Origin of the sequence: Acinetobacter terrae (genome assembly GCF_002135195.1) — a bacterium.
Lineage (GTDB): Bacteria > Pseudomonadota > Gammaproteobacteria > Pseudomonadales > Moraxellaceae > Acinetobacter > Acinetobacter terrae.
Genome location: NZ_NEGF01000006.1, coordinates 115343 through 173013, shown reverse-complemented (window position 1 = coordinate 173013; position 57671 = coordinate 115343). Strand labels below are relative to the sequence as shown.

54 protein-coding genes, 4 tRNA genes and 2 pseudogenes (2 of these 60 running past the window's edge) are annotated in these 57671 nt (G+C 40.6%); 28 read left to right on the top strand and 32 right to left on the bottom strand.

Going from position 1 to position 57671, the window contains the following annotated elements; all coding sequences use genetic code 11:
* Both fadB and fadA read left to right on the top strand, forming a co-directional pair.
* On the top strand, positions 1–1015 hold the final stretch of the coding sequence (gene fadB / locus B9T23_RS08970) for a fatty acid oxidation complex subunit alpha FadB (protein WP_086193866.1). The gene continues 1139 nt to the left of window position 1, outside the view; the window shows 1015 of its 2154 coding nt (coding positions 1140–2154); its start codon lies beyond the left edge, outside the window; its stop codon occupies positions 1013–1015.
* Positions 1016–1027: 12 nt separating this feature from the next.
* Positions 1028–2200 carry an acetyl-CoA C-acyltransferase FadA gene (fadA, locus tag B9T23_RS08965; protein WP_086193865.1) on the top strand — a complete coding sequence of 391 codons (1173 nt, stop codon included), beginning with the start codon at positions 1028–1030 and terminating at the stop codon, positions 2198–2200.
* 47 nt (positions 2201–2247) lie between these two features.
* On the opposite strand, the gene B9T23_RS08960 is transcribed toward fadA, so the two are convergent.
* Positions 2248–3801 (bottom strand): SIR2 family protein, encoded by a 1554-nt coding sequence (locus B9T23_RS08960; RefSeq protein WP_086193864.1) that lies wholly within the window; start codon positions 3799–3801, stop codon positions 2248–2250.
* A gap of 259 nt (positions 3802–4060) precedes the next feature.
* On the opposite strand from B9T23_RS08960, the gene B9T23_RS08955 reads away from it, so the two are divergent.
* Entirely contained in the window at positions 4061–4582 is a 522-nt protein-coding gene (locus B9T23_RS08955; protein WP_086193863.1) for a hypothetical protein, read from the top strand.
* A 95-nt stretch (positions 4583–4677) separates the two neighbouring features.
* Here the strand turns inward: B9T23_RS08955 and B9T23_RS08950 are convergent, their stop codons facing one another.
* The 7 genes from B9T23_RS08950 to B9T23_RS08920 all read right to left on the bottom strand — a co-directional run bounded on the left by B9T23_RS08950 (position 4678) and on the right by B9T23_RS08920 (position 8387).
* A complete protein-coding gene (locus B9T23_RS08950; RefSeq protein WP_228145913.1) occupies positions 4678–5208 on the bottom strand; it encodes a hypothetical protein in 531 nt (176 codons plus the stop codon).
* Positions 5209–5478: 270 nt separating this feature from the next.
* Positions 5479–6213 (bottom strand): class I SAM-dependent methyltransferase, encoded by a 735-nt coding sequence (locus B9T23_RS08945; RefSeq protein WP_067725604.1) that lies wholly within the window; start codon positions 6211–6213, stop codon positions 5479–5481.
* 27 nt (positions 6214–6240) lie between these two features.
* The gene (locus B9T23_RS08940) at positions 6241–6942 is read right to left on the bottom strand and encodes a hypothetical protein (protein WP_067725602.1); all 702 of its coding nucleotides are present in this window, start codon (positions 6940–6942) and stop codon (positions 6241–6243) included.
* Between the two features lie 27 nt (positions 6943–6969).
* Entirely contained in the window at positions 6970–7419 is a 450-nt protein-coding gene (locus B9T23_RS08935; RefSeq protein ID WP_067725596.1) for a hypothetical protein, read from the bottom strand.
* A 107-nt stretch (positions 7420–7526) separates the two neighbouring features.
* A tRNA-Phe gene (locus B9T23_RS08930) sits at positions 7527–7602 on the bottom strand.
* Positions 7603–7737: 135 nt separating this feature from the next.
* Positions 7738–7813 (bottom strand) — tRNA-Phe (locus tag B9T23_RS08925).
* 196 nt (positions 7814–8009) lie between these two features.
* Positions 8010–8387: a GNAT family N-acetyltransferase gene (locus B9T23_RS08920; protein ID WP_067725594.1), complete on the bottom strand. Its 378-nt coding sequence runs from the start codon at positions 8385–8387 to the stop codon at positions 8010–8012.
* 95 nt (positions 8388–8482) lie between these two features.
* Here B9T23_RS08920 and hisB point away from each other — a divergent pair, with 95 nt between their 5' ends.
* The 6 genes from hisB (at position 8483) to B9T23_RS08890 (ending at position 12950) form a co-directional block, all read left to right on the top strand.
* Positions 8483–9076 carry an imidazoleglycerol-phosphate dehydratase HisB gene (gene hisB, locus B9T23_RS08915; RefSeq protein WP_067725592.1) on the top strand — a complete coding sequence of 198 codons (594 nt, stop codon included), beginning with the start codon at positions 8483–8485 and terminating at the stop codon, positions 9074–9076.
* Entirely contained in the window at positions 9076–9693 is a 618-nt protein-coding gene (gene hisH, locus B9T23_RS08910) for an imidazole glycerol phosphate synthase subunit HisH (RefSeq protein WP_067725589.1), read from the top strand. The genes hisB and hisH overlap by 1 nt, the downstream gene beginning before the upstream one ends.
* A gap of 167 nt (positions 9694–9860) precedes the next feature.
* Positions 9861–10394, top strand: coding sequence for a DUF805 domain-containing protein (locus B9T23_RS08905; protein ID WP_067725587.1), 534 nt, complete (start codon positions 9861–9863; stop codon positions 10392–10394).
* A gap of 157 nt (positions 10395–10551) precedes the next feature.
* Complete coding sequence (locus tag B9T23_RS08900; RefSeq protein ID WP_228145912.1) at positions 10552–11178, top strand: 3'-5' exonuclease; 627 nt, start codon at positions 10552–10554, stop codon at positions 11176–11178.
* A gap of 67 nt (positions 11179–11245) precedes the next feature.
* Positions 11246–11977 carry a 1-(5-phosphoribosyl)-5-[(5-phosphoribosylamino)methylideneamino]imidazole-4-carboxamide isomerase gene (gene hisA, locus B9T23_RS08895; RefSeq protein WP_086193862.1) on the top strand — a complete coding sequence of 244 codons (732 nt, stop codon included), beginning with the start codon at positions 11246–11248 and terminating at the stop codon, positions 11975–11977.
* A gap of 70 nt (positions 11978–12047) precedes the next feature.
* The gene (locus tag B9T23_RS08890) at positions 12048–12950 is read left to right on the top strand and encodes a DMT family transporter (protein WP_086193861.1); all 903 of its coding nucleotides are present in this window, start codon (positions 12048–12050) and stop codon (positions 12948–12950) included.
* A 55-nt stretch (positions 12951–13005) separates the two neighbouring features.
* Here the strand turns inward: B9T23_RS08890 and B9T23_RS08885 are convergent, their stop codons facing one another.
* Together B9T23_RS08885 and B9T23_RS08880 are read right to left on the bottom strand one after the other, a co-directional pair.
* The gene (locus tag B9T23_RS08885) at positions 13006–14418 is read right to left on the bottom strand and encodes an NAD(P)/FAD-dependent oxidoreductase (RefSeq protein ID WP_086193860.1); all 1413 of its coding nucleotides are present in this window, start codon (positions 14416–14418) and stop codon (positions 13006–13008) included.
* Positions 14419–14459: 41 nt separating this feature from the next.
* Complete coding sequence (locus B9T23_RS08880; RefSeq protein ID WP_086193859.1) at positions 14460–15791, bottom strand: APC family permease; 1332 nt, start codon at positions 15789–15791, stop codon at positions 14460–14462.
* Between the two features lie 97 nt (positions 15792–15888).
* Between B9T23_RS08880 and B9T23_RS08875 the strand changes: the two genes are divergently transcribed.
* Complete coding sequence (locus B9T23_RS08875) at positions 15889–16248, top strand: helix-turn-helix domain-containing protein (RefSeq protein ID WP_086193858.1); 360 nt, start codon at positions 15889–15891, stop codon at positions 16246–16248.
* 301 nt (positions 16249–16549) lie between these two features.
* On the opposite strand, the gene B9T23_RS08870 is transcribed toward B9T23_RS08875, so the two are convergent.
* Genes B9T23_RS08870 through B9T23_RS08860 form a run of 3 tightly spaced genes read right to left on the bottom strand, consistent with a single transcriptional unit; the run spans position 16550 to position 18562 of the window.
* Complete coding sequence (locus B9T23_RS08870; protein WP_086193857.1) at positions 16550–16942, bottom strand: DUF4870 family protein; 393 nt, start codon at positions 16940–16942, stop codon at positions 16550–16552.
* A gap of 30 nt (positions 16943–16972) precedes the next feature.
* The gene (locus tag B9T23_RS08865; protein WP_086193856.1) at positions 16973–17596 is read right to left on the bottom strand and encodes a DUF1294 domain-containing protein; all 624 of its coding nucleotides are present in this window, start codon (positions 17594–17596) and stop codon (positions 16973–16975) included.
* Between the two features lie 15 nt (positions 17597–17611).
* A complete protein-coding gene (locus B9T23_RS08860) occupies positions 17612–18562 on the bottom strand; it encodes a homoserine kinase (protein WP_086193855.1) in 951 nt (316 codons plus the stop codon).
* Between the two features lie 113 nt (positions 18563–18675).
* Here B9T23_RS08860 and hisF point away from each other — a divergent pair, with 113 nt between their 5' ends.
* The gene (hisF, locus tag B9T23_RS08855) at positions 18676–19434 is read left to right on the top strand and encodes an imidazole glycerol phosphate synthase subunit HisF (protein WP_086193854.1); all 759 of its coding nucleotides are present in this window, start codon (positions 18676–18678) and stop codon (positions 19432–19434) included.
* Positions 19435–19814: 380 nt separating this feature from the next.
* On the opposite strand, the gene B9T23_RS08850 is transcribed toward hisF, so the two are convergent.
* Complete coding sequence (locus B9T23_RS08850) at positions 19815–20411, bottom strand: sterol desaturase family protein (RefSeq protein ID WP_086193853.1); 597 nt, start codon at positions 20409–20411, stop codon at positions 19815–19817.
* A 103-nt stretch (positions 20412–20514) separates the two neighbouring features.
* On the opposite strand from B9T23_RS08850, the gene B9T23_RS08845 reads away from it, so the two are divergent.
* On the top strand, positions 20515–21516 hold the full coding sequence (locus B9T23_RS08845) for an AraC family transcriptional regulator (RefSeq protein ID WP_067725563.1): 1002 nt from the start codon (positions 20515–20517) through the stop codon (positions 21514–21516).
* Between the two features lie 129 nt (positions 21517–21645).
* Positions 21646–22335, top strand: coding sequence for an aquaporin Z (aqpZ, locus tag B9T23_RS08840; RefSeq protein WP_086193852.1), 690 nt, complete (start codon positions 21646–21648; stop codon positions 22333–22335).
* A 76-nt stretch (positions 22336–22411) separates the two neighbouring features.
* On the opposite strand, the gene B9T23_RS08835 is transcribed toward aqpZ, so the two are convergent.
* Both B9T23_RS08835 and B9T23_RS08830 read right to left on the bottom strand, forming a co-directional pair.
* Positions 22412–22657 (bottom strand): hypothetical protein, encoded by a 246-nt coding sequence (locus tag B9T23_RS08835; protein ID WP_067725561.1) that lies wholly within the window; start codon positions 22655–22657, stop codon positions 22412–22414.
* Positions 22658–22726: 69 nt separating this feature from the next.
* Complete coding sequence (locus B9T23_RS08830; RefSeq protein ID WP_086193851.1) at positions 22727–23845, bottom strand: DNA/RNA non-specific endonuclease; 1119 nt, start codon at positions 23843–23845, stop codon at positions 22727–22729.
* Between the two features lie 254 nt (positions 23846–24099).
* Between B9T23_RS08830 and B9T23_RS08825 the strand changes: the two genes are divergently transcribed.
* On the top strand, positions 24100–24846 hold the full coding sequence (locus B9T23_RS08825; protein WP_086193850.1) for a hypothetical protein: 747 nt from the start codon (positions 24100–24102) through the stop codon (positions 24844–24846).
* Positions 24847–24935: 89 nt separating this feature from the next.
* On the opposite strand, the gene B9T23_RS08820 is transcribed toward B9T23_RS08825, so the two are convergent.
* Positions 24936–26816, bottom strand: coding sequence for a potassium transporter Kup (locus B9T23_RS08820; RefSeq protein WP_086193849.1), 1881 nt, complete (start codon positions 26814–26816; stop codon positions 24936–24938).
* Positions 26817–26938: 122 nt separating this feature from the next.
* Between B9T23_RS08820 and B9T23_RS08815 the strand changes: the two genes are divergently transcribed.
* From B9T23_RS08815 to B9T23_RS08805, 3 genes are all read left to right on the top strand, one after another.
* A tRNA-Ser gene (locus B9T23_RS08815) sits at positions 26939–27028 on the top strand.
* 285 nt (positions 27029–27313) lie between these two features.
* The gene (locus tag B9T23_RS08810; RefSeq protein WP_086193848.1) at positions 27314–27541 is read left to right on the top strand and encodes a hypothetical protein; all 228 of its coding nucleotides are present in this window, start codon (positions 27314–27316) and stop codon (positions 27539–27541) included.
* An 82-nt stretch (positions 27542–27623) separates the two neighbouring features.
* Positions 27624–27699, top strand: a tRNA-Thr gene (locus tag B9T23_RS08805).
* Between the two features lie 85 nt (positions 27700–27784).
* Here the strand turns inward: B9T23_RS08805 and B9T23_RS08800 are convergent.
* From B9T23_RS08800 to B9T23_RS08790, 3 genes are all read right to left on the bottom strand, one after another.
* Entirely contained in the window at positions 27785–28612 is an 828-nt protein-coding gene (locus B9T23_RS08800; RefSeq protein WP_086193847.1) for an SAM-dependent methyltransferase, read from the bottom strand.
* A 3-nt stretch (positions 28613–28615) separates the two neighbouring features.
* Positions 28616–29914, bottom strand: coding sequence for an FAD-dependent oxidoreductase (locus B9T23_RS08795; RefSeq protein WP_213033037.1), 1299 nt, complete (start codon positions 29912–29914; stop codon positions 28616–28618).
* Between the two features lie 427 nt (positions 29915–30341).
* Positions 30342–31229 carry a pirin family protein gene (locus B9T23_RS08790; protein ID WP_086193846.1) on the bottom strand — a complete coding sequence of 296 codons (888 nt, stop codon included), beginning with the start codon at positions 31227–31229 and terminating at the stop codon, positions 30342–30344.
* A gap of 310 nt (positions 31230–31539) precedes the next feature.
* Between B9T23_RS08790 and ycaC the strand changes: the two genes are divergently transcribed.
* Both ycaC and B9T23_RS08780 read left to right on the top strand, forming a co-directional pair.
* Positions 31540–32166 (top strand): isochorismate family cysteine hydrolase YcaC, encoded by a 627-nt coding sequence (ycaC, locus tag B9T23_RS08785; RefSeq protein ID WP_086193845.1) that lies wholly within the window; start codon positions 31540–31542, stop codon positions 32164–32166.
* A 217-nt stretch (positions 32167–32383) separates the two neighbouring features.
* Positions 32384–32869 (top strand): annotated as a pseudogene (locus tag B9T23_RS08780) (LysR substrate-binding domain-containing protein); the annotation flags it as partial.
* 75 nt (positions 32870–32944) lie between these two features.
* On the opposite strand, the gene ahpC reads toward B9T23_RS08780, so the two are convergent.
* The 4 genes from ahpC to B9T23_RS08760 form a co-directional block, all read right to left on the bottom strand.
* Positions 32945–33508 carry an alkyl hydroperoxide reductase subunit C gene (ahpC, locus tag B9T23_RS08775; protein ID WP_086193844.1) on the bottom strand — a complete coding sequence of 188 codons (564 nt, stop codon included), beginning with the start codon at positions 33506–33508 and terminating at the stop codon, positions 32945–32947.
* 215 nt (positions 33509–33723) lie between these two features.
* Positions 33724–34332, bottom strand: coding sequence for a single-stranded DNA-binding protein (gene ssb / locus B9T23_RS08770; RefSeq protein WP_086193843.1), 609 nt, complete (start codon positions 34330–34332; stop codon positions 33724–33726).
* 51 nt (positions 34333–34383) lie between these two features.
* A complete protein-coding gene (locus B9T23_RS08765; protein WP_086193842.1) occupies positions 34384–35748 on the bottom strand; it encodes an MFS transporter in 1365 nt (454 codons plus the stop codon).
* 148 nt (positions 35749–35896) lie between these two features.
* Positions 35897–36982 carry a DUF475 domain-containing protein gene (locus tag B9T23_RS08760; protein ID WP_086193841.1) on the bottom strand — a complete coding sequence of 362 codons (1086 nt, stop codon included), beginning with the start codon at positions 36980–36982 and terminating at the stop codon, positions 35897–35899.
* Positions 36983–37218: 236 nt separating this feature from the next.
* On the opposite strand from B9T23_RS08760, the gene tenA reads away from it, so the two are divergent.
* On the top strand, positions 37219–37890 hold the full coding sequence (tenA, locus tag B9T23_RS08755) for a thiaminase II (RefSeq protein WP_086193840.1): 672 nt from the start codon (positions 37219–37221) through the stop codon (positions 37888–37890).
* A 197-nt stretch (positions 37891–38087) separates the two neighbouring features.
* Here the strand turns inward: tenA and B9T23_RS08750 are convergent, their stop codons facing one another.
* Positions 38088–38429: a GlpM family protein gene (locus B9T23_RS08750; protein WP_086193839.1), complete on the bottom strand. Its 342-nt coding sequence runs from the start codon at positions 38427–38429 to the stop codon at positions 38088–38090.
* A gap of 58 nt (positions 38430–38487) precedes the next feature.
* A complete protein-coding gene (locus B9T23_RS08745; protein ID WP_086193885.1) occupies positions 38488–38841 on the bottom strand; it encodes a DUF1304 domain-containing protein in 354 nt (117 codons plus the stop codon).
* A gap of 259 nt (positions 38842–39100) precedes the next feature.
* Between B9T23_RS08745 and uvrA the strand changes: the two genes are divergently transcribed.
* The 3 genes from uvrA to B9T23_RS16880 are packed head-to-tail and all read left to right on the top strand — an operon-like array spanning position 39101 to position 43324.
* The gene (gene uvrA, locus B9T23_RS08740) at positions 39101–41932 is read left to right on the top strand and encodes an excinuclease ABC subunit UvrA (RefSeq protein WP_086193838.1); all 2832 of its coding nucleotides are present in this window, start codon (positions 39101–39103) and stop codon (positions 41930–41932) included.
* A gap of 32 nt (positions 41933–41964) precedes the next feature.
* On the top strand, positions 41965–42930 hold the full coding sequence (locus B9T23_RS08735) for an anti-phage deoxyguanosine triphosphatase (protein WP_213033036.1): 966 nt from the start codon (positions 41965–41967) through the stop codon (positions 42928–42930).
* Entirely contained in the window at positions 42872–43324 is a 453-nt protein-coding gene (locus B9T23_RS16880; protein ID WP_228145911.1) for a hypothetical protein, read from the top strand. The genes B9T23_RS08735 and B9T23_RS16880 overlap by 59 nt, the downstream gene beginning before the upstream one ends.
* A 68-nt stretch (positions 43325–43392) precedes the next feature.
* On the opposite strand, the gene B9T23_RS08730 is transcribed toward B9T23_RS16880, so the two are convergent.
* Both B9T23_RS08730 and B9T23_RS17185 read right to left on the bottom strand, forming a co-directional pair.
* Complete coding sequence (locus tag B9T23_RS08730; protein ID WP_086193837.1) at positions 43393–45096, bottom strand: GGDEF domain-containing protein; 1704 nt, start codon at positions 45094–45096, stop codon at positions 43393–43395.
* A gap of 243 nt (positions 45097–45339) precedes the next feature.
* A pseudogene (locus B9T23_RS17185) lies at positions 45340–45510 on the bottom strand (penicillin-binding transpeptidase domain-containing protein); the annotation flags it as partial.
* A 1254-nt stretch (positions 45511–46764) separates the two neighbouring features.
* Between B9T23_RS17185 and omp33-36 the strand changes: the two are divergent.
* On the top strand, positions 46765–47646 hold the full coding sequence (gene omp33-36 / locus B9T23_RS08720; protein ID WP_086193835.1) for a porin Omp33-36: 882 nt from the start codon (positions 46765–46767) through the stop codon (positions 47644–47646).
* Positions 47647–47749: 103 nt separating this feature from the next.
* Here the strand turns inward: omp33-36 and B9T23_RS08715 are convergent, their stop codons facing one another.
* The 3 genes from B9T23_RS08715 to B9T23_RS08705 form a co-directional block, all read right to left on the bottom strand.
* A complete protein-coding gene (locus B9T23_RS08715) occupies positions 47750–48442 on the bottom strand; it encodes an ion channel (protein ID WP_086193834.1) in 693 nt (230 codons plus the stop codon).
* A 314-nt stretch (positions 48443–48756) separates the two neighbouring features.
* Entirely contained in the window at positions 48757–50472 is a 1716-nt protein-coding gene (locus tag B9T23_RS08710; RefSeq protein WP_086193833.1) for a cation acetate symporter, read from the bottom strand.
* Between the two features lies 1 nt (position 50473).
* The gene (locus B9T23_RS08705; RefSeq protein ID WP_067725504.1) at positions 50474–50806 is read right to left on the bottom strand and encodes a DUF485 domain-containing protein; all 333 of its coding nucleotides are present in this window, start codon (positions 50804–50806) and stop codon (positions 50474–50476) included.
* A 185-nt stretch (positions 50807–50991) separates the two neighbouring features.
* Here B9T23_RS08705 and B9T23_RS08700 point away from each other — a divergent pair, with 185 nt between their 5' ends.
* Together B9T23_RS08700 and B9T23_RS08695 are read left to right on the top strand one after the other, a co-directional pair.
* On the top strand, positions 50992–54483 hold the full coding sequence (locus tag B9T23_RS08700; RefSeq protein WP_086193832.1) for a hybrid sensor histidine kinase/response regulator: 3492 nt from the start codon (positions 50992–50994) through the stop codon (positions 54481–54483).
* A gap of 417 nt (positions 54484–54900) precedes the next feature.
* A complete protein-coding gene (locus B9T23_RS08695; protein ID WP_086193831.1) occupies positions 54901–55668 on the top strand; it encodes a hypothetical protein in 768 nt (255 codons plus the stop codon).
* A 97-nt stretch (positions 55669–55765) separates the two neighbouring features.
* Here the strand turns inward: B9T23_RS08695 and B9T23_RS08690 are convergent, their stop codons facing one another.
* Positions 55766–56416, bottom strand: a complete 651-nt coding sequence (locus B9T23_RS08690; protein WP_067725655.1) for a response regulator — start codon at positions 56414–56416, stop codon at positions 55766–55768.
* A gap of 377 nt (positions 56417–56793) precedes the next feature.
* On the opposite strand from B9T23_RS08690, the gene msuE reads away from it, so the two are divergent.
* Positions 56794–57528, top strand: a complete 735-nt coding sequence (gene msuE, locus B9T23_RS08685) for an FMN reductase (protein ID WP_086193830.1) — start codon at positions 56794–56796, stop codon at positions 57526–57528.
* 28 nt (positions 57529–57556) lie between these two features.
* Positions 57557–57671, top strand: the 5' end (the start) of a protein-coding gene (sfnG, locus tag B9T23_RS08680) for a dimethylsulfone monooxygenase SfnG (protein WP_086193829.1). The gene runs 1004 nt beyond the window's last position; the window shows 115 of its 1119 coding nt (coding positions 1–115); the start codon lies at positions 57557–57559; the stop codon falls past the right edge of the window.

The following is a 57671-nucleotide window of genomic DNA, read 5'->3' as shown; positions in this document are numbered from 1 at the left end:
TGCTCGCATCCGCCCGACTTTAAGCTTGGAAGAGTTTAAAGAAGTGGATATCGTGATTGAAGCGGTAACTGAAAATCCTAAGATCAAAGCTGCGGTTCTTGCGGACACTGAAAAATCAGTTCGTGAAAACACCATCATTGCATCAAATACTTCTACGATTTCAATCACGCGTTTAGCTGAAAGCTTACAACGTCCTGAAAACTTCGTGGGTATGCACTTCTTTAACCCAGTTCACATGATGCCTTTGGTTGAAGTGATCCGTGGTGAGAAAACTTCACCTGAAGCAATCGCGACCACTGTTGTTCTTGCTCAGAAAATGGGTAAAACACCAATCGTTGTAAATGACTGCCCGGGCTTCCTTGTGAACCGCGTATTGTTCCCTTACTTCGGCGCGTTTGACCTATTGCTTAAAGATGGTGCTGATTTCCAGCAAATCGACAAAGTGATGGAAAAATTCGGCTGGCCTATGGGCCCTGCTTACTTGATGGACGTTGTCGGTATCGACACGGGCGTTCACGGTGCAGAAGTAATGGCTGAAGGCTTCCCTGACCGTATGAAACCGGACTTCAAAGGTTCGATTCAAACTATGTATGAAGCAAAACGTTTGGGTCAAAAGAATGACGTTGGTTTCTACAAATACGAGTTAGACCGTAAAGGTAAGAAAGCGAAAAAAGTTGATCCTACAGCGTATGAATTGATTGCATCTGTAGTGACTGGCGAAAAACGTGAATTTGATGCGCAAGAAATCATTGACCGTATGATGCTGGCTTTCTGTAACGAAACTGTTCGTTGCCTGGAAGACAACATCGTAGCGACTGCATCAGAAGCAGACATGGCGATGATCATGGGTGTAGGTTTCCCTCCATTCCGTGGCGGTCCAGCACGTTACATCGACCAAACTGGTGTTGCTGAATACGTTGCGCTTTGCGACAAATATGCACACTTAGGTAAAGCCTATGAAGCGCCACAAATGTTGCGTGACATGGCTGCTAACAACAAAAAATTCTACGGTTAAGGAGCAACGTGAATGGCTACTTTAAATCCACGTGACGTTGTCATCGTTGATGGCGTACGTTCAGCAATGGGTAAAACCAAAAACGGTATGTTCCGCAATGTACGTGCTGACAGCTTATCTGCTGAATTAGTTCGCGCATTGGTTGCTCGTAACCAGTTTGATGTAAACGAAGTTGAAGACGTAATCTGGGGTTGTGTAAACCAGACTCTAGAACAAGGCATGAACATTGCGCGTAACATAGCATTGCTTGCTGACTTACCAAAAACTGTTGCAGGTCAAACTGTTAACCGTCTTTGTGGTTCATCTATGCAGTCTATTCATACTGCTGCGGCGCAAATTGCAACCAACCAAGGTGATATCTTCATCATTGGTGGTGTAGAGCATATGGGTCACGTAGGCATGATGCACGGCATCGACCTGAACCCTGAAGCGTCTAAGCACTATGCGAAAGCGTCTAACATGATGGGCTTAACTGCTGAAATGTTGGGTCGTATGAACGGCATTAGCCGTGAAGAACAGGATGCGTTTGGTGTGGAATCTCACCGCCGCGCTTGGGCTGCAACGCAAGAAGGTCGTTTCAAAAACGAAATTATTGGTGTTGAAGGTCACGACCAAAACGGTTTCAAAATCCTGTGCGACATCGACGAAGTGATTCGTCCAGATGCTAACCTTGAAGCGTTCCAGGCTTTACGTCCAGCATTTGATCCGAAAGGCGGTACGGTAACTGCTGCGACATCTTCAGCGTTGTCTGATGGTGCTTCTGCAATGTTGCTTATGTCTGCTGAACGTGCTCAAGCGCTTGGTCTTAAGCCACGTGCTGTAATCCGCTCTATGGCGGTTGCAGGTTGTGATGCAGCGATCATGGGTTACGGTCCTGTTCCTGCAACGCAAAAAGCGTTGAAACGTGCGGGCTTGTCAATTTCTGATATTCAAACTTTTGAATTGAACGAAGCGTTTGCTGCACAAGGTTTGTCGGTTCTTAAAGGCTTAGGCATTTATGACCAACAAGACCGTGTGAACTTGAACGGTGGTGCAATTGCCCTAGGTCACCCATTGGGTTGTTCTGGTGCGCGTATCACGACGACATTGCTTAACGTCATGGAGCAACAAGATACACAAATTGGTCTTGCAACGATGTGTATCGGTTTAGGTCAAGGTATCGCAACCATTATCGAACGTGTTTAATTTTTAGATACTTAGATAAAAAGAACCCCGCTTATTGCGGGGTTTTTTTATATTAATCGATCATATACACAAAGTAACCTTTTATAATTTGTAGTTTTCCAATAATCCTCAAAATTTTCTTTTAAATACGATTCTAATATCAGTAAATTTTGACGTTTAGGAGAATCAACTATATATAACGCTAAGTAATCCATTTTGACTGACTCTGAATATGAAGAATCTTCTAGAATAGAACTTATATCTTTCTTACTTAGTTCTTTTATTCTATAAGACTTTTTATAGCCGTTTGATACGCGTTTTGAAAAATCTTTAGCTTCCATAGTAAATAATTCTTTAAAATTTTTAGAGGAACTTTTACTAGGTTTAAAATTGGGATCAGCATTAATATATCTATTTATTGGTGTATAAATTGATTTTTTACATACTTCATCCAATGAATTTTCAAGAACAGATATTCTATCAAATGGAATATCATCGTATAGGGCATCAGATAAAATTATTTTAACATCTACTGCCTTTAGGCCTATATCACTATATCCTTTTTGTGCAACACCAAAACCGGCAACAAACTCAATATCATTACCAGACTTAATAATTTCCTCTATATCTGTAGAGCAGTATAATTTTTTCTCTGGTGATTCACCTTGAACAATTTCATAAAATTGTTCTCTAAAAATACGTAAAATATGAGCGGGAATCTTTCGTTCTTTACCCTGTAAAGCTAAATATACTTTAGAAAAATCATCCGTTTTAATCTGAGTTATAGGAATACTCTTACTTTCACCAAATGTAAAATGAGTATTAGAAATTGAATCCCGAGCACCATTTGCACGGTTTAAAAAAATTAAATTGTCAGCCAACTTTTGCTTATGCTCATCATTTGACATCATTTCTGATATTGAGCATAAAATTGATTTTATATTATCATCATGTAATGAGTAACCAATAAATATAACCGGATGCTCTAAAAAAATTGATAGAAGTTTGGCCGCTAAATATGGATTTTTCTTATGAAAATCATCATAGTCAGATTTAGTTAAAACTAAAGACTTCGTATCTGTACAACATCCATGAATTTTATATATTTCTGCTATTTTCTGAGGATTGGAAAACAGTAAGTTACTCTGCCCCACATAAACTTTGTAATTATCCTCAGTAAAAAGATTTTCTAATAACAAGTCCCAGTTTGTTGTAATAATTCCATCAATTACTGTCTTTGTAGAGGTAAGAACATCCAACTCTTCCTGCAATTTCTTTTCTTTCATATCAAATGATTGTAAATATTCACAAATATCATGTCGAAGTGGTGAAGATATATGGGGATACCATTGAGGTTGACTAGCTATCATTTCTGAATTTGATTGTGACCACCAATATTCAGAATAAGCTTCCGTCATTTTTTCTGCCGCTAAAGCTAGATCGTTATTACTTTCACTCACATATCGAATAAAACCTGATGGTAATTTTGAACCAAATCGATTTAATAACCCTTTCCAATCTTCTAGACCTAGATAACGTCTAGAAAAGCCAGAACCAACAAACAAAAAAGGTGCGGTAGGACTAGATTTTATTATTTCTTTCAAACTTTCTGTAATATCCACAAATGCCCCAAATTCATAAAAAAACCAATTAAATCATTATACTATTAAAAATTAGTACAATATTCACTCTTATTAACTTTCTTACAGCTTAAAAAACATATGTAATCCATCCGCAACATCATGTTATTACTTTGTAATTTTGGTTGAATAATCACTCAACCAAAACACTTACCAAGCAACCTGTAACCAAACGAATCCACAGAAAGCATAGTATTCACAACGCATTATTTTCAAAACATTTTTTTATAGAGTGATGACTATGAATACTATTAATACTGCTATGGCTATTGCTTTAGTTGCTGCAACCACTTCTGCTATGGCGACTACAACTGTAGAAGCAACTCCAGCTGCTAAAGTTACTGCTGCAAAAGCACAAGTAAAAGCAGATGCAGCTAAAACTGCGACTGCTGTTAAAAACACAGCTGTTGCGACTAAAGAAAAAACTGCTGCTGTTTCTAAAACTGCTGCTCAAAAAACTGTAGCTGCTAAAAATGCTGTTGTAGCAAAAACTACTGACGTGAAAGATGCGACTGTTGCTAAAACTGTAGCTGCTAAAAACGCTGTTGTAGCAAAAACTGCTGACGTGAAAGATGCAGTTGTAGAAAAAACTGCAGAAGTGAAAGATGCAACTGTTGCTCAAGTGACTGAAGCAAAAGACGCGACTGTTGAAAAAACTGCTGACGTAAAAGAAGCAACTGTTGAAAAAGCAGATGCTGCTAAAGCTGAAGTAAAAGCTGAGAAAAAATCATTCTTCTCTTGGTTTAAAAAATCTGCTGCTTAATCTGCTTTAACGCATTTTAGCCGTAAAAAAGGATGCCATTGATGAGCATCCTTTTTAGTGATAAAGAAAAATATTCTTATTTGAATACTGCCTAACTAGCGAATACCATTATTAGGGGTAGTTCTACGCTGTTGTTGCAACTCTCTGATTGCTTCATTTAGCGCGGTATTTTCCAAAACACCCAATGAAAGTTGCTCTCGAGCGATTTGCACAGTGGTTGCGTTACGGTCTATACCAAAATTCGCGAGTATAATATACAAGCCTTCTCTTGGATCAGCTGATTGCAAACCTTGTGCAATGGCCAAAACATATTGCTGCAATGCTAATGGCAAACTGTTTATATCTGGCATTGGTCCATCAGGCACAAGATCTATCGTCGCCACAATAGTGGGATCAACAACAAAATTTTGAGTATCCATCTGGATCTGCATAATTCGATGCTGCAAAGCTCTCACTTGTTGAGGATCTTCTTTATATTGAATTACGCTTGTGGTTTCAGCTCTTAACTCGGATTCTGTTAAGGGACTTAATCCAGGGGCATCAGCTATATCGGCAAAAGTAGAGGAAATGGAAAAACTTCCGGCAATCGCTACGATTGCGCAGGACAAATTTTTTAGGAGCTTCATGGCAGTTCTACTCAACAATGAATTGAAGTAAACAAACAACCGTCGATACCTGTAATTGTATAGCGTATGCGCCTTTCAGCCAGTTGCCCCAGACCAGTGGTCTTGCGGGACATTCTAACTTTCGTTAAAAAACCATCTCATTTCATATCTTAAAAAACATGAAATCTGCTGCTATAAAAAAGCTGTATGCTAGATCATGTTGCTATAAATCAGATTTTTATCTCCTCCTGCTTATGCTGCCCTACCGATATAAAACTTCTGCCACAATCGTTATTTTTCTCGCATTCCAACGCGTAAAAGTACAGGAAATGTTACATCTAAGTTTTCAGACACAGCTTGTAAAGCGTTTGAAATGAGTTGAAGCGGGTCATGATGGTGTTTTTCTTGATAATGCTTGAGCGCTGACCATGTTTTTAAATAGCTCAATAGTTGCTGTGGTGACCATTGATATTGCAAATGCATCTCTGGTACAGCCTGTTCATTAAAAGGAAACGGAATGCTTTGATACAACTCATCAATATAACGGCGCTCACTGTCCCAATAGTCGTTTAGAGTTTCAAAGTACAGCTGTTGAACCAAACTGTTAATCGCAGCATCCTGCACCTCAATAAGGCCATAACCAATGGCAGCAAACACACCTTGCGGTTTAAGCACCCGTTTGACTTCTTTATAAAATGCATTGAAGTCAAACCAGTGAATGGCTTGAGCCACCGTAACCAGATCAATGGATTGTGCAGGAATACTGGTCTGCTCGGCTGCTTGCACCTGATAGCTGACATTTTCAAAATAAGGCGCTTGCTGCAACTGTGCTTCACTGATATCTGTTGCGACTACATGATCGAAATACGGGGCTAATAATTGGGTGAATTGTCCAGACCCTGCTCCACAGTCCCATGCAAACGCTCGTTCCGGAACATGCTTTAAAATTTCTTTCACAATCTGGATGGAATAATTTGGACGGGCTTTTTTATAGCGCAGACTATGATTAGAAAAGAGGTCTTTCATTTAATTATTCTCAAAATATTCCTTAATTTAATCAATTATCTGATCAACTCTAAAACTGGTTTGGGCAATGGGATTGAGCTGATCATTCAACTGATAATATTTAACATCGTAAGTACCGGCTTTCCATCCATTAACTGGATTAAAGCTGACCCAGTTTTGCTCCCGATTAACGCTGACTCGCTGTGGCATAAAAAATAGTACCTCACCTGTAGACTGGTTACTCCAGCGTACAAAGACCTGCTCATTATTAGGTACTTTCCCCAAAGTATCAAAATGGGCAAATAACTGTTGTCCGGCATAAATCTGCCTCGGCAATACACCACCTGCCGAATATTGTTGCTGGGTCGTCACCGTGACTTTACCTGCCAAGACTTCATTCGGATCATTTTTTGCATCGACAAATTCATTGACCAGACGTTTGGCAAATGTATGCTTATTTTGAATACTGGATAAGTCATACCCCGGAAAAGACTGTTCCAGATATTTGTTGATCTGTTCAGTAGTCGCGCTATCTATAACTGAATTAACCTGTACTTTCTGTTTTTTTAGCTGCTGTTGTAATGCAAGACCATCTTCAGGTTGAGCCTGCGCTTTTTGCTGGATACGCTGAATAAAATTTTCCACAGCAATATCCTGACGTGGTTCAGGAACAGGCGGCATAGATTCAGGCTTGGATGGGGCCACAAAATAACCCAATCCAAAGCAGAGGATGCCAACCAGAAGCACCATAAAAAATTTCATAGCTTTTAATAACTATTAATTACAGGTGATGGTTTCAGTCAGGTTTCCGACCGTGATACTTAAACTTCCACGCGAAAATAATGTACCTGCACTCACTTGTTGTTTAGTCCAGTTAATGCCTGAAAGCAATCTCAACCCTTCTGAAGTACAAATTCCTGTCTGGGTATCATTGGTGAGTCTTAACACGCAGCCATCCGTTGTTACTCTATGTGTATTCGCTACGGGCTGAGCACATACCTGAGTTATCACAGGTGAAGATGATGACTGTAATTCACATGCGGAACAATCCTGACTCGTACCACCACAGGCATTGGCTGCTTTTTCACTGCGACAAACATAGGTTTGCGAACCGAAGGTAAATGTTTTTTCAAAAGAAGAGTTGAAGTTATCTCCAGTTCCACTACCACCACAGCCAGTCAGCAGGACAGATAATAAAGTGAATATTGAACATCCGATTCTTTTCATTTTTTATTCTCGAATTGTTATTGCGGTTATTTTATACGAAAAAAGTTCAGCCGAAAAAAATGCTGACAAAAAAAAACCTCAAACAATATTTGAGGTTTTTTCGAATATGGTGGCGAGACCCAGGATCGAACTGGGGACACACGGATTTTCAATCCGTTGCTCTACCTACTGAGCTATCACGCCGATGCGGTGTATTAAGCCGTATCTGTCATCAATAGTCAATATAATTCATCACATTTTTATTTGATCGAATATTTTTTACCCAAAAAAAATCCCTGATGGGATCAGGGATTGAAATCTTGAAATAGATTTTAAATATGGTGGCGAGACCCAGGATCGAACTGGGGACACACGGATTTTCAATCCGTTGCTCTACCTACTGAGCTATCACGCCGATGTCGCGTATTAAACAATTTAAGTGTTTTTCAGTCAAGCAGGTTTTATGCTTTTTGAAACAAACGTTTATTTTTACAGCAAATATCATGTTATTTGCTTATTTTTTATTTAAAACTCAATTCATTATTTAACCAGTACTATTTCTAGGCATAAAAAAACAGCGCAATGGCTGCTTTTTTATAATCTATTCAAGCTTAAATTTTTTCTAAATGCGCCAGGCAACGATGAATTGCCCCACATCCCGGTTCAAACGTCTTCACGCCTTTTTCTTCTTCCATGCGGCAGACTTCACTCACCAGCCTTTCCGCAACACCGCGTCCTCGGTTCGCAGGATGAACCACAACATTTTCCAAAACTCTACTTTCCCCTTGTCCAGTGCACCAAATCGCCCCAATCAACTTAGTATTAAATTCTGCTGTGTAAACTAAGGTATACTGAGCCAAGTTTTGCTCTAGTTGTTCAATGGCATCCTGCCCATCTCCAAATTCCGGGCTAGTGTCATACAGTCGCTCAAGCTGGCTGCGCACTTCGTCATTTTCTAGTGAAGTATAAGCATGTACGGTAATAGGCATTGATTAACCCTCCTGAGCAATCTAATATGCGATGATTTCGTCATCGCGAAAAATTTTTACATCATCATTTTTGACGTTTTTTGAGGAACGTGTCTATGACGCAACGTATCAGTGAAGTGGTAAGAAACACTAACGAAACCAAAATTCGAGTTCGGGTGAATCTTGATGGTACGGGTCAAGGCACCCTCAACACAGGTGTTCCATTTTTAGATCATATGATTGATCAAATCAAGCGACATGGCTTATTCGATATCGATATTCACTGTGATGGTGATCTGGATATCGATGATCATCATACCGTAGAAGACTGCGGGATCACACTCGGACAAGCATTTGCGCAAGCACTTGGCGACAAAAAAGGCTTAAAACGCTATGGTCATTTTTATGCACCACTGGATGAGTCTTTAAGTCGTGTAGTGGTCGATTTATCAGGTCGTCCGGGTTTGTTTATGGATATTCCATTTACACGTTCGATGATTGGTCGTTTTGATGTGGATTTATTCTCTGAATTTTTCCAAGGTTTTGTAAATCACGCCTTAATGACGCTGCACATTGACAACCTGAAAGGTAAAAACAGCCATCACCAAATCGAAAGCGTGTTTAAAGCATTTGCACGCGCTTTGCGTATGGCATGTGAAATCGATCCACGTGCAGAAAATACTGTTGCTTCAACCAAAGGTACTTTGTAATGACCCGTATTGCCCTTCTTGACTATGGCATGGGAAATTTACACTCTGCAGCCAAAGCCCTGGAGCATGTTGGCGCAACTGTAGATGTGACCAATGATCCCAAGCTGATTGCCCAAGCCGATAAAATCGTATTTCCCGGTGTAGGCGCAATGCGTGACTGTATGCAAGGCATGCATGAAGCAGGTATTGATGAAGTGGTACGCAATGCCGTATTCAACAAGCCTGTTCTTGCAATTTGTGTCGGCATGCAAGCGTTAATGCAGCACTCTGAAGAAAATGGCGGTACAGATGCGCTGGGTATTTTTGAAGGTGAAGTGAAGCATTTTCCAGAGATGGCGGGTTTAAAAGTTCCGCATATGGGCTGGAACCAAGTACATCAGGCAGACCCAAGCCATCCGATGTGGAAAGACATTGAACAGGATGCGCGTTTCTATTTCGTACATAGCTTCTATGTAGAACCGAAAGATGCTGCTCTGGTCGCTGCGACTTGTGATTACGGTTTAGAGTTCTGTACGGCGCTGCATAAAGAAAACTTGTTTGCTACGCAGTTCCATCCTGAAAAAAGCCATACTGCTGGTTTGCAATTGCTGAAAAACTTTGTGGAATGGAAAATCTAAGCATCCATTTTTAGATATTTAAAAAGCTCAACTCTGGTTGGGCTTTTTTATTGCCGCAAATTGCTTGGCTTATATAAATTTGACTGTTTTTTATTGATTCCAATTGCTATGATGATCAAGCAAATCATTATATTTAAACAATAATTAAACTTATGGGGAATAAAAGAATGAATCAAAAATATCAAACAAGTGAATCAGCCTTAAGCCCAAGTGGACGTTTTGGTCGCCTGTCTTATTTAGGCTGGAACATGCTGATGAGCTTTTCTATTCTGATCATCATTGGGATTATTGCTACTTTTTCACCTGACTTATTTACTAATCCTTCTGCCCTAACAGGATCGTCAATGGTTGCGGCTATTCTCATCGGGATCGCCTACATTGCCCTATTATATTTTAGTTTTGTTTTTACCATTCGCCGTCTGCATGACCGCAATCACATCGGTTGGTTATCCCTTTTAATCTTGGTGCCTGGAATAAATATCCTTTTTGTCCTTTACCTGATCTTTGCCAAAGGCGATGACAGAAGCAACCAATATGGCCCTCGACGTATAACCAAAGGCTGGGAAAAGATTTTAGGATGGATTTACGTGCTGATTTTCCCAATTGGCATTTTATCTGCGATTGCACTTCCAGCTTATCAAGATTACGTGACTCGCGCTCAACAGGCGGAGATGGAAAAGAGTATCCATCACGTGGATTAATCCTTTTAAATTCTGGATAAAGCTCATAATCAATGGGCTTTATTTTTGCCTAAACTCGGAAAAGCGATTAAGCTGAATTTAAAATAAATGACTGTATCGATTCATCATGGAAGAGCTTCTGCTTCAAACCTTACCGAGTAAAGAACAAATTTAGGAATTGCCTGTATTTCAGAATCTTCCAATGCAACACATTCATCTCATTAACAGCATTGAACAATGTCTTGTTCTTGAACAAGAGCTGAAAAGCTGTGCATTACTTGGTTTTGATACCGAATCCAAACCGACCTTTGCCAAAGGTGAAGTGTCAACCGGACCACATCTGATTCAATTGGCCAGTCAAAATAAAGCCTATTTATTTCAAATTAACCCTGAAATATTAGAATTTCTAAAGCCTGTTTTTGAAAATCGTGATCAAGTTAAAGTGGGCTTTGGTTTAAAGAATGATGCACATCTGTTTCGTAAAAAAGGCATTGAGCTGAATAGCGTGATTGAACTGTCTAAATGCTTCTCTACCTTTGGTTTCCCCAATCCTATGGGGCTGAAAAATGCCATGGCACTTTTATTTCAGCTGAATTTTCCTAAAAGTAAAAAAATCAGTACTTCCAACTGGGCACGCAAAATACTGACTCCACCCCAAATTCAATACGCAGCTGCTGATGCTTATGCACCTGTACTGGTCTTTGAAGAATTACTTCGTTTAGGCTTACTGCCTAAACATATCCCAAACACTTCATTAAAATTACGCATTCGCCCGAACAAAATAAAAGCTGAAACTGATGCTTAGAGATTTAGCAATACTTTGCTAAGATGGCACACAATGAATTTAACGAGATTAGGCAAGGAGCGAAAGCATGCTGATCATCCCTGCAATTGACCTGAAAGATGGCAAATGTGTACGTTTAAAACAAGGCCGTATGGAAGACGATACCGTATTTTCTGACGATCCAGTTGCAACTGCACAGCATTGGGTAAATGAAGGCGCGCGCCGCTTACATTTGGTTGATTTAAACGGTGCTTTTGCCGGTACGCCAATCCATAAACCTGTGGTTGAAGCGATTGCTAAAGCTCAACCTGAGCTGCCAATTCAAATTGGTGGCGGTATTCGCTCGTTTGAAACCATCGAACATTACTTGGATGCAGGCGTATCTTTTGTGATTATAGGGACTAAAGCAGTTCAAAATCCTGAGTTTGTTGAAGAAGCATGCAAGAAATTTGCGGGTCACATCATTGTCGGTATCGATGCCATGAATGGCATGGTGGCAACAGATGGCTGGGCAAATATCACTGATATAAAAGCGACTGACCTGGCAAAACGCTTTGCCGATGCAGGTGTATCGAGCATTGTTTATACTGACATCGCGCGTGATGGCATGATGCAAGGTGTCAACATCGAACAGACGGTCAATCTTGCAACCTATTCAGGTTTGCCTGTGATCGCGTCTGGTGGTGTAACCAACCTTGACGATGTTCGCAACTTAAAAGGCCAACCGGGCATTTTAGGCGCGATTACCGGTCGTGCAATCTATGAAGGCACACTGAATCTTCGTGAAGCGCAATCACTTTGGGATGATCAATCCATTTAATATGCTGATCCATCCTTAAGAGGTCTTCGGACCTCTTTTTTATTTCAATGAATTTTTCCTCTGTACAGACATGTCAAACGTTTCTTCCTGGTTTAAAACCAAAGCCCCGCAGCTTGCTTTAATTCTGATTACCATGATTTGGGGTGGCTCATTCCTCACTGTGCAATACGGTTTAAATTTTGCCAGTCCGATGTTTTTTGTTGGCTGTCGTTTTGCTGCAGCCATGCTGTTTGTCTGTCTTTTTTCCTGGAAAGATTTAAGCAGAATCAATCTGAAAGAAATTGCTGCAGGTGCGTTGATTGGCTTGGTGATCGCGATTGGCTATGGTACTCAGACCATTGGGCTACAAAGTATCAGCAGCAGTGAATCAGCTTTTTTAACGGCGCTGTATGTGCCTTTAGTGCCGATTTTATTGTGGTTGTTATTCCGTAAGACTCCACAAATCATGACTTGGTGTGGTGCGGCACTGGCATTTCTCGGTTTAGTGTTTTTGACTGGCAATAGCTTTGGTCAAATCCAGCTGAACTTTGGTCAAAGCATTACCATTCTCGGTTCAATCGCCATTGCCCTTGAAATTATTCTGATTGGTTTCTTTGCCGGTAAAGTCAATGTCCGCCGTGTGACCGTCATTCAGCTGGGTTTTGCCTCTCTTTTTGCTTTTTGCATGATGCCTATAGCTGATGAATCGTGGAATCCATCTTTTTCTTGGCCACTTATGACTATTCTCTGCGGACTGGGCTTAGCCAGTGCAGCCATTCAACTGGTCATGAACTGGGCACAGCGTGAAGTTGATCCGTCTCAAGCCGCAATTATCTATTCAGGTGAGCCGGTTTGGGCAGCGTTAATTGGACGAATAGCCGGTGAACGCTTACCTCTAGTTGCCATTTTAGGTGGTGTATTGGTAGTGCTGGGTGTGATTGTCAGTGAATGGAAACCGAATTTTTTAAAGAAGAATGAAAAGGTGAATCCTTAAGAGTTTAATTTTCCTCTCCCTAGCCCTCTCCCGCAGGGAGAGGGAACAAAATCGCTTAAAACGACACCATTTTCCCTGGATTAATCATTGCCCCTAGCCCATAAGCACTTTTCGCCATGGGGATCACCACAGGTGCCAATGCACGACCAAACAAAATATCTTTGTGTTGAATGCTGGTCAGCATATTGAAATCATCGGCTTTGCCACAAAAATCATCCGCGATGGCTTTACCAATACGCACCGTTTGTGCCACACCATGACCACTCCACCCCTGTACCGCATAAATGGGGAATTTATTGCCAAATTTACGGCTATCTGCTGCACCATTCATGGTTAAATCTGTTGTTCCACTCCAGACAAAATCAAGTTCTACATTTTGTAATTGTGGGAACACATGTTTAATCCGACCCAATAAATATTGATGGGTTTTTTCAGGACTCCAACAAGAACCTGTGCCCTCTCCGCCAAACAGTAAACGGTTTTTAGATACACCACGGTAGTAATCAATCTGGAATTGTGTGTCATACACAGGTGCATCGGTGGGTAGTAAATCTTTTAAATCGACTTCCAAAGGTGCTGTAGTACAAACATAGGTATAGAACGGAATCGTAGTTTGGTTATGTTCTTTTAAGAGTTTAAACGATGCATGATGCACGCCCATGACCACACTTTTACGTGCTTTAATCACACCACCTGAAGTGGTTACATAGATGCCATCTTCCCGTTCTTCAACAGAAAGCACTTCTGTTTGCTCATAGATTTTTCCGCCATTTTTACAGAAACCATAAACCAGGCCACGGTTTAAAGCCAGTGGATGAATATGTCCACCCAATGAATCGAACAAGCCGCCGCAGTAGTTGTCAGAATTAATATGCCCCATCAACTCATGTTTACCTATGACTTGGGTATGTGCCTCACCTAAGAATTTTCGCGCATCTGAACCTTGGGTTAAACCAACCAAGTGTCCTTCATGTACCGCAGCAGTAATATGTCCACGCTTACGTTGCATCTCTAACCCGTATTGATCCGCGATGGAATCGATTAAAGACATTGCTTCGGTTGAGGTGAAATGCCAGAGTTTTTTGGCATCTTCATAACTGAAATGCTCAATCATCTCGGAAGCTTCCCAACGGGCCAAGCCGGGAGTCAGTTGTCCGCCATTACGACCTGAAGCTGCGCTGCCAATCCTGTTTTTTTCCACCAGTACAGTGTCTATCCCCTGCTCGGATAAATGTAAGGCTGTGGAAGCACCTAACAAACCACCACCAATCACCACGACATCACATTCAATGTCGGCACTTAATGCATCAAACTGATGCCACTGTTCTAGTGAACTTTCATAGTAGTTCGCGGGGAAATCAAACTCACCACGTTTAGGATTGACCCAGTTCCACTCTTTACCACTTTGCTGATTACGGCTTAGTTTAAATTCAACATCTTCGACAAATACTGGCTTATTGATATTCATTTTGTTCACTCTCTATTTTCAATTTATGTTTAAACTTTGATTTAGTAGGCATTGCCAATCACAATATTTTGCTTTTTCAGTTTTTTATACAGGAAGATCAGCACACCGATAGACAGCCATGCGCAGCCAAAAAGAAGGGCTGATCGTTCCAGGTTGAACCATAAACACATAATCACTGCTACAGAGATCAGTGGTAAAATCAGATTCATAAATTTATTTTTAACGCCTGCACGTTGCTTCTCTAGCACATAGAACTTCATAAAAACCGAGAAGTTCACCGCGGTAAAGGCAATCAATGCGCCAAAACTAATCATGCTTACTACAGTAGCCAAATCGAGGGCAATTGCCATTAAGGAAATAAAGCCGATGGTGAGCACCGCATACAGTGGGGTGCCTAATTTACTGTGCAGTTGACCAAAAGTGCCTTTATGGAAAATGCCATCTTTCCCCATGATATGAATGAGACGAGATGCACTGGCATGGGTTGCCAGCCCTGAAGCAAAGGTATTCATGATTTGTGCACACAGGAATACCGCTTGGAATAATGCCCCACCGACATACAGCACGATTTCTGGTAATGCTTCATCTGGATTGTTAAAACGCACGTTACTCGGGAAATACAGCTGGATAAACCACGAAGCCGTAATGAAAATTGCTCCACCCATTAAAGTGGTCAAGATGACCGCACGCGGAATGGTGCGTTTCGGATCTTTGGTTTCATGTGACATAGTGGTCACGGCATCAAAACCCAAGAATGAAAAACACAGAATCGATGCACCAGCAATCAGTGGCAGAATCGAGGTATCGCCATTAAATAAAGGAGCAACCGTGAGCACATGCTCATAACCTTGTGCCGATCCCACACCTTGAATCACCAGATAAACAAACAGTCCCATCAACAACAGCGGCGCCAAGACAAAGATCAAACTGAGATTGGCTAAGATATTAATGCGGAAACAATTGATCAGCGTGACAAGTCCGGCAAACAAACTGACCCAAACCCAATACGGCACACTTGGAATCACCGCTTCCAGATAAATTCCTGCCAATAACGCATTCACTAAAGGCAGTAAAATATAATCCAGTAATGAACACCAACCGACAAAAAATCCTGCCTTTGCGCCACAAGATTCTGCGGTGTAAGTGTAGGCTGAACCTGATTTATCACTAATACGACTAAAACGTGCATAACTGAATGCGGTCAGCAACATGGCAGCCAAGGCTAAAATATAGGCCATTGGTACACGTCCATCCGTGATCCCTGAAACAATACCAAAAGTATCGAAGACCACCATCGGGGTCATATATGCGATACCAATAATGACCACTTGCCATAAAGACATTTTTTTGAAAGAAACTTGCGTTTTTTCCATGCATGTCACCTGAACATTATTTATTTGAGTTATTTGTTCATTTGCAATGACTATGCCATATAATAAAAATATAAATATTTAACTCAGGCGAAAGTAAATGCCAAAGTACAGTTTAGAAATTCGAAAGGCAGCTATTCAAATGTATAAAAAAACCGATTACAAGGTGGCAGTTTGCAAGGAATTCAACATCTCTCGCGTGACGCTTGATGCATGGATTAAGCTGGAAGAAGAAACAGGAGATTTACTCCAAAAACCAGCAAAAAACCGTGGTGCTCCTAGCCATATTAAAGACTGGAATGAATTTCAAGTATTTGTAAAAAATACAAAATTTCAAAATATCAGTGATTTAATTCCGCTCTTTGAACAGAAATTTGGTTACCCTGTTTCTTATGCTGTTTTGGTGCGTGCCATTCATGTTTTAGGGCTACGTCGCCGTCGTGGACGCTTCTATTCTTAATGAATCAATCAGCATTTATTTCGATTCATTTTCAATGATAAATTTATATATTTAAATGTACATAAAAGTAAGTTTAATTTATTAAAAACGTAAATTTAATATATTAAAAAGATAAGTTTAATTTATTAAAAATGTATACTTTATAAATTAAATAGGTAATGTACATTTTTACAAAGTGGCTAAATTTGAGCAGACATTAAATAAAGTGGTTCATTGCAGTGCAAAAAATTATAAGGCTCACAATTCACCAGGCCTAAAAAAGGCGGCATAAAGCCACCTTCAATATTGGGAATAAAGCGAGTTATTGATACATTGGCTCATTATCATTCAAGCGGATAATGCCTTTGATGGCACGATAGACAATCCAGATCCAGGAAATACCAATAACTGTGAGACAGAATGTGGTTGCAATAAGTGCCACACCTGCAAAAAGATCGGTATTTTCACCGGTAAAAAATAAGAAAAAGAACGGAATAAAAGCAATAATATTCCAGAATAAATACCACCAGAAGGTACGAATTTGCCAGGTAAAATGGCTTTCAAAAATAGAACCACGTACATCGCTGCGTTTGACATAGTTAATGATTAATGCAATGACCGCCAGTAAACCACCTGAAAAAATGGCAATAATATAAAGGACATAAAGAATTAAAGTCAGGGTACGATTAGAGTCTTTATCTATAGAATAATTCATTGTTATACCTTTTAAAGTAATCGTTCTCCTTTAAAATTTAATGACATTTAAAGGAGAAATCAGCCATAAAATCAAAAGAATGTTTAAGGCTATGGTACAAAAATAAATCTTTCTAAACGGTTGTTTTTGTGTTTTATGGCGCATTTTTTCCTGTGCCAGCCATGCTGTAGGCCAGCCCCCAAGAAAGGATAAAATATGTAAGGTTTGTTCAGGTACACGGCGATTGCCCAGCAGAGCTGCCTCTTTATCTTGGGCATACAACCAATAAGTCAGGGCATTAATGATACTGATAAATAACAACACCATTCCACTCAATAACCCCAATAGGGTGAAAACGGCCAAAGCCAGAATATAAGCCACACAGGCGATTTGCATGGGTTTTAATTTTTGTTGTTGTACATTTACATTTTTCGGTTTGGGCAATATTTTTTGTGTTTGCGATGCTTTGAGATACATCACCTGTTGCGCACGGAAACGTCCTTCCCCATCCAGTAATACTGTGTATTCCAGTGCACAACCGACAATTGGACGTGGGCCTTGACGAGCAAAGTCCTTAATGTGTAAAAACACGCGATCTTTTGAGGCATCATTCGGTTGAATAAAACCATAGCCTTTGTCATCAAACCATTCGACTAATCGCCCCTGATCGCGCATTTTTATTTCCTATTTTTAAGCAGTCACAAATTTTAGTCTCTCTACGAGCATATTACGCATCTCTTGTGGATTTTTCTGCAAAATATCATCTCCAGTACGTCCCTGTTGAGCATTTTTTTGTGCAACTTGTAAACGCATCAGCCAAAATCGAGCTGCTGCCATAGCCAAATATATCTCTAAGCAGGATTTTTCATCAGTCGTTAATGGACGTATGGTTTCATACGCCTCCAGAAACGCTTGTGCCTTAACTTCATTTAAATGCACGTCTGGATATTCGGTACAGAAGTCATTTAAAGTAATGGCGATATCAAACAGAAATTCATCTTTATTCAGTTCGTAAAAATCAAGAATACCTTTTAATTCATTCCCTTCAAACAAGGTATTGTCACGGAACAAGTCTGAATGAATAAAACCTTTAGGACGGTTGGGATAGACCGCAGTTAAAGCATCATAGAGACCGAGCACTTCACTCAATAAAATAGCATCCGCAGGATTTAAAGTCGGTTTTAATTCTTTAGCGACTTGTAACCAATAATCATGATTACGATATTCTGCCCGTTCTAAAGGAAAATCTTGTAATGCGATATGCATTTTCGCCTGGGCAATGGCAATTGCTTGTGCTTGTTCCACAGTCGATGGCATCGGGTGTTGACCCATCATGCGTGGTGCAATTTGAGCAGGCTTATTTTTTAGAGTATGAATAGCTTTACCCGCATAGTTTAACGGCACTGGTACTGCTAAACCATATTTGCCTAAATGCTCGAGTACTGGAACCAATTCCCCTGCGCCTTGCTCATCCATCTCTTCAAATATAGTGAGTACATACTGCGTAGCATTTTCACAAACTAAAAAATAGTTTGTATTCTGAATACCTCCTTGAATGGGAATCAGGTCAATCACCTCTAATCCATAAGGTGCTGCAAAAGCCTGAACTTCCTGTAAAGTCAAAGTGGTATAAACCGACATAGAAAACCTGCAAAAAAACTTACATAATTTTGATAGAATACCTTCTCCAACTACCAAGGTGTAGCACCTTCGTGGCGAAGTTTCATAATCGGCTGTTATTTTTGGAAAAAATTATGCTTGCTAAACGTATTATTCCTTGCCTTGACGTAGATAATGGTCGAGTGGTGAAAGGTGTGCAATTCCTTGATATTCGTGATGCAGGCGACCCGGTTGAAGTTGCGCGTCGCTATAATGAACAAGGTGCCGATGAAATTACCTTCTTAGACATTACTGCAACCTCGAGCGGCCGTGACACCACTTACCGTACTGTGGAACGTATGGCAGAAAGTGTATTCGTTCCCTTAACCGTGGGTGGCGGTGTGCGTAAAGTTGAAGATATTCGATCATTACTCAATGCGGGTGCAGATAAAGTCAGCATTAACTCCGCTGCAGTATTTAATCCGGAATTTGTACAAGAAGCATCGCAACGCTTTGGTGCACAATGTATTGTGGTCGCCATTGATGCGAAAAAAACCGGTGACAATAAATGGGAAATTTTCACTCACGGTGGTCGTAAACCGACCGGTATTGATGCCATTGAATGGGCAGTGAAAATGGCTGAATATGGCGCAGGTGAACTGCTGATTACCTCGATGGATGCTGATGGCACCAAATCGGGTTATGACCTCAAATTAATGCGTCAAATCAATGATCGCGTGAACATTCCTACCATTGCTTCGGGTGGTGTCGGCTGTTTACAACATTTAGCGGATGGTATTTTACTCGGCGGAGCAGATGCAGTTCTAGCAGCATCAATTTTCCACTTTGGTCAACATACCATTCCTGAAGCAAAACAATATCTAGCCGCACAAGGCATTGAAATGCGTCTCTAAAATTTTAATGCTTTGTCATGTACAAAAGAGTGTTGTTAAAACACTCTTTTTTATTTTAATGAGGCCATGATAAAAATTTCAGATAAAAAAAAGGAGTCTTAGAGACTCCCTATAAACCAAGAAAACTACAGCGCGTGGTTTCTTGTAACGTACAACATAAAGATATATACATTCACTCGGTCAAATTATGTTACAACTTAGTGATGCGGCAAATATAGAATAAAAAAGCAGTATAATATTGACCATCAATGCCAAAAATATTGACAATTTACGACATGACTTAAAAAGTCAGTATCGAGAGTCCATTTAAAATCAAAAGATTAGTTCAAACTCGCTAAAATTAAAAACCATAAACGCTCGATCCTTTATTTCTCGACCGATCATTGAGGCACTTTTTCTACCCATTTTGCAGGAAGATAAGTAGCTGCAACAAAATTTAATAACTTTGAAATAGGTTGTGGCAATGCGATGCCCAGCGGATTCTGTTCTTGCAAATCTTTCGACGAAATCACCCTGGTTCCGAGCACATAGTCAAACCAAGGTTTGGTCACACACCAGTTGGCATCCTGATTAGAATTCATATGATGATCATAATGCCAGGGAATTTTTTTCATTGCCCAGTCCGGCTCCAAATGCGCACGGCGGTGAATATAGTAATAATTACAGGCACTATAGACTGCGGCAAAAGCCATACCTTTCGAGACAGGATAAAACATTAAACTGGTGCTCGTCGCCACCACTGCCAGAGAAATGATTTCATTTTTAGTGCGCCAGTTTGAAATGCCTTCGACATAGCCATGGTCATGAAATGCAGTTTTTCGTACTTCACGATGATGCTCCCAATGCGATTTCATACTCTCTGGCACAGGGCTATAACGCGGCTTTCCACTTCGATGTGTACCGTGCAAAATATATTTATGTGCAATCCATTCAAAACCATTGGCCACCACTAATCCAACCAGAAAACCTTTCCACATATCGCTTCTCCATCAATTGTATTGAATATAGGCAATGAACTGTGCTAAATATTGACCATAACATAAAACTTCATTGACAAATTACGACAATAAAAAGATCAATATGCAACAATTTAAAGATTATACCGGCTCCGTTTATGGGGGACTTGGACATTTACTCTATGCCTATAGCCAGGCTAAAGGCATAACTATTTCTAAAAAACTGGAACAAGTTCAAAATCTGGAACGCTTTGACTTCAGTCTTTGGCGTGACTTACTGACGGATATGCAACAACATCGGCAAATTCCTGCATTAGGACTTGATATTGCCGAATTTGTACAACCCAAACATCTCGGTATCATTGCTTATATTGCGCTGTCCTGTAATACCTTGGGGGAAGTGTTACAACGTTATTATGATTTTCACCGCTTGATTTACGATGGCAGTGCTTTACATGTCAATATGCAGGGTAACTATTTAACGATTGGTTGGGGAGATATTCCCTTTCATATAACCACCCAACTCACCCATGAAATTTCTATCGCCTTGCTATTTCAGTTTCTGAAACACTTCATGGAATTTGATGATATTCACGTGCATGAAGTTCATTTCGTTCATCCGGCACCGAAAAATATCGCGCTCTATGAGCAATATTTCCGTTGTAAAGTTCGCTTTTCACAACCAGTTGCGCAAATTATTGTCCCTGTTTACGAGCTTGCCAAACCTTTTCAGCAAGGTGATCAAACCCTGCAACATCTGCTTATGCAGCAAGCTCAAGCGCTGCTGGACAAGCTTCCCAATTCCACCCAACTGGATCAACGTCTACAACAGGCAATTTTAACCGGCTTACAAAAAAACCTGTATCAAATCGAACCCATTGCCCAACAATTAAACATGTCAGTACGTCAGCTGCAACGCCATTTACAACAACAAGGCACAAGCTATCAACAGCGCATGCAAGAAGTTCGACATCTGCTGGCAGAACAATATTTAAAAGATCCACATTTAAGCCTGCAAGACATTGCTTTATTGCTGAGTTATTCTGAACAAAGTGCCTTCCAACGTGCTTTTAAACAATGGACTGGCTCTACACCACAACAATGGCGACAACAACAATATTGCTAAAATCGAATTCCAGTCATACAAGTGTCATGTCTATTCACCATGTTGGAATTGAGAAATGTTCAATTTCTCGATAAATATAAAATGTCACCTGAGATTATTAAAAAATTTATAAAAAATCTGGAGAATAAAATGAATAAATATCTCGCTGAATTGATTGGTACATTCTGGCTAGTGTTTGGTGGTTGTGGTAGCGCAGTAATTGCAGCAGCCTTTCCTGATTTGGGCATTGGCTTTGCCGGCGTGGCGTTGGCTTTTGGTTTGACCGTGCTGACAGGTGCCTATGCATTGGGTCATATTTCTGGCGGACACTTTAATCCTGCGGTCAGTATAGGCTTGTGGTTTGGCGGCCGTTTCGATGCCAAAGATCTGATCCCATATATTATTTCCCAAGTCGTTGGCGCGACTTTAGCGGCACTGGTTTTATATGTGATTGTACAAGGTCAAGCTGGTTTTGTCGGTACAGGCGGTTTTGCCAGCAATGGATTTGGTGAATTATCTCCGGGTAAATATTCAATGACCTCGGCTTTAATCATTGAAGTGGTACTCAGCGCTATTTTCCTGATTGTGATTATGGGCGCGACTGACAAACGCGCACCTGCAGGTTTTGCTCCTATTGCGATTGGTCTGGCTTTAACCCTGATCCATTTAATCAGTATTCCAGTGACCAATACCTCGGTTAATCCAGCACGGAGTACCGGTGTTGCCTTCTTTGCGCAAACAGCTGCATTAAGCCAGCTTTGGCTATTCTGGGTAGCTCCGATTTTTGGTGCCATTCTTGGCGCGCTAATTTATAAAGTGGTTGCATCCGAAAAAGACTAAAATATCATCCATAAAAAAAGCTCACATCAGGTGAGCTTTTTATGTTCCATGTGGAACATTTTGTTTTTATAGCTATTTATAAAAATGGATTTTCAATTTCCTGTTCATCTTGACGATCAATCTTTTCAGGCAAATTGGGTTCATTTTCTAGGGCACTGACCACATCATTCAAAAAGGCCTGTAAAGCCTTGGCAGCTTGCAAGCCAGCCTGATCTTTAGTTAGCTGTAAATTGCCATAAATACTGACACAATCTTCTTGGTTTTCTAAAGTGAGGTCGTGGATAGCATGCGATTCGGTACCATTTACAAAAGGCTTGAACATTGTATTCTCACTGATCTTTGTTGTTATTTAAAAAGTAGGATGATTTTTATCATCCTACCTAAAAAAGGCTTATTTCAACAACTGTAAAATGTACTGTAAAAGTCCTTCAATCAATTGTTTAACAATTGCATCTTGGGTATTTGGATCGATCGTTGGTGCCGCACTCTTGTTCTCACCCGATTGTGTAGGCGTAGCGGTTGAAGACGATTTTACCGAGGATGATTTGAACTGTTTCTGCAAAGCGCTAAGCGCATCTGCACTGACTTCTTCAGCACACTGGCTTTCTGCATCCCAATGTGAATAGGCAATTTTCTGCGTCGCTTTGACCGCACTTGCCTTTAATGGCAAATTGTAAGTATTGCGCTTTTGATCTTCTGTTAACTGAGGAAAAATATTAATCCCAGTGAGGTCTTCCAACGCACATATACTGATCACATGAACTTTTGGTGCAGTAGCTTTCAGGGTATTGTCAGCATAGTACACACCTGCAGCCCCTGTTTTTGGCATATATATGGCTTTGTAGGTCGCTGTTGGAACAATTACACCTTTACCAATCGTTTTGAGTTTTTTAGCTGAGTACACCGGCCCCGTTACAATATATACATCCTGTTTCTGCCTGGTCACAATCGCACGTGTGGCTTCTTCCAGCTCACGCCAGACCTGCTGATTATTTTTAGGCGCTTGCGGCACCATATTGGCTAGAGAGAAACTGTCATACTGCGCAGCTTTATTAGGCATGTCTGCATTCGGCGCCATATGTCCGCGGTCATAACCTGATGCTTTATAATCCGCTAATGTCGCCTGATGTTCCACTTTAACTTTGGTTTCTTCATGAAAACTGTCTTCACGCGGAATTTTTTGACTGAGACGTTGTGGAGTCAAGGCTTCTGCAACCCACAAAGGCGTTTTAGACACCCCTGAATACATTACATTGAAACCATTAAAACACAGCGGATAAGTATTTTTATTGAGACTTTCTTTTGTTAAATAAGGTGGAACATCACGATAAAATTGATCTAAACAAGCCGAATTTGATGAAGATGGCAATGAAACAAATTGCTGGATTTTTTCTTGTCCAAACGCAATCGCAAAACTACTGGTCGCGACCAAACCTAAAATAATTTTTAAACTATTTTGATTTAAAAGTTGAACCCAAGATTTACTGGTTTTACGTTTCTTAATTGCCATTTCTAGATAAACACTCATTTTCCACGAGCTTAACAAGCAGTGAAAATGAAGTATATGTAGCGAAAGTTGTTTGTTTAACATTTAGGCAAAACATGGTTAACAAAAGCACAGTTGTTGTAACAGTATGTCTCATTTTCTAAAGCTTTTATAAAGACTCTTAATGGCTTTACGTATGTTTGATTGAAAAACCGATCCTAATTATGACAAGGTAAAAATACGCAAGATTCGGAATTATTATTTCTACGGAGTATTTTATGCATTCGAAGCTTTTAGGTTTAAGTCTCGTGACAGGACTAATGAGTGCAACTGCATTCGCAGAACCCGCAATTCAACCTGGCGATTCTTTAGAAAGTTTATCTAAAGTTAAAGTGACTACTACCGTGAATGGTCAAGCAGGTTCAATTCAAGATTTAGTGACAAGTGGTCAAATCCGTATTGTCGATGCAAGCCAAATCGCTGCTGAACCGACTCAAGCTGGATTTGAGGCCCAACAAGTACAAACCAATTCAGCTGCAGATGCATCACAAGCCGCCCCACAAGCTGCGGATATGAATACAACAGCACAAACTGTTGAAGCATCACCAGAGCAAGCAAATAATCCTGCTATTGAGCAAACAGCTCAAGCTGCACCTGAAAGTGCGGACCCAATGCAACCCAATGCTGAATTAGCTGCGCAACAAGCTGAACAAGTGATGGATCAACAAGCTGCGGCTGCACAAGCGCCAGTGAATGATGCTGATGAAAATGTAGCTGCTGCCTCAATGACTTCATCTTCTGCTGATGCACCCGTGAATGCTGCGGATATGTCGCAAATAGATGGAACTAATGAAGCTGCCGCTGCAGCACCGGTGAATACTGCTGAAACAAATGAAGCATTTGCTGCTACACCTGAAGCTATGCAGCCAAATGATGCTGTACAAGCAGCACCAGAAGCTGATGTTACAGATGCGCCAGTGAATGCCTCTCCAGAAGCTCCGGCTGCAGAACAAACAGAGAACTAATCACCCTCTCGTTTTCAGGGCTTTCATCCTCCAAATAAAAAACCAAGGATTTTCCACCTTGGTTTTTTATTGTCTGTAATTTCTGGCCGTTAAATTTCGATTTGACTGCCCAGCTCCACCACACGATTGGGTGGAATCTGATAAAAATCGCTGACTGGACTGGTATTGCGTTGCATGGAAATAAACAGTTTTTCACGCCACGGAGACAAGCCATCTCCGACTGTATGAATCAGTCGATCACGTGAAATAAAGAAGCTCATTTGCATCATGTCGAAGTCAAAACCTAACTGTTGATAGGCCTGTTCCAGTGCCTCTGGAATATTGGGCTGATCTTTAAAACCGTAATACACTGAAATACGATAGAAACGATCATCCAGTTTCTCGACTTTAGTCCGCTCTTCTTCGGCCACATAAGGAATATCACGGGTGATGACCGTCACCATAATATTCAACTCATGCAGTACCTTGTTATGCTTAATGTTATGCAACATGGCATGCGGCACAATATTTGGCGTACCTGTCAGGAATACTGCAGCACCCGGAACAAAGTGTGTTTCCGCGCTCATGCTAATACTTTTGATGAACAGATCAATCGGTAATGCATCTCTTTCCAAACGTGCAAGTACAATTTCTCGGCCTGCTTTCCAGGTCATCAAAATGGTATAAACCACTGCACCAATCAAAATTGGTACCCAACCACCGGAAATAATTTTTAATGAAGTTGATGCCACAAAAACAAAATCAATCAGCAAAAAGGGTACGGCAAATAACAACACTTTCCACACTGGCCAACGCCAGAAACCATAGGCTAGGAACGAAATTAAAATCGTCCCGCACAGCATGGTCATGGTAACGGCAACCCCATATGCACTGGCGAGGTTGGCACTATTTTCAAACAATAAAATCAGGATAACCACCGAAATGAATAACACCCAATTGATGAACGGCAAATAGATTTGACCTTGTTCAACATCCGAGGTGTGATGCACGGTTAAGCGCGGCAAATAGCGCAGTTGAATCGCCTGATTGGTCATTGAGAACACGCCCGTAATGACCGCTTGTGATGCAATGACTGCCGCAGCAGTTGCTAAACCAATCATGGGGAATAAAGCCCAGTCGGGAACCAGCATATAGAATGGATTGGCAATTGCATCTGGGTTACGGAGCAACAGTGCCCCCTGTCCTGCATAGTTAAACAGTAGAGAAGGTAAAACAATAATGAACCAGGCGAGGCGTATCGGTAAGCGACCAAAATGCCCCATATCGGCATATAAGGCTTCGCCACCGGTCATAGTCAGAATGACTGCACCCATGGTCAGGAAAGCCACATAGGGTTGATGGACAATGAAGTTAAAAGCCCAATGCGGACTCACCATGGTTAATACAAATGGCGTTTGGATAATACTCCACACACCCAGTGCACCAATGGATAAAAACCAAACCATGGTTAAGGGACCAAAATATTTCCCCATGGTCGCCGTACCATGCCGTTGTACTAGAAATAATCCGGCCAAAATACCAATCGCTAAAGGCATTAACCATTGGTTAAACATGGGCGTGGCGATACTCAAGCCTTCAATGGCTGACAAGACAGAAATTGCCGGGGTAATGATGCCATCGCCAAAGAACAGCGATGCACCAATAAAGCCTAAAGCAATCAGATAAATCTTTTTGTTCTCGGCAATACGTGAGGTCCGCAGGTTCAATGCCAATAACGACATAATCCCGCCTTCACCATTATTGTCCGCACGCATAATGATGGTGACGTATTTGAAACTAATCGTCAGCATCATGCACCAAAAAATCAGTGATAAAATTCCAAGCACTGATGCTTCAGTAATAGCGAGATGGGCGGTGAGGAAACATTGTCGAAGGGCATACAATGGACTGGTACCAATGTCTCCGAATACAACCCCAAGCGCTGCGAGGGTAATCACAGGCAAGGCGGCTTTCTTTGCAGTACTTTGCATATTTTGTCTTCGTTTGTAGACACAATTTTTTCGCCATCATATCACCGAGATAAAACTTTTGCTTTAAATCAATTGTTTCAACTTGGCAGAGTTGCTTTTTTTGGTTATCATCGCGGCGCAATGGTGAGGTGTCCGAGTGGCTTAAGGAGCACGCCTGGAAAGTGTGTATACGTTTGCGCGTATCGAGGGTTCGAATCCCTCTCTCACCGCCAGAATTTGAAAAAGACCTAAATCGAACGATTTAGGTCTTTTTTTATTGCTTATAAAATCGCTTAAAACCCTACTTGATTCATTTATTTTCAAAATTTTTATGCATAACTATAAATAATTTTTTAATCTTCTTATTTAGAATTTCGAATCAACTGACAATAAAAATAACAATTTAAAAAATTATCATAAAGCTGCAATATTCTGCTGATAATAATCGTATTACAGCACCTTTAATCGAATCATAAAATTACATTCAACATATAAAAAACTGCTATTCGGGAGTAAGCATGAATACCAGCCTTAATTATGTAAAACAGATCAAGAATGCGAAACGTGGCGGTTATACCCCAACCATTGCCAAAGATATTAATAAACATAAAGTTCAGAAAGCCATACGTTTAATTGAACAATGGAGAAAGCTCGCAGATGAACTCAAGCCACAAATGCAAATCGACATGGCTTTAACATTAGAAGAATGTGCTGAAGATTTAGATCAAATTTTAAGGAAGAAATAATACTGCTAAATATGAATGCAATTCAATCGCTCATTTTTTGGCTTGCGTTTTTAACAAAATTCGCTATTATTCATCCCACGTTGCCGGCATAGCTCAGTTGGTAGAGCAACTGACTTGTAATCAGTAGGTCCACAGTTCGAATCCGTGTGCCGGCACCATTTTATACTTAGCCTCGCTTTTTAGTGAGGCTTTGTTGTTTCTGGGCTTTCGCTTTTCAAAGAATATCTAAAATGTTAGTGCTTATTATTTTTTCGCGCTGATTTGCACATACTTGACCAAACCATCGACGTAAAGCTTGTGACATAACTTTGCTGTCATGCGAATTTTAAATGCATCCAAGCCTATAGTTTGTTGTGGCAATTGCTGCAATTTATGAAAATAATTTGCAAAACCCTGCAAAACGGCTTCAGATAAATCACGGATTTCAATCTCCGCAAAATCATAAGTCTGCAAGGTGTGCTTCAGGACTGATTCCCTCATTAAATTATCCAGATTCACATCCGCTGCTTTTAACAACCACTGATACTTTTGTTTTTGGAATGAATTTAAATTTAGCCATTGTTCAGACAACATTAGATAATGAAAACCCAGTCTGCCCTTTGAATTTAAAACACTCCCCACTGAATCGAGAAATGAATTCAAATTTGAGTGATAGGCCGCATCGATACATAACACCACATCAAAGTCAGATTTGAACTGAATCTGTTTTAAATTTAAAAAAGAGTGTTGGTGAATCGCAGCAAGTTGAGGAAGATGTTTTTGAATTTGAATCACACAACTGGCTTGTAATTCCACAGCTTCAATGTGTTGAACATGATAATGCTGCTGCCAATGAACCAGACTTGCGCCCTGCCCACAGCCTAAATCGAGCAAGCTGTCATTTGAAGTTAAATGGACTGCTTGCGCCAACCGATCTGCCAATTGACGACAAGCGTCGGGATAGGATGACGTTGCATCATCCCAATAACCCAAATTACTCCAAGCGAGTTCAGCATCATCCCCTAACTGTTTTGCATTAATTGCATACTTATGTTGTGAAAATTGCTGTTGGATTGCTTGAAGCCATTTCATGTATTAGTAGCCGAGTTGTGGGGCAACCTCAACTTTAGGTTTTAATCCCACAAACGGCAATGGGGCACCCAAAATTTCTGCAATATTCATTGCTGAAGTCACTGCCGATTCTAAAAGTGGCAAACCATCACAAGACCAAGAACCACAATAGAACACTTTACGGTTTAGATCTTTATGACGTTGTTGCAGCTCTTTATTTAAAGCTACTGTTTGTGAGTCCACCACAGCACGAGTTAATGTAACGCTGGAAATGACTTTTTTAGGATCAATGTCAGTCACCGGTTGCCAGGTTTGGAACACTGGCGTTTTACCGACCAGACTTGGCTCAACCGAATTCAACCACACGGTGAACTGTTGACGGGTAAATTTACGATCCATCATATAACTGAGTACTGCCCAATCTTTACGCTTGGGTGGCATCACAGTTTGATCGGTGTGAATCACCAATTGACCCTTTTCAAATCTGAATTTCTTTAACAGCGCAATATCATCTGCAAATTGTTCATTATTTAAAAAGGTTTCAATTTTATTGGTCGGTGTTGCCACAATGACACGATCAAAAATGCGTTGCTCACCCAATGCATTCTCAACTAAAACACCATTTTCGTGTTCTTTAACCTGGGTAATGGCAGAGCTATTATGAATTTCAATGCCTTCAATCAGCTTGTCTACCAATGCCGGCGTGCCACCTTGAATACGTAATAAAGCATCGCCATCTGTCAATTGACGCAAGAACGTCAATAAAGGTTTTGCAGGCCATTCGCCAATGGTTTTTGGGTTACAGGTACAAATGGTATAAAGCACCGGCATCACTGCGCCATGCCAGAATACTTCTTCAATATCATTATTATTGATAAATTCAGCCAGAGTAATATCTTGATTCTTTGATCTGAAGAATCTGGCGATGGCAGCTTTCAGTTGCAGCATGCCTTTTACCAAGCGCCAGCCGTATTGTTGAAGCCCTTTACGGTTGTTAATAATCGGAAAGTTACCAATACGACTACGGGTGGTCGTTAACCAGGTTTCCGTGCGATCTTCAAACAACCAGCTGCATGCCATATAGGTACGGACAGGGAAAGTAGGTATACCTAAATACGTCGCCAAACTGAGGGTGTTTTTCCACAAATGAGGGTTCATTACACGCAAGGGTGCATCAATTAAGCCGCCTTCAAATTCAATGCTATGGCTATCCATACCACGTCCAGGCAATGCTTCAAAAATAGTTATGCTATGCCCTGCATCTTTAAGAATTCTGGCGGTAGCTAGCCCAGCCATGCCACTACCAATAACTGCAATATCCAAAATTATTATCCGTCAGTTACATATAAGATTCTTGAAATTATGAACCAAGCGAGATTAAAAGGCGGTATTAAAATATTCCAGAATATGTTCTTTTAACAAAAGTCATCATCAAGGATACCAGAAAGATTTTTACATTTATTTACATAGAAAAAATCTAAAATAAATATAAGAAAATATTGAAATTTTTCCTAATAAACCATAAAAGTCCTTTAAAAAAGCATATATATATTAACCAATATTATAACGATCGTTTTACAAAAGTATAAAATACCACTATGATGCATCACATAATAACTTGACCACCAGATTCACTTTTAATACCCCATAACTATGCAAATGCTGTAAAAACAACAAAATTTATTTCGCAAAAAGCCCCTAAAAATTTAGGGGCTTCTTTATTTCTTGAATGACCAATGAATGGCTAAAATTAACTGGCAACCGGGATCTCACCAAACTTGCCGTTATTAAAGTCATTAAAGGCTTGAACGATTTCATCTTTGGTATTCATCACAAAGGGACCATAGCCCTGAATTGGCTCATTCAAAGGCTGTCCGCTGAGCACCAAGAATTTACTATCTTTCATCGCTTGCAGTTGAATATCGGCTTCACCATCTTGAGCAAACAGGACAATGGAACTGTCTTGAACATGCTGCGTTCCATTCAACTGCATTTCACCGGATAGCACCACAACCAGTACATTGTGATCGACAGGTACATGAATGTGATGCACATGTTCTGCTTTCAACTCACCATCCCATACGTTCACAGGACTATAAGTAGAAGCAGGACCGCTATGTTCTGCTTGATCCTCTATATAGCGACCGGCAATCACGCGGAGATGTCCTGCACCCTTTTCAAGCTCAATCACAGGAATCTCTTGTGCTTCAATGGCCTGATATTTAGGTGCAGTCATTTTGTCTGCTGCAGGCAAGTTGACCCAAAGCTGCACCATTTCAAACAAGCCACCATTCTTGGCGAATTCTTCAGAGTGAAACTCTTCATGCACTAAACCTGCACCCGCAGTCATCCACTGCACATCACCCGTTTTAATCTGGCCGCCGCCCCCTGCTGAATCTTTGTGAGTCACCCCACCTTGATAAGCCAGCGTCACCGTTTCAAAACCACGATGTGGATGAGAACCGACGCCATGCTGCTGCGTGGTTGGGCTAAAATGGTACGGTGCTGCATAGTCCAAGAGTAAAAATGGACTAATTGCCTGCCCTAAACGATCGTAGGAAAACAGGTTTTTAACTGGAAAGCCATCACCCACCCAATGCATGTTCTGGTTACGGTAAATGCCAATAATTTTTTTCATTTCAAAGCTCCTATCACTAGGAAATAATATGGATTTATCTTAAAACTTTTAAAGTAGCCAGCCTAGCGCATGAGCAATATACAGCGTCCTGACAATAGGATAATTCAATTTTTTACGCTCAAAAAGAATACAAAAAATAGATCATTTCTATCAATATTCTGAGGCTACTCATCCTATGATGAGGTTTCCGTTCTTAACGCGCTTCAAGTTTTTCACTGGAGGTCATAACGAAAATACGCAGAAGCTGAGGTCAGCGTTTTATGCTCACCCCATCAGCCTCTATGATGATTAAAAAAAGAGGAATACAAAAATGGGTAAACCCTACATTCGTTTAGATAAAGATAATGCAGCAGTTTTATTGGTCGATCATCAAACTGGATTACTTTCATTGGTTCGTGATATTGATCCCGATAAATTTAAAAACATTGTTTTAGGACTAGCTGCATTAGCTCAATATTTTAATCTTCCGACCATTTTAACCACCAGTTTTGAAGAAGGTCCGAATGGTCCTTTGGTTCCTGAACTGAAAGAAATGTTCCCAGATGCACCTTATATTGCGCGTCCAGGCCAAATTAATGCCTGGGACAATGAAGACTTCGTCAAAGCAGTCAAAGCCACAGGTAAAAAACAACTTATTATTGCCGGAGTTGTGACCGAAGTCTGTGTGGCATTTCCTGCACTTTCAGCGCTTGAAGAAGACTTTGAGGTGTTCGTGATCACCGATGCTTCCGGTACATTTAACCCTTTAACCCGTGATTCGGCATGGAATCGTATGTCCAATGCCGGTGCACAATTGATGACCTGGTTCGGTGCAGCCTGTGAATTACATCGCGACTGGCGTAATGATGTGGAAGGTTTGGGCGCATTGTTCTCGAATCACATTCCTGATTATCGTAACCTGATCAACAGCTACAACCAACATTCATCGCAAAAATAAGCTTATGCTCTTTTTCATGAAGCGATCTCTAGATCGCTTTTTATTTTGCTATTCTGCCACGCCATTCACTATATGTTTTTCAGCTAGAATAAAGCCTTTTTTGCGCTGTTTTGAGAATGATTTATTCATTCATTTGATGATGATGATTAATTTCCCTGGTGGTGAAACACGGCGGATTTAGTGCAACAATTGAAGCCAGCAATATCATCAAATCAAATTTCAAGCCAATGAAGATTCGAGTCTGATTGTCCGTGATGTGATTAAAACTACGCATTGTTTGGTCGCAAGTCCAGAATTGCTACAAGGACGAGAAATCCGGCATTTTACAGAATTGCACGAATTTCCAAGTGTGATTCTGGGCATTCAAAAATCACAATATTATTGGCATTTAAAAAATCGTGAGCATGATGAAGTGATTAATATTCCTTTACAGCCACGGATTAAAAGCAATGATCTTGCCGGGGTCTACTATGCCATGCGTGATGGTTTAGGCATTGCCGATTTGCCTTATATAACGGTTGAAGAAGACATCAAACAAGGCCAACTGATTCATGTCTTACCTGAGTGGTGCTCAAATTTAGGCACTGTGCAATTGGTCTATGCTTCGAGTAAAGGGCAACGTCTGGTGATGGAAAAACTGATTGATTATCTGGTCGAAGGTTTAAGAGATTTAGCCCAAGATCATTTGGGTTATGCACTTTGAATTAACAGATGAAGCAGATAAAAAATCCAGGAACAAAGTCCTGGATTTTTTTGGGGAGATGATCTCAATTTGAGATTAGATTTTACCAATTAAGTCGATTGAAGGAGCAAGTGTTGCATCACCTTCTTTCCATTTTGCTGGGCAAACTTCACCTGGGTGTGCATAAACATATTGCGCGGCTTTTACTTTACGAAGAAGCTCTTGCGCATCACGACCAATACCCCCGGCATTGATTTCGATAATCTGGATTTTACCTTCAGGATCAATCACAAAAGTACCGCGGTCTGCCAAGCCTTCAGACTCAATTAGAACTTCAAAATTTTTCGCCAAAGTCCACGTTGGGTCGCCAATCATTGCATATTGGATTTTTTTGATTTCATCTGAGCTGTCATGCCAAGCTTTATGCGTGAAATGGGTATCAGTCGATACTGAATAAATCTCAACGCCCATTCTTTGGAATTCAGCATAGTTATCAGCCAAATCACCAAGTTCTGTTGGACAAACAAAAGTGAAGTCTGCAGGATAGAAAAATACCACTGACCATTTTCCAATCATGTCTTTTTCAGACACTTCAATGAATTCACCATTTTTATAAGCGGTTGCGTTGAATGGTTTTACTTCAGTATTAATTAAACTCATGAGATATTCCTCTAGCTCGTTTCTGGGATTGCTTATCTTGTGAAGCTAGAATACGAAAGTTTCTCAAATAGGTAAAACCGTACTTTTTTATAAAAACAATCGAAAAAATAGATTAAATATTTCTATCGAGTTTGTAAAAGCAATTGTTTTAGGCAATAAAAAACCCTTTGCTGTTACAAAGGGTTTTGGATGATGAGTTGCCGTTTTAGATCAAGTTAAAACGGTAAATCATCATCTAAATCAGCAGGTGCAGCGACAGGCGCAGCTGGTGCAGATTGCGGTGCTTTCGGCTGGAAAGCAGACGGATTATTGTTTGCATAACCGCCTTGCTGGTTGTTATTAAAACCACTAGCTTGATTATTGCCATAACCGCCTTGGTTATTGCTATTGTTATTATTGTTGTTATAACCGCCGCCTTGGTTGTTGTTGAAACGTGGTTGGTTATAACCCGCGTTGTCACCACCTGCAGCTTGCTCACCTTGCTGACGGTTGCCGCTATCTAGCATTTGCATTTGTTCACCACGAATTTCTGTGGTGTAGCGTTCCTGACCGCTTTGGTCTGTCCACTGACGCGTACGCAATGAACCTTCGATATAAACTTTAGAACCCTTGCGTAGATATTGCTGTGCAATTTCACCTAAGCGGTTATGCAACACAATACGATGCCATTCAGTTTGCTCTTTACGCTCACCGGTATTTTTATCAGTCCACGAATCGCTGGTTGCAATTGAAAACTGAGTAAGAGAACCACCATTCGGAAAAGTTTTGGTTTCAGGATCTTTACCTAAAGTTCCGACTAAAATTACTTTATTAACACCACGCATCAGACGTACACTTCCTATCTATTTCTATATTTTACTTTATAAGAGTTATGCTTAAATGGCTACATCTTTACCTAACAACTGCGTTAAATCTTGTCGCGCAGCTTCATTTATAAGCTGCTTATCAATTTTAACATAAGCAAATTGCTGATCAGACATCACCACAACCTCTTCAATACCACGAATTGCCAAAAGTTGAGAAGTCCACTCATCCGTTTGTTTCGTCTCGGGTAAACGCAAGACCAAGGACGAAAGATAACGCGGCTGAGCCAGACTAAAGCTGATCAATAACCAGACAATAGCGATCCCGGTTAAGATGCTCCAACCCATGGCAGTATTATTTAGTAACAATAATTGACCACCAATCATGCCACCAAAAAATGCCCCTAAAAACTGACTACTGGCATTCACACCCATCGCTGTGGCTTTAGACTGAATCGGTGCAGACTTGGATAACCACGAAGGTAACAAGGCTTCCATCACGTTAAAGGCGATAAAGAAAAATCCTAAACCTGCCAATAAGATATATTTTGATTCATAGCCAAAAATCAGTACCAGTAAACCCAGAATAATCCCGCCAATCGCGGTCAGGAAAATGCCGCGCATTTTGCGATACTTTTCCGCGAAAATAATGCTTGGAAAAGCAAAAAACAGGCTAATGATCAATAATGGCAAATACACTAAACCATGACTGGCCAATGGAATATCTGCAAACTGAATCAGTTGCGATGGCATATAAATAAACATCGCAGTCAGCAATAAATGCAGCGTAAACACTGAAACATGCAAGCGGTTTAAATCGCCCATTTTCAGCACTTGTTTCAGTTGTGCCAGATAACCTTGCTGATAATTTTTATGATGACGGGTCACTTTAGGAACCAGCAGCAACATCGAAATTGCCGCCAAGCCCATAACGGTAGTCACCCAGAACAATCCGGAAATGCCGACCAAACTGGTGAGCCAAGGTCCGAGACTAAACGCGACCATAAAGGACACACCTATACTCATCCCCATCACGGCCATGGCTTTGCTGCGCTGTTCTTCCCGAGTGACATCTGCCAATAGCGCCATCACTACTGCAGAAACCGCACCACCACCGGCAATCGCACGACCGATGATCACGCCATAAATGGTTTCAGACATCGCAGCAATTGCACCACCTAGCGCAAACAGGATTAAACCTAAAACCACCAAAGGCTTACGGCTGAAACGGTCAGCCAGCAAGCTAAACGGAATTTGTAAAATGGCCTGGGTCAAACCATACACACCAACCGCCAAACCAATCAGCGCAGGCGTTGCCCCCTGATATGACTGCCCTGCCACGGAAAATACAGGAATAATCATGAACAAGCCCAACATACGCAGGGCAAAAATACTGCTTAAGGCAAAGGTTGAACGACGTTCTAAAGCATTCATCATATCAATAAGCTTGGTTTTATGAGTTTAATTTCGATGGGCTATCCTACAACATTCATGTTATGGATGTTGATTTATTCAAAGATCAGCCATCATAAAAAAGGGCACATTTTCATGCGCCCCTATTGTAACCGTTTTTCTTAAAAAACAATTAACCGATCCGTTCTTGACGCTTGCTATATTGAATGGATGCAATGACTGCCCAGACAATAAATGCCACACCAATCAAACCGGTCACAACTTCAGGTACGTGTAGACCCGTGCCGCTCGCCAGCATAATAAATGCCAAAGCACCAATGGCGTAGTGCGCGCCATGCTCAAGGAAAATATAAGCATCTAATGTGCCTTTTTCGACCAGATAAATCGTCATTGAACGCACGAACATTGCACCAATGGCAAGACCCAGCATAATGATCACAACGTCAGATGTAATCGCAAATGCACCGATGACACCATCAAAACTGAACGATGCATCAAGTACTTCAAGGTAAAGAAAACCACCAAAACCGGCTTTAATCACACCTGTAGATGCACCACTGGCATCATGTGCCACAGCATTGCCCTGTTCATCAATTTCAGGTTCACCGCCTAACAAGTGACTCAGTACTTGAACCCCAATGTAAATGACGATCCCCCAGATTCCTGCCATGGTCACAGCTAAACGCGCAGTTTCCTCTACATTTGCTGCCATGATCAGCAAGCCAACCAGTGAAAGGAATACTGACATTGCAGGTACGTTGGCTAGGTTAGACAAACGTGCTTCAAGCCATCTAAACCAGTGAGTATCTTTTTCGCTATCCAGGAAGAAATTCAGGAACACGAGCAACAGGAATGAGCCACCAAATGCTGCAATTTCAGCATGATGTGCCATCAACTTCTCTGAATAAAGAATAGGATCATTGATCGCCATTTTCACGACTTCAAGCATGCCCATGTCCGCAGTGACTGCAACAATCACAATCGGGAACACCAAACGCATGCCAAATACAGCAATAACAATACCGACGGTTAAGAAAATCATTTTCCAGAAATGATCCCAACCGCGCAGTACCGAGGCATTCACCACGGCATTATCGAAAGAAAGTGATACTTCCATGACGGCCAGAATGGCAGTAATGGTTAACGCCGTGAACATGGTCTTTAAACCTGCTTCCGGGCCATGCGTAAAGCCCCAATATGCAGATATAGCCAGACACACGATCGTAAAAATGATTGAGAAACCAAAATGTTTCATCATGATAGATCGACCTATGAACAAATATGTATAGAGAGTAAATTCGGTAAAACTTAAAAAAGAACTTAAGATTTTATGTGCACAATTATGACGACTTTTTGATATTAATCCAAAATTCTTCGTATGATTTTTTTTGAAGACAAATATACTATTTATCCGGCTTGATATCTTAGCGCGGAAACTCTTGTTATAGTCCTGCCTTCTGTAAATTCTTCTTTTATTATCGACAGGATGATGACATGAGCTTTTCTCAAGATGTATGGCAGCGAAATTTGGCTTTATATCAAAAAACTTTAGCCCTGCCATTTAACCAAGAGCTTGCACAAGGCACTTTGAGCAAAGACGTTTTTAGTCATTATGTGATTCAAGATGCGCATTATTTACTGGCTTATGGTCGATCACTTGCAGTCTGTGCTGCCAAAGCCTTTGAAGCTGATGACGTAATCCAATTTGCTGAAGCAGCCAGAATTGCCATTGTGGTTGAACGCAGTCTGCATGATGGTTTTATGCAGGAATTTGATATCACCAAAAAAGAATTTGAATCCACTCCACTCACCTTGGCTTGTCATCATTACACCTCGTTTTTAACCGCAACGGCATGGTCTGAAAGCTATCCGGTGGTATTGGCTGCTTTACTGCCATGTTTCTGGATTTATGCAGAAGTGGGTAAAGATATTGTTGATAATTCAATACCGAATAATCCATACCAAGCTTGGGTCGATACCTATTCAGGTGAAGAATTCAATGAGGCTGTACGTAATGTGATTGCCACGGTTGATAAAGTCGCTGCACGTTGTGATGCCGATACCCTTGAGAAAATGCATAATGCCTATACCACTGCTGCCAAACTGGAATGGTTGTTTTGGGATAGTGCTTATGATCAAAGACAGTGGTTGGGTTTGGATCAGTAATAAATAATAAAAAATGAATTTCTCCCTTCTACTGTTAATAGGCAAGATTTCTTCACCAAGATTACTTTAATACTCCCTTCTTGCGAAGCAGCGCTTCTCAACTTAAAAAAGGGGGGCTAAATTTAAAAAGCTCCTCCCTTTTTTAAAGGTGAGGAGTCTCAAAATATATTTTGAGTCTGCAAGGGGAGGGATTGTTTTTACTGCTGAAACATCTGCCATCCATAAATCAGCACTGCCGCAGCCACAATCCAACAAAGTGTCGCAACACCCAAACACGACCACATCGACATTTTGGTTGCCAGCACATACACCATCAACAGATAAATAAAATATGGAATAAGTGACCATAAACCAAATAATGCGGTTTTACGCAAAGCTTCTGCACCCTGCTGTTGCGACACAATCACATGTGCAATCAAGGCAAAGGTCGGAAATAACGGCACCAATCCTGCAATATAAAATGCCTTGCTTTTAGAAAGTATCGAAATCAGCAATACCACTGCAGCACCCAATATACATTTCAAAAATAAAGACAACATATCCACAAATCCAGCAGGCAACCGTTTTAAGAAATGAATTCTATGCCAATCCTTATACCTAGAATACATTCACCACAATTAAGGCAATCAATGCGGGTACAGCCTGAATATAAATAATCTTTTTACTGGCGGTAATGCCTCCATAGATTCCGGCAACCAAAACACAGCCTAAAAAGAACTTGGCAAGTGCTGTGGCATAAGCTTCTGGTGCAAACAGTGACCAAATCAATCCTGCTGCCAGAAAACCATTATATAAACCCTGATTTTGCGCTAAAACTTTGGTCAATTTTGCCTTTTCTGCATTGTTGCCAAAGGCTTTCATTCCAATCGGTTTATCCCACAGAAACATTTCAAGAACCAAGAAATAAACATGCAGTAATGCAATCAGTGTGATTAAAATTTTGGCAATCATTGTTTTCATTTCCCTTTTTATTTTCATGCTATTGTGCTGTGATTTTGCTTTTTTAGCGACATCTTCTGCAACACGATTCACATTAAAAGTAGCTTATTCAGACTTGTGACTATCGTGAAAGCTCGCTACAGTCTTCTAAACTTTAACTAAATACATTCAGCCGACATAATATGTCGTTAAAAAACGATTTTATTCAGCTTGAACAAAATTAAATCGCTATCATATATAACCTTCAATTTGCACATTACCGAGATGTTTTATGAGCCAAAGTCATATCCGTATTCGAGGCGCACGTACCCATAACTTAAAAAATGTGTCACTCGATATTCCACGCGACAAATTCGTGGTCATTACGGGACTCTCAGGCTCAGGTAAATCTTCCTTAGCTTTTGACACTTTATATGCTGAAGGTCAGCGCCGTTATGTGGAATCGCTTTCTGCCTATGCTCGCCAGTTCCTTTCACAAATGGAAAAACCAGAAGTCGATTCTATTGAAGGTTTAAGCCCTGCTATTGCAATTGAACAGAAATCAACCAGCCACAACCCACGTTCAACTGTGGGAACAATCACGGAAATTTACGACTATTTACGTCTTTTATATGCCCGTGTCGGAACACCGTATTGTCCTGAACATGACCTGCCAATGGTGGCACAAACTATTTCAGAAATGGTTGATGCAGTTAAAAACTTAGAGGAAGGCACTGCTTTAATGCTGCTTGCACCGGTGGTGCGTGAGCGTAAAGGTGAATACACCAACCTGTTTGAACAACTGCAAAGCCAAGGTTTTGTCCGTGCCCGTGTGGATGGTGAAATTGTCGAAATTGACACTCCACCCGAACTGGATAAAAAGAAAAAACACACCATTGAAGTGGTGGTGGATCGCTTTAAAGTCCGTGATGACTTAGGCAACCGTATTGCAGAATCTTTCGAAACTGCGCTGCGTTTAGGTGGTGACATCGCGATTTTATCGTGGATGAAAGGCGAACAAGCGGATCGTGTGTTCTCGGCAAAGCATTCCTGCCCTGAATGTGACCGTGCCGTTGCCGAACTCGAACCACGTTTGTTCTCGTTCAACAATCCATTTGGTGCCTGCCCTGCCTGTGATGGTTTAGGTACACGCAGCCATTTTAGTACTGAAAAACTGATTCCAAACAGTGAAGTATCATTAAGCCAAGGCGCCATTCGTGGTTGGGACAGACAGCGTCCGTATTACTACAGCATGATTGAAAAAGTCGCAGCGCATTTTGGCTTTTCTTTGGATACGCCGTGGAATGAACTGGATGCCGATACCAAAAAGAAATTCCTTTACGGGACGGGCAAAGACAAAGTTGATTTAAGCTATATCGATGAGCGTGGTCGTCAGCATAAACGTGTGCAACCTTTTGAAGGCATTTTGCCGCATTTAGAGCGTCGCTACCGTGAAACTGAATCGAATTATGTCCGTGACGATTTAGCACAGTATTTATCCAATGCTGCATGTGATGCCTGTGGTGGTTCACGTCTGAATGAAATTTCACGTAACGTCCGAGTCAAAGACAAAACCATTGCTCAAATTACCAAGATGTCGATTGGTGATGCTGAAAGTTATTATCAGGACTTACAGCTTGAAGGTGCCAAAGGTGAAATTGCCGACAAGATTTTTAAAGAAATCCGTGAGCGTTTGCACTTCCTGGTTTCTGTCGGCTTAAACTATTTAAGTCTTTCGCGTTCTGCCGAAACCCTATCTGGTGGTGAAGCGCAGCGTATTCGTTTGGCTTCGCAAATTGGTGCGGGCTTGATGGGTGTGATGTACGTACTGGATGAACCGTCGATTGGTTTGCATCAACGTGATAATGACCGTCTGCTTGAAACTTTAGTTCGCTTACGTGACCTAGGTAATACAGTTTTAGTGGTCGAACATGATGAAGATGCAATTCGTGCTGCAGATCATATTATTGATATTGGGCCGGGTGCCGGTGTGCATGGCGGTCATATCATTGCTGAAGGTACTTATGACGAAATTTTGGCGAATCCCGAATCGCTCACTGGACAATATTTATCTGGAAAGTTAAAAATCAAAGTACCGGAAGTTCGTACGCAACCACCAAAACCTGAAGAAAAAATCAAGTTGATGGGTGCGGCAGGTCATAACTTGCAGAATGTCGATTTAACCATTCCTTTAGGTATTATGACTTGTGTGACGGGCGTTTCGGGTTCGGGTAAATCTACACTGATTAACCGTACCCTTTTACCACTTGCCGCAACGCAATTGAATGGTGCGACCACTTTAACTGCTGAAAAATTTGATTCAATTGATGGTTTACAATTCCTCGATAAAGTCGTGGATATTGACCAAAGTCCAATTGGACGTACTCCACGTTCTAACCCTGCGACTTATACAGGTTTGTTTACCCCGATTCGTGAATTGTTTGCGCAAACCCCTGAAGCCAAAGCACGTGGTTATGCAGCGGGTCGTTTCTCGTTTAACGTGAAAGGTGGACGTTGTGAAGCCTGCGAAGGCGATGGCATGATTAAAGTGGCGATGCACTTCCTGCCCGATATGTATGTGCCTTGCGATGCCTGTCATGGCGACCGTTATAACCGCGAAACTTTAGAAGTCGGTTATAAAGGCAAAAACATTTCCGATGTTTTAGGCATGACTGTTGAAGATGCAATGCATTTCTTCGAAGCTATTCCAGTGATTCACCGTCGTCTGGAAACTTTGACCCAAGTCGGTTTGGGTTATATCCGTTTAGGTCAATCTGCGACAACCCTTTCAGGTGGTGAAGCACAACGTGTGAAATTGGCACGTGAGTTGGCGAAGCGTGATACGGGTAAAACCTTATATATCCTGGATGAACCGACGACTGGTCTGCATTTCCATGACATTGCAAAACTGTTAGATATTTTGCATCAGCTCCGCGATAAGGGTAATACCATTGTGGTGATTGAGCACAATCTGGATGTGATTAAAACAGCCGACTGGGTGATTGACCTTGGTCCTGAAGGTGGTGCCGGTGGCGGTATGATTATTGCCGAAGGTACGCCTGAGGAAATGGCAAAATCTAAAGTTTCACATACTGCGAAGTTCTTGAAGCCGCTGTTGAAATAATTCTCTATTTCAACTAAATACATGATAAAACGGTGATTCATTCACCGTTTTTATTTATTCCAATAATGATAAATCACGCTCAACTACAAGATAGAATTAATCCAAGTGCATCAAAAGATGAAGACTGGAACTCCACCTCCACTGATACCGCTTATCAAATCGATAGAGCAAGAATTATTCACTCTGCATCATTCAGAAGGTTACAGGCTAAAACTCAAATTCTTGGGATAGGTGATAGTGATTTTTATAGAACTCGATTAACTCATTCAATGGAAGTTGCGCAACTTGGTTTTGGAATCATTGAGAGTCTGAAAACGAAATACCGAGATGATCGTGAAATGCTTGAATTAATCCCCTCACAAAATGCAATTGAAAGTATATGCCTCGCTCATGATATTGGGCATCCTGCTTTCGGGCATGGTGGTGAGATAGCATTGAATTATAGTATGAGAAATGATGGTGGTTTTGAAGGCAATGGACAAACCTTACGGATTGTTTCTAAGTTGGCAGAATATACGCCTGAAAATGGAATGAACCTTACAAGACGAACCCTATTAGGGCTCATTAAATACCCTGCACCATATAGTGGTTTTAATAAAAAATATCCTGAGATTGAAAATAAAAATATTTTAGAAGTTCCCCTATCTCTTTCCGAATTTCATCCCCCAAAATGTATTTTAGATTCAGAACTAGAAATTTTAGATTGGTGCTTGGATATTTTTACCCAAAAGGATAAAGAAAATTTCAAAAAAATTGGTCCTAAAAAAACTTTATATAAATCATTTGATTCAACCATAATGGAGCTTGCTGATGATATTTCATATGGTATTCATGATTTAGAAGATGCTGTCGCTCTCCGTCTTGTCACATTTAGACAATGGAATACTCTAGTTGTACAGAAATTAAAATTACTGAATATTAAATTGAATGATGATATTCATGAAATTTCAGAGTTATTATTTGGAATCAATAACAAAGAAAGAAAAACATGCTATTAGCAAATTAATTAGATATTTTTTGAAAAATGTCATTATTGAGAAACGGAATGTTTTTGAAAATCCACTACTCGATTGCAAAGCTACTTTAGAAGATGATGACCATCTACAAGCATTAGAAATTATTAAAGATTTTGTAGTGGATAATGTAATTAAACAACCTGAAATTCAAATTCTTGATTACAAAGGGCAAGAAATCGTAATTAAACTGTTTGAAATATTATCTTCTAATGCAAAAAACCTTCTACCTAAATCAACTTATGACCAATATGAAAAAGCAGCAAATAAAAACAGAGTTATCTGCGATTATATTTCTGGTATGACTGATGCCTATGCTTCACGTCTATATCACAAACTATTTACACCTAATATGGGATCTGTTTTTGATAGACTCTAAATAGCTCTATTATGATGCAGACTTGATTTATTTTTATTAAAATTAAGTCTGCACATCATCTAATTCCATCACCCTGCTACTGCATTTTTTCCATTTTCTTTGGCTTGAAACAAGGACTTGTCGGCTTTTTCCAGTAATGCCATCCATGATGCTGCACCAACAGCAACACCTGCACTCACAGAAATCTGAATATTTTGATTGATCTCAGCAATGTAGAGTTCAGAGCTGCCAATCTCTTTAAGAATTTTATTCGCAACAACCCAAGCATCCTGAAAATCAGCCTGTTCAATTAATACCAAAAATTCATCACCACCATAACGCACGATCAAATCTGAAGTACGCACACAAAATTGTAATTTTTCCGCGACTAGCCTAATAACTTCATCACCGACAATATGCCCGAAAGTATCATTTACTTGTTTAAAATCATCAATATCAAAAATAATTAGCGCTGTTTGAGTAAATTTTTCAGGTTTCTTTTCCAGATACTTAATGTATTCATCCAAAGCCAAACGGTTGGATACACCAGTCAAACTATCAGTATTGGCAATATTTCTGAGTTGGAATTCTAAAGCATCGCGTTGCTGTAGCACGCATTTCAACTTTTTAATTGCCTGTAACAATGTTACCGGATCATTTGATAATTCATCAAATTCACTATCTGCAACTTTATGCTGTGCCAAACGAAGAATTGCATTTTTGGCTTTAAGTAAAGGTTTAAATACCCCATTTCGCGCATAAATCATGGTAAAACATGCGGTAACCAGACAAATTATTGCAACCAATAACGTTATGATAAATTGTTGTTGTGCTTGATTTTTCTCGTTTTGAGCAACACTAACACTGTAATCTAAAATATAGGTTTGCAAATTCACCACTGTGACAAATTTATCGACCATAGCCTCTGTCAATTGCGTACCGGTTAATGAATAACGCTGATGATGCAAACTTTCATTAATTAAACCCGCAACAATTGGAATGCCTTTGTCTAAAAACTGTGTTTTTACTTTTTGATGCAAAGCTAAATATTCGGGGGTTTTACCTTGTTCAGGTTGTATGGTATTGACCAAGCCCCATAAATAATTTGCCTGATGTTGAGTCTGTAATGATCGAGCCAGATTATCTTCAGGTATTTTTTCTGCAAAAGTGACGGAGGCAATGACATTCGATGCAATTCGCCCTGCCTGGTCGCGTAAATCTGCCAGAATTAAAATGAGGGTGTAGGACTCAGAAGCAGATGTCCCCTTACCTACCGAGTGCACCAATACATTTTTTAAAATTTCATGACAACTATCCCATGCCGTGAACATTTTCTTAATCGCATCATCAAGCTGTTTTGAAGTACGTTCAGATCGGGGCAAAGCAGCATACGCATCTACAGCTTGACGACCTTGCTGTAAAGTGACTTTTAAATTGGAAGATAAGCTTCGTACCTGAGCAGAAAAGCCCGCTGCATTTAAAATCTGTATGGTCTGATCAATCTGTATATCGACTTCTTTTCGATGCGCTTGCAGCTCTTGTAGATTTTCAGCTAATTCATCAGCAGTACTCGACATCACCTTATTCGCAGGTGCTCTCTCGCGTGAAACTTTATTGGCTAAATCGGCAACTGCACGTAGCGCAGAAATTTCAGTTAAGGCTCTATCTGCTTTTTTATAACTCTGATAACTACTGACAATTAAAGGAACAGAAAGAAAAAGCAGTGAGAAGATAATGATGATCATCGACAAAAAAAGCCGTTGACTAATATGTTCCGAACGTAATTTATACATGGATTCAGTACGCCCCACACAAAAACAACTGGCCAATCATCATCATATTTCGTTTATAATACAATCGTATATATTACATTATTTCCATACTACTAATTCTTTCTTATCAACCGTTTATCTTATTTTTTATAAAAAATTATTATTAATACCACTCTCTAATGAAGATAAAAGAATAAACCAAGTTTATTCAAAACATCTAAACTCAATTGCTTGCACTCCCTCACCTCATCAGCATCATGCATTTCCACCCCACTCAAAAACTTCAGTCGTATGTACTTTATGATGTTGCAAGCTAATTAAGGCATTTAACATTTTAAAAGTTGAAGCAGGAATATAGGAATGTCTGGCATGGATTAAAGCATTTCCATAATGATTGAACTGATGACTATCGTAAGTAATAAAGACTGCTTGTTTATTTATTTGATTCAACAGCATTGCAATATCTTCTGATCGTGCTGATATTATTTCTGAGACGGGTTTCATCATGGCTTGATTAGAATTCTGTTCGCTCGCCATCTGACAAGCACTTCATTTCATCAAGACCATTAAGCAACTTAAGTAATACAATCCTTGTTTCATCTCAAAATCTCGAAAGCATTAATCTTCTATCTTTATTAAGTCCTATTAGCTCATTTTGTATGAATTACGCATAGCTAAAAAAAATTTATAACAGGTGTAAGAAAATATTTACACCTGCCACAAATAAGTGCATAATGCACCGCATTAGGGCAAGTCAAAATCATTCCTCAGCAGGATTTTTGATTTTTCCGAGATTTTTGGCTAAAAAACCCCAGTTTTCACAGGAAACTGGGGTTTTTTATTACTAAATTTATGATATGAAATAAAACTCATATTGATAATGCTTTATATTGGTGCATAAACATTCTAAAATAATTCAAAATACACATTTTTTAAAATATTCCGCTTTGTAATAGATCTTTAATGAAAAACTAAAAATTAATATTCTTTTAGTTTTAATACTGCACTGATACTTGGATATTTTCTTTATTAAATATGAGAACTTAGTCAGAGCACACTTATTTCAGGCAAAAAAAAGCCCAACCTTGGGGAAAGTTGGGCATATAAAAACAAAACTTGTTTATGGAGAATCAGATCATCATCACACTATTTCAATGTAACATGACTTGATAGATAGATTATGATAAAAATCACCAAACAAGTAAAGCCTATCAAAGTAGTAAGGTTTAACCTGAATCACAATAAATATATAAAGATGTGAAATACATCACATATTAAAGATTGGAATGTTTATATTTTAAACAAAAAAATATCCGTTATAAGTCATCTTTATTGTTTTAACTCATAAAATATTACAAATATGACAATTTGTTCACGCTATACCAACATAGATAAATTACTTCTTTACAATTAACAAATAAAAATTAACCTAATTTTACATTGTAAAAACCTCCTCACTTACTTTCGTTAATTCTAAGCAGGGTAAGTTGCTTTAATGCACATAATCTTTTGTTATTAAGAAAGTTTTTTAATTTTATAGGCATTAAGTTGATTGTGGACTTATCCACGTTACGTGATGTTTATAGTAATATTTCAACCAAATAATGTCTTTTTACTTCATTGACTTAATGTTTTGTTACAATACAATGCCTACTGTTTAATCAATTTTTAACAGAACAGGTAATTATTATGAAAAAACTTGGTTTAGCCACTGCTTTATTATTAGCCATGACCGGTGCTCAAGCTTACCAATTCGAAGTACAAGGTCAATCTGAGTACGTTGATAACACAGCAAATGACAAAAACTTTACTGGTGCTGTACAAGGTACTTACTACCTTAAAAATGTTGATTCTTCAAAAGGTCCATTGGCTGAAGCAGCTTTCTTGAACCAAGCGTCTAACGTGTCTGTAGCTTATAACTATGGCGAATATGATGAAGCTGGTTTAGACATCGTTTCTCACACTTATGGTGCTAAAGCTGAAGCGTATCTTCCAACTAAAGTAGTCCCTGTATATGCTAGTGCTTCTTATAATCACACAATTAACGACAGCAAAAACAATGTAGAAAAAGATGATCAAGGTGATCGTTATGCAGTAGAACTTGGTGCGGTAGTTGCGCCTAACTTCTTAGTTGCTTTAGGTTATACTAGCGTTGTTGACCAAATTTCTTATGATGCTTTTGGTATCGTAAGCAATGGTGTTGCTAAAGCTGGTTTAGAATCTGACACAATTGGTCAAGACCAAGATGCAATCACTGCTCGTACTAAATACGTAGGTGCAATCGACGGTACGAACATGTCTATCGGCTTCGAAACTAATATGTTATTCGCTGAATACAAGGCTTACGGTTTCAAAACTGATTTGTTCTTAAATCCACAATTAAGTGTTGGCGCTTCTTATGCTGAAGCTCGTATTTCTGGTAACAATAACCCTAAAGCTTGGGGAGCGAACGTAAACTACTTCATCACTCCTGCTGTTGCTGTTGGTGCTAACTACGTGAATGCTAACGCTGAAAACGGTTCAAACCGCGATACAGAAACTGTTGGCTTAAACGCTAAATTCCGCTTCTAATTTCTAATTAGAAAAAGAATTCAAAAAGGGCTCTATTGAGTCCTTTTTTATTGTCTAGCTTTATTCAAATATAAAGCCATTATTCTCATGAGTCACTCTACTCTTATTTATTATCGCCATCCCGATTGGGTAAATGTGCAATATATTGTAGGGCGATTAAACGCGAAACAATCAGTGCTAAGTACATGACACCAAAAAACATTTGTAGCACTGCCAATACACGTGCAGGTGCACTCATCGGCATTAAATCAGACAATCCCGTTGCCGACTGTAAACTAAAACTTAAAAACAATAAATCCAGCCACGTTTGTAAACCTGTCATATTTGGATTGTAAAAACTACCCGGCACCAAGAGCTGGCATATGTTATATAAAAAGGCAAAACCCCAAGCAAGCAGCGTAAATACCGCCCCCGCAGCGAATAGTTCATCTCGGGTTAAATAACGGTCTTCGAACATATAACGCAATAACCCATATGCGGCACTAAAATAGGCTGCGGCCTCAAAACCATGCGCCATCACTTGAAGCATCGGATGATCTAAGCCCAATAAAATCAGTGAAGAAAAAATTACTGCCCCACCGACAAAACTCAGTCCTAAAATGGTAAACATCGGTGTTTGTCGAATGACTTTGGCGATTACCAGTAAAACCAAGACCCCTAAAAGCCAGGTCAGAGTCCGATAGGTCATACTGTAACTGCCTGCCACAGATAATATTAAAATGAAAAATTGCAATAAGATCAGCCATGCTGAAGGTAATAAGCGGAAAATTTTCCAAACATCAATAAAGGCCTGCATTCATACCTCCAAGACATTGCTGTTTTTATTTATCATGCTGTTTTCTTTATTTTTCATCTGATTAACTTAGCATGAATTAACCACCATACCAGTGACACATTTGTATGAAAATCTATATAAAAATCACCAAAAAAATCATTAACAAATGCTCCAGAATTAAATTTAAAGAATGAAATTCTCCAAGATGAAATTCAAAATCAGCTTCAAATAAATCGATTAAATTTAAAAAAATATTTTATCAATCATACATATCTTGAATATCAGACAATAAAAAAGTCCCTGAAGGGACTTTTTTATGGGTTCAATTTTGAGTCTTAGTGATCAGATGCACCTGATGCGCCAATACCTGTCATTGAACGAACATACTGTGCGTCAAATGCCTTACGCTCTGCTTGTGCACGTGCTGAATTATCAGTCACAGAGAACAACCAGCAGCAGAAGAATGACAATGGCATAGCGAAGATCGCAGGACCATTAAATGGATTGATTGGCGTATCAGAGATGCCTAATGTATCCACCCAAACTGCTTTAGACAGCACAATCAACAGCACTGCAAGAGATAGCCCCACTACGCCACCAATAACCGCACCGCGCGTGGTTAAGCCTTTCCAGAACATTGACAATACAAGTACCGGGAAGTTGGCACAAGCAGCCACCGAGAATGCCAAACCGACCATGAAGGCAACGTTTTGTTTCTCGAACAAAATACCCAAAATCATCGCAAAAATTGCAAGACCTAGAGTCGCAATTTTTGACATACGGAGTTCAGATTCAGGGGTAGTGCGTCCTTTTCTGAATACGTTTGCATACAAGTCATGTGAAATTGCTGAAGCACCAGACAATGTCAAACCTGCAACCACTGCAAGAATCGTTGCGAATGCCACTGCCGAAATGAAGCCCATGAACAAGTCACCGCCAAGCGCATCACTTAAGTGCACCGCAGCCATGTTGTTACCACCAACAAGCTCTAACTTGCCAGTCACTGCCATTTTCGCCACATCAAGGAATTGCGGGTTATTCGATACATACATAATCGCACCGAAACCAATGATGAAGGTTAAAAGGTAGAAATAACCAATAAAACCTGTTGCAACAACCACTGACTTACGTGCTTCTTTGGCATCCTTCACCGTAAAGAAACGCATTAAAATGTGCGGCAAACCTGCAGTACCAAACATCAATGCAAGACCTAGAGAGATTGCATCAAGTGGATTTGCGGCCAACTTACCCGGCCCCATGATATTGCCGGCTTCTGCCAAACTTATATCATGTACTTTAGAGAAGATTTGAATCGATTGTTCAAACATTTCAGTGAAGCTGAAGCCCACACCTTTCATAACCATGAATGCCATGAAGCTCGCGCCTGAAAGCAACATCACCGCCTTGATGATTTGTACCCAAGTGGTTGCCAACATACCGCCGAAAATCACGTAAGCCATCATCAGCAAGCCAACAATCACGACTGCGATATTATAGTTCAAACCAAACAGCAGTTTGATCAGCTGACCTGCACCAACCATCTGAGCAATTAAGTAGAACGCAACTACAACCAATGAGCTGATCGCAGCCAAAGTACGCACGGGCTTTTCTGCCAAGCGGAAAGACACCACGTCAGATAAGTTGAATTTACCTAAGTTGCGCAGACGTTCAGCCACCAGGAACAATACGATTGGCCAACCCACCATGAAACCAAGTGAGTAAAGTAAACCGTCAAAGCCTGAACTGAACACAAGTGCAGAAATCCCAAGGAACGAAGCAGCTGACATATAGTCACCGGCAATCGCCAAACCATTTTGGAAACCCGAAATACCACCACCGGCAGTATAGAAATCTGTGGTACTAGTGGTTTGCTTCGCTGCCCATTTGGTAATCACCAAGGTAAAGGCAACAAAAATCACAAACATGATAATGGCATGCCAGTTGGTTGCCTGCTGCTCAGCAGCCCCGAGATCTGGGCCAGCCATGACCATACCCGACATGAGCAGCGTTGATGCTGCAAGGGCTTGAGCCTTCAATGAATTCCATTTCATATTAGTGCGGTCCTTTTTCATTCGCAATTGCTTCTACTTCTCTCATTGCTTCTTTTGTTAACGGATCTAACTTATTGTTAGCAATATAGGAATACACACCGCAGAGTAGAAATGATAATACGATGATGCTTAGACCCAGTGGCATGCCCCACGTTGTTACACCACCGCTAAAAGAACTCATTAAGAATTCTTTGTTATAACCGACGAGCAGCATGAAACCCACGTAGACGAACAACATAATTGCTGTAAGTGTCCAGCTCAGTGTGCTTTTTTTACTGACCATCTGTTTAAATTTTGGATTCTGTAGAATTTGCTCTACCTGTCTCTCATCCATAACCAATGCTCCTGTTTGTGCCCAGCCTTAGGCGCTATTTTTTAATTCGAATTATTACGTTGTATAACTTAACAATCTTGTTGGGTAGTTGTAATTAATACTTTGGTCGTTAAATTTTAACCAATTACACTAGTCAGATTATCAGATAGGGTATGATTACGATATAGTTTTACACTGTAGGCAATATGAACAGCTGGCTCATCATCGGGGTTCTCGCCCTCTATATCGCATTACTTTTTATCTGTGCATTTTTTGGGGAAAAACACGCGAGTCGATTAAGTACCCGTGGTCGCATGCTACTCTTTAGTTTAACTTTAGGGGTTTACTGTTCATCCTGGACATTCTATGGCGCGACCGGTGCCGCTGTTCGTGAAGGCATTATCTTCCTGCCAATTTATCTGGGCCCCTTAATCTTTGTCGGGGTCGGTTACGATATTTGGCGACGCTTGGGTCGAGTGCGTCAGCATCATGCCATTTCCTCGATTGCCGACTTTGTTGCCGCGCGTTATGGCAAAAGCGGGACATTGGCCTCCTTGGTCACCATTCTTGCCGTCATCGCGATTATCCCCTATTTGGCCTTGCAGCTTAGAGCGATTGCCTTAAGTGCTGCGGTAATTCTGCAACAGGATTCTGGCATAGAAAGCACCACCAATGGCGTGCTGTTCTTAACTGGGATATTAGCCATTTTGGCCATGATTTTTGGGACCCGGCAAATTGCCAATACCGAACAACATGGCGGTTTAATGTTGGCCGTTGCGTTTGAGTCCTTTGTTAAATTATTTGCTTTAATTTGTGTTGCGTTATTTTTTGTGTTTGATGCCCCCGGTAATCTGGGGCAAATTTCAAGTGATGTCGCAAATACCTTTAAAGAGGTTCAACTGTTTGGTGTACCGGAAACTTTTTGGGTACAAACGGTATTGGCAGCACTCGCAATCATTTGTTTGCCGCGCCAATTTCATGTGGCTGTGGTTGAATTACGCGATGAAAAACATATTCGTGGTGCACGTCGCTGGTTTGCAACTTATCTGATCCTCACCACCATCGCGATTATTCCCATTGCCAGTTGGGCATTACATGCAGCACCGCACTTTTTAGCCATTCCCGATGTTGCTGTTCTATCCTTACCCCTGAGTTATAACCAGGACTGGTTGACGTTATTGGCCTTCCTGGGTGGTTTTTCTGCATCAACAGGCATGCTGTTGGTGTCCTCGGTCGCTTTGTCGATCATGCTCAGTAATGACCTGATTATGCCGGCACTCTGGCGCACGGGCATACTTTCACGTCACGACAAACGTCTGCCTTTGGTGCTGAAATTTACCCGTCGCGTCTGTATTTTAGCCGTCATGTTATTGGGCTTCCTGTTCTTCCATTTCTTTAATGACATTGACCAACTCTCTGTTTTTGGCTTGCTCGCGTTTAGTGCAGTGGCACAATTCTCCCCTGCCCTGATTGGTGGACTCTACTGGCGTGGCGGCAGCAAACAAGGGGTGTATGCAGGTCTAATTACCGGTTTTGTGATGTGGGCATATACCTTGCTGTTACCCACCGTACTGCGTAGCCTGCCTGCTGAATACAGCCAATTTTCCCAACAATTCCTGAGTCTGGGACCTTTTGGGATTAACTGGTTACGTCCAGAAGCCTTGCTCGGTTTTCAGTCTTTTGCAGCATTGACCCATGGCGTGGTCTGGTCTTTAGGTCTGAATATCCTGCTCTATGTTTGGGTATCTCGAATTTTCCGCCCAAGTATTGCAGAACAGATTCAAGCGGAAAGTTTCTTCTATTATGAAACCAAGCCCTTACCCTCCCACAGTACAACCAGTGACATTAATTACCTGCAGCATGATGTTGCCCGTCTAAAAGTGGGCGATTTAATTGCCCTCGCCAAACGGATTACTGGCGAAGGCCCCACAACAAAAGCCTTCCGCCAATTCTGTGCACAAAACAATGTCATCCTGAATGAAAACAGCAGTGCCAATGGCATGTGGTGGCGCTTCACCGAGCAATATCTGGCAGGAACCATCGGTTCAGCTTCTGCACGCACCCTGCTCACTACTGCAATGGTGAATAATGGTTTAGCCCTCGGTCAGGTGGCGAATATTCTAGATCAGGCATCACAATGGCAGCGTTTTAACCAAAACCTGATCATGACCATGATTGACCATATGACCCAAGGGGTGAGTGTGGTTGATGAAAATATGTGTCTGGTGGCGTGGAATAATCAATATTTGAAATTGTTCGACTATCCAAAAGACATTGTCTATGTCGGTTGTCCAATTGCGGATTTAATTCGTTATAACGCAGAACGTGGTGAATGCGGTCCGGGTTCAGTTGAAGAACATGTACGTAAACGGATTCACTGGATGGCGATGGGTAGTGCGCATGAATTTGAACGGATCCGTAAAGATGGCCGGGTGATTCAGATGCGTGGCAACCCGATTGAAGGCGGTGGTTTCGTGACTACTTTTGCCGATATTACCGCGTTCCGTGAAAATGAAGCGGTGCTTGAAGGACGAGTTCAAGATCGAACCCAGCAGCTTGCTAATGCACTTTCCGAGCAACAACTGGCACGCGAACAAGCCGACCGCGCCAATATGTCAAAAAGTCGCTTTATTGCAGCGGCAAGTCATGATTTGTTACAACCGATGCATGCCGCGCGTTTGTTTAGTACAGCTTTAGAACAAAGCGTTCAGTCGGATGAAGACCGCAAGACATTGCAACAACTTGATCGTGCCTTGCATGGTGCAGAAAGCATGTTGTCTGCCTTGCTGGATATTGCCCGTTTGGAAGGTGGTACGATTCAACCAAAACGTCAAGCTTATCCCCTGCATGATTTGCTCAGCGATTTAGAACTGCAATTTAAATCGATTGCTGCGCAACGTGGCATTAAATTCAGTGTGCATGATGCACAATTCTGGATTGATACCGATCAGCAATGGATTCGCCGTATTATTCAGAACTTTGTCAGCAATGCCTTGCGTTATACCGCTAAAGGCAAGGTGATTGTGGGCGTTCTGCGTTCTGCAGAAAAACCTAACAATATCCGTATTGGGGTTTGGGATACAGGTCCCGGTATTGCTGAAGAACAACGGATTAAGCTTTTCCAGGAATTCGAACGCTGCGGCCATACCTCGCCTTGGGGTGAGCAAGGTCTGGGGCTTGGCTTAGCCATTGTGCAACGCATGACCAGCCTGCTGGACTACCCGGTACATGTCTATTCTGAATATGGCAAAGGTTCTTGCTTCATGATTGAAGTGCCACTCGTGGAAGCACCGAAAGTGGTGGCAACACCAGTCCAGGCGATTCCACTGAAAAGCAAAGCCTATAAAATTTTATGTTTAGATAATGATGAAACCATTCTGGAAGGGATGTCTACATTATTGACTAAATGGGGCTATCAAGTGTTTAAGGCAACTGAGCCTGAACAAGCGCTAGAACTTATTCAGCAAGAAAACATTCAGGTCTGGTTGGTCGATCAGCATTTGAATAACAATAAAATTGGTTTAGATTTCATTCTGGAAAATCGTCAAGAGCAAGTTCCTGTGGCACTGATTACTGCAGATTCTGACCCTGAACTTCCACAACATTTGAAAGAACTGAATATTGTGCTGCTGAAAAAACCGTTAAAACCGGCATCGCTTCGGTCATGGTTATCTGGATTAAAAATTTCCAGTCCTTAAGCCTAAACTGTAAAACCGGACGTCCATTTCAAATTGATGAAATGGACGTTTTTTTACACATCTACATCTATGATTACGCGTACTGGCAATTTAATTTTCCACCTAGGCAAAACTGTTGAAAAAGTCTTATTTTCAGGTCTGTTGCATTGACCAAAAACTCCAACCCTGTATTTTCTATGGCAAAGAACATCAAAATTCAAATATACACTTGTATAATTAGTTACAATTTTACAAGTCATTATTATTAAAAGTATTTTTTAAATAAAAAGCCACTCTATAACTTTAGTCGTATTCCGTTCGTCGCCATCCTGGCTCATATATGAGAGCAACAAATGATCAGTTTAATTTCTGTATCAGTACGTACATCAAAACACTGCCCAAGAAACTGATCATCATAGAAAAATCCAGGAGTTTAAGATGAACATTTCTGAAGCCAGAAGCCATGGCGTAGATCAATCGCAACAATTTTACCGTCAATATGGTGCCAATGCCCTGTTACCTGAAATTCAATGGACTGAATTATTTAAGCCCAGCCACTTGAAAGATACTCACATTCAGGCATTAAACACCTTGTATCAAAGTGCTGTTCCGCTTGCATTACAAGTGTTTGATGAGTTGAATTTTGATGTATTCAGCCCCGCAGCCTATAAACCGCAAGGCTTGGGTCTATTTGATCGACTTGCTGAACAAGAAGACAAACTGATCCAATCCTTAAAAGCCGAATCTAAAGACCTAACTGATCAAGTACGTCACCAGATTTGGAGCATGTTATTGCGTGGTGGTGCGGTGCTAGTCTTTAAAGCATGGCTTGGCAAAGTGAAAACCGATGAAAATCTGCTCGATACCACACAATTTGATGAACTCTCTGACCTGCTCTTTATTAAAACCCCACCTTTTGAATTGGCAAAGCGCTTAGATGTAAATACCCATGCCAATGAAGATCATATTTTCCTGCTGTATGGCAGTGATGTCTATTTAGACCGTTTTAACAGCTTAGAAACCGCGGCTTTATTTGTCGATTTAGGCGTATATGATGCCGCATTTTTAAGTTTAAGAGATGAGAGCGTGGCTGAATATCTGAAAGAGAAAGCGTATGTCTCTCAAGAGCAAATTGATGATCTGCAATGTGCATTAAATCCATTGTTTTGCACAGACCATACTCCCAGACAAAGCTGCGTCGCGTAATCTAAAACGCTAAATGCTTTGACTTTCAAAACATCCCTCGCAATAAAAAAGGCACTTGATTTAAGTGCCTTTTTCGTTCAATGCTGTGTTTAGCAGATTACATTCTCTTTTCTTCAATATTTAACGCACTGATCGCCAATACTGCCTGAGTACGGTTTTGCACATTCAATTTACGGAAAATGGCAGTGACATGCGCTTTAATGGTTGCTTCAGAGACATCGAGCTCATAAGCAATCTGTTTATTCAGTAAACCTTCAGCCACCATCATCAATACACGGAATTGTTGCGGTGTAAGTGATTGAATACGTTCTGCCAGTGCGGTTTCATCTGCTGCACGTGGATCAAAATTCAGGTTGGCAGGCAAGTTTGGCGGTAACCAGATATCGCCTTCCAGCACCTGACGAATCGCCTCACCAATATGGCTTGGATGAGCTGATTTAGGAATATAGCCCATTGCACCATGCGCAATGGCACGTTGAATAATTGAAGTTTCTTCATGGGCAGAAACCACAATAATTGGAATCGAGGGATATTGTGCACGGACGTGAACCAAAGCTGAAAAGCCCGAAGCCCCTGGTAAATTTAAATCCAATAAAACCAAATCCGGTTCCGGTCCGTTATCTAAGCGTTCATACAACTCATTTACTGCAGCTGTTTCATGAATTTGAGCTTGCGGTAAGCTGTAACGAACGGCCTGAATTAAGGCATGACGAAACAACGGATGGTCATCAACGATTAAAATATTCATAAGCGACATGAAGGATCTTGTGCACAGTGGTTTCTATTCTAACCATAGTCACGTATCTAAGGATATGCAAGATCTCACTATTTTTGCATTTAAGCCGACATTCGCATTAAGAAATCGGCAAAATTCTGCATTTTCTTAATTTCTTTAAATCTAATCACTTTTTCATATAAATTTTATCGTATAAAGAAAAATGCTTATTAATAATCAATATAAATCTATAAATCAAAGGATTAACTACCCATTCAAGGTGACTTAATGACAATTTTCCTTATATCTTAAAATCAGATAACTTTTCTGTATTTGCTTATTTTACACCATATGCCAACTGTTGATTAATAAACACATTCCGAGATTTTATTGTTTTAGGTTATTCCAAAATGTCTATTTTAAATACACAAAAACCACTTAATATTGTTGCTGTATCGGGTGGTTTAAACAACCCGTCAAAAACTGAAGCGCTGGTTCAAGCCATTCTAGACGAACTGGGTGAAGCAACACCGATTAATGTCCATTTCATTAAATTCAGCGAAATTGGTCAATTGATGGGCGGTGCGATCTACCGCAATCAATTACCACAACGTGTACAAGATGATTTAGCTGCTGTAGAAGCAGCAGATGCGCTGATTGTCGGTACGCCAGTGTACCGTGCCTCATTTACCGGTCTATTTAAACATTTCTTTGATTTTGTAGAACAAACAGCATTGGTGGATGTACCTGTTCTACTTGCAGCTTCAGGCGGTTCTGAACGTCACGCCTTGGTTCTTGAGCACCAGTTACGTCCATTGTTTAGCTTCTTCCAGGCGCAAACTTTGCCAATTGGTGTATATGCGACAGATAAAGATTTCACCCCTGAATACACCATTCACAGCGAGTTCTTACGTGACCGTATTACTTTAGCAGTGGCACGTGCTTTACCAATTCTTGAGTGGGCACCGGCTAAAGGTCAACGTGCTGAAGTGGTAAAAGAAAAAACCCAACAAGCCAACCAAAACTTGGGCATAAACAAACAAATCGAGCAGGAAGAAGTGCTTCCTTCTGCAGCAGTGCCTAGCCTAGATGCAGCAGAATCTCGCTTGCACAGCAAAAAAACACCGCAGACTCAAGTCGCTTAATGACGATTTCCATCTCGAGGGTTTGAATATGTCACAACAACAAACACAGCAAGACAACAACGTAAAATTTGCCTATTGGGTACCGAATGTCAGCGGCGGTTTTGTCGTCAGCAACATCGAACAGCGCACGGATTGGAGCTATG

Bases quoted from the DNA above. Each gene is read 5' to 3' on its own strand.
- fadA (WP_086193865.1), top strand. From the start codon at position 1,028: ATGGCTACTTTAAATCCACGTGACGTTGTCATCGTTGATGGCGTACGT.
- B9T23_RS08955 (WP_086193863.1), top strand. From the start codon at position 4,061: ATGAATACTATTAATACTGCTATGGCTATTGCTTTAGTTGCTGCAACC.
- B9T23_RS08950 (WP_228145913.1), bottom strand. From the start codon at position 5,208: ATGAAGCTCCTAAAAAATTTGTCCTGCGCAATCGTAGCGATTGCCGGA.
- B9T23_RS08945 (WP_067725604.1), bottom strand. From the start codon at position 6,213: ATGAAAGACCTCTTTTCTAATCATAGTCTGCGCTATAAAAAAGCCCGT.
- B9T23_RS08940 (WP_067725602.1), bottom strand. From the start codon at position 6,942: ATGGTGCTTCTGGTTGGCATCCTCTGCTTTGGATTGGGTTATTTTGTG.
- B9T23_RS08935 (WP_067725596.1), bottom strand. From the start codon at position 7,419: ATGAAAAGAATCGGATGTTCAATATTCACTTTATTATCTGTCCTGCTG.
- B9T23_RS08920 (WP_067725594.1), bottom strand. From the start codon at position 8,387: ATGCCTATTACCGTACATGCTTATACTTCACTAGAAAATGACGAAGTG.
- hisB (WP_067725592.1), top strand. From the start codon at position 8,483: ATGACGCAACGTATCAGTGAAGTGGTAAGAAACACTAACGAAACCAAA.
- hisH (WP_067725589.1), top strand. From the start codon at position 9,076: ATGACCCGTATTGCCCTTCTTGACTATGGCATGGGAAATTTACACTCT.
- B9T23_RS08905 (WP_067725587.1), top strand. From the start codon at position 9,861: ATGAATCAAAAATATCAAACAAGTGAATCAGCCTTAAGCCCAAGTGGA.
- hisA (WP_086193862.1), top strand. From the start codon at position 11,246: ATGCTGATCATCCCTGCAATTGACCTGAAAGATGGCAAATGTGTACGT.
- B9T23_RS08890 (WP_086193861.1), top strand. From the start codon at position 12,048: ATGTCAAACGTTTCTTCCTGGTTTAAAACCAAAGCCCCGCAGCTTGCT.
- B9T23_RS08885 (WP_086193860.1), bottom strand. From the start codon at position 14,418: ATGAATATCAATAAGCCAGTATTTGTCGAAGATGTTGAATTTAAACTA.
- B9T23_RS08880 (WP_086193859.1), bottom strand. From the start codon at position 15,791: ATGGAAAAAACGCAAGTTTCTTTCAAAAAAATGTCTTTATGGCAAGTG.
- B9T23_RS08875 (WP_086193858.1), top strand. From the start codon at position 15,889: ATGCCAAAGTACAGTTTAGAAATTCGAAAGGCAGCTATTCAAATGTAT.
- B9T23_RS08870 (WP_086193857.1), bottom strand. From the start codon at position 16,942: ATGAATTATTCTATAGATAAAGACTCTAATCGTACCCTGACTTTAATT.
- B9T23_RS08865 (WP_086193856.1), bottom strand. From the start codon at position 17,596: ATGCGCGATCAGGGGCGATTAGTCGAATGGTTTGATGACAAAGGCTAT.
- B9T23_RS08860 (WP_086193855.1), bottom strand. From the start codon at position 18,562: ATGTCGGTTTATACCACTTTGACTTTACAGGAAGTTCAGGCTTTTGCA.
- hisF (WP_086193854.1), top strand. From the start codon at position 18,676: ATGCTTGCTAAACGTATTATTCCTTGCCTTGACGTAGATAATGGTCGA.
- B9T23_RS08850 (WP_086193853.1), bottom strand. From the start codon at position 20,411: ATGTGGAAAGGTTTTCTGGTTGGATTAGTGGTGGCCAATGGTTTTGAA.
- B9T23_RS08845 (WP_067725563.1), top strand. From the start codon at position 20,515: ATGCAACAATTTAAAGATTATACCGGCTCCGTTTATGGGGGACTTGGA.
- aqpZ (WP_086193852.1), top strand. From the start codon at position 21,646: ATGAATAAATATCTCGCTGAATTGATTGGTACATTCTGGCTAGTGTTT.
- B9T23_RS08835 (WP_067725561.1), bottom strand. From the start codon at position 22,657: ATGTTCAAGCCTTTTGTAAATGGTACCGAATCGCATGCTATCCACGAC.
- B9T23_RS08830 (WP_086193851.1), bottom strand. From the start codon at position 23,845: ATGGCAATTAAGAAACGTAAAACCAGTAAATCTTGGGTTCAACTTTTA.
- B9T23_RS08825 (WP_086193850.1), top strand. From the start codon at position 24,100: ATGCATTCGAAGCTTTTAGGTTTAAGTCTCGTGACAGGACTAATGAGT.
- B9T23_RS08820 (WP_086193849.1), bottom strand. From the start codon at position 26,816: ATGCAAAGTACTGCAAAGAAAGCCGCCTTGCCTGTGATTACCCTCGCA.
- B9T23_RS08810 (WP_086193848.1), top strand. From the start codon at position 27,314: ATGAATACCAGCCTTAATTATGTAAAACAGATCAAGAATGCGAAACGT.
- B9T23_RS08800 (WP_086193847.1), bottom strand. From the start codon at position 28,612: ATGAAATGGCTTCAAGCAATCCAACAGCAATTTTCACAACATAAGTAT.
- B9T23_RS08790 (WP_086193846.1), bottom strand. From the start codon at position 31,229: ATGAAAAAAATTATTGGCATTTACCGTAACCAGAACATGCATTGGGTG.
- ycaC (WP_086193845.1), top strand. From the start codon at position 31,540: ATGGGTAAACCCTACATTCGTTTAGATAAAGATAATGCAGCAGTTTTA.
- ahpC (WP_086193844.1), bottom strand. From the start codon at position 33,508: ATGAGTTTAATTAATACTGAAGTAAAACCATTCAACGCAACCGCTTAT.
- ssb (WP_086193843.1), bottom strand. From the start codon at position 34,332: ATGCGTGGTGTTAATAAAGTAATTTTAGTCGGAACTTTAGGTAAAGAT.
- B9T23_RS08765 (WP_086193842.1), bottom strand. From the start codon at position 35,748: ATGATGAATGCTTTAGAACGTCGTTCAACCTTTGCCTTAAGCAGTATT.
- B9T23_RS08760 (WP_086193841.1), bottom strand. From the start codon at position 36,982: ATGATGAAACATTTTGGTTTCTCAATCATTTTTACGATCGTGTGTCTG.
- tenA (WP_086193840.1), top strand. From the start codon at position 37,219: ATGAGCTTTTCTCAAGATGTATGGCAGCGAAATTTGGCTTTATATCAA.
- B9T23_RS08750 (WP_086193839.1), bottom strand. From the start codon at position 38,429: ATGTTGTCTTTATTTTTGAAATGTATATTGGGTGCTGCAGTGGTATTG.
- B9T23_RS08745 (WP_086193885.1), bottom strand. From the start codon at position 38,841: ATGATTGCCAAAATTTTAATCACACTGATTGCATTACTGCATGTTTAT.
- uvrA (WP_086193838.1), top strand. From the start codon at position 39,101: ATGAGCCAAAGTCATATCCGTATTCGAGGCGCACGTACCCATAACTTA.
- B9T23_RS16880 (WP_228145911.1), top strand. From the start codon at position 42,872: ATGAAATTTCAGAGTTATTATTTGGAATCAATAACAAAGAAAGAAAAA.
- B9T23_RS08730 (WP_086193837.1), bottom strand. From the start codon at position 45,096: ATGTATAAATTACGTTCGGAACATATTAGTCAACGGCTTTTTTTGTCG.
- omp33-36 (WP_086193835.1), top strand. From the start codon at position 46,765: ATGAAAAAACTTGGTTTAGCCACTGCTTTATTATTAGCCATGACCGGT.
- B9T23_RS08715 (WP_086193834.1), bottom strand. From the start codon at position 48,442: ATGCAGGCCTTTATTGATGTTTGGAAAATTTTCCGCTTATTACCTTCA.
- B9T23_RS08710 (WP_086193833.1), bottom strand. From the start codon at position 50,472: ATGAAATGGAATTCATTGAAGGCTCAAGCCCTTGCAGCATCAACGCTG.
- B9T23_RS08705 (WP_067725504.1), bottom strand. From the start codon at position 50,806: ATGGATGAGAGACAGGTAGAGCAAATTCTACAGAATCCAAAATTTAAA.
- B9T23_RS08700 (WP_086193832.1), top strand. From the start codon at position 50,992: ATGAACAGCTGGCTCATCATCGGGGTTCTCGCCCTCTATATCGCATTA.
- B9T23_RS08695 (WP_086193831.1), top strand. From the start codon at position 54,901: ATGAACATTTCTGAAGCCAGAAGCCATGGCGTAGATCAATCGCAACAA.
- B9T23_RS08690 (WP_067725655.1), bottom strand. From the start codon at position 56,416: ATGAATATTTTAATCGTTGATGACCATCCGTTGTTTCGTCATGCCTTA.
- msuE (WP_086193830.1), top strand. From the start codon at position 56,794: ATGTCTATTTTAAATACACAAAAACCACTTAATATTGTTGCTGTATCG.